At 55.9% G+C, this 41,744-nt stretch carries 38 protein-coding genes and 5 pseudogenes; 26 read left to right on the forward strand and 17 right to left on the reverse strand.

What is annotated here, in order from left to right:
* Window positions 1-294 precede the first annotated feature (294 nt).
* From ABJH13_RS08570 to ABJH13_RS08580, 3 genes are all read right to left on the reverse strand, one after another.
* Entirely contained in the window at window positions 295-420 is a 126-nt protein-coding gene (locus ABJH13_RS08570) for a hypothetical protein (RefSeq protein WP_348405845.1), read from the reverse strand.
* A gap of 190 nt (window positions 421-610) precedes the next feature.
* Window positions 611-781, reverse strand: coding sequence for a hypothetical protein (locus tag ABJH13_RS08575; RefSeq protein WP_348405808.1), 171 nt, complete (start codon window positions 779-781; stop codon window positions 611-613).
* 140 nt (window positions 782-921) lie between these two features.
* Window positions 922-2,199: a spondin domain-containing protein gene (locus ABJH13_RS08580; RefSeq protein ID WP_348405809.1), complete on the reverse strand. Its 1,278-nt coding sequence runs from the start codon at window positions 2,197-2,199 to the stop codon at window positions 922-924.
* A 601-nt stretch (window positions 2,200-2,800) separates the two neighbouring features.
* Between ABJH13_RS08580 and ABJH13_RS08585 the strand changes: the two genes are divergently transcribed.
* On the forward strand, window positions 2,801-3,895 hold the full coding sequence (locus ABJH13_RS08585) for a tRNA-dihydrouridine synthase (protein ID WP_348405810.1): 1,095 nt from the start codon (window positions 2,801-2,803) through the stop codon (window positions 3,893-3,895).
* Between the two features lie 184 nt (window positions 3,896-4,079).
* Here ABJH13_RS08585 and ABJH13_RS08590 read toward each other — a convergent pair.
* Window positions 4,080-5,072: pseudogene (locus ABJH13_RS08590) on the reverse strand (integrase core domain-containing protein); the annotation flags it as partial.
* A gap of 274 nt (window positions 5,073-5,346) precedes the next feature.
* On the opposite strand from ABJH13_RS08590, the gene ABJH13_RS08595 reads away from it, so the two are divergent.
* Entirely contained in the window at window positions 5,347-7,506 is a 2,160-nt protein-coding gene (locus ABJH13_RS08595) for a TonB-dependent receptor (protein ID WP_348405811.1), read from the forward strand.
* Window positions 7,507-7,648: 142 nt separating this feature from the next.
* Here the strand turns inward: ABJH13_RS08595 and ABJH13_RS08600 are convergent, their stop codons facing one another.
* Window positions 7,649-8,110, reverse strand: a complete 462-nt coding sequence (locus tag ABJH13_RS08600; protein ID WP_348405812.1) for an NUDIX domain-containing protein — start codon at window positions 8,108-8,110, stop codon at window positions 7,649-7,651.
* Between the two features lie 187 nt (window positions 8,111-8,297).
* Window positions 8,298-9,113 (reverse strand): Asd/ArgC dimerization domain-containing protein, encoded by an 816-nt coding sequence (locus tag ABJH13_RS08605; protein WP_348405813.1) that lies wholly within the window; start codon window positions 9,111-9,113, stop codon window positions 8,298-8,300.
* 188 nt (window positions 9,114-9,301) lie between these two features.
* Between ABJH13_RS08605 and ABJH13_RS08610 the strand changes: the two genes are divergently transcribed.
* The 9 genes from ABJH13_RS08610 to ABJH13_RS08650 are packed head-to-tail and all read left to right on the forward strand — an operon-like array spanning window position 9,302 to window position 18,455.
* On the forward strand, window positions 9,302-10,075 hold the full coding sequence (locus ABJH13_RS08610) for a hypothetical protein (protein WP_348405814.1): 774 nt from the start codon (window positions 9,302-9,304) through the stop codon (window positions 10,073-10,075).
* On the forward strand, window positions 10,072-11,559 hold the full coding sequence (locus ABJH13_RS08615; protein WP_348405815.1) for an ABC transporter substrate-binding protein: 1,488 nt from the start codon (window positions 10,072-10,074) through the stop codon (window positions 11,557-11,559). The genes ABJH13_RS08610 and ABJH13_RS08615 overlap by 4 nt, the downstream gene beginning before the upstream one ends.
* Window positions 11,559-12,485 (forward strand): ABC transporter permease, encoded by a 927-nt coding sequence (locus ABJH13_RS08620; RefSeq protein WP_348405816.1) that lies wholly within the window; start codon window positions 11,559-11,561, stop codon window positions 12,483-12,485. Before ABJH13_RS08615 ends, ABJH13_RS08620 begins: the two co-directional genes overlap by 1 nt.
* Window positions 12,482-13,327, forward strand: coding sequence for an ABC transporter permease (locus ABJH13_RS08625; RefSeq protein ID WP_348405817.1), 846 nt, complete (start codon window positions 12,482-12,484; stop codon window positions 13,325-13,327). Before ABJH13_RS08620 ends, ABJH13_RS08625 begins: the two co-directional genes overlap by 4 nt.
* The gene (locus ABJH13_RS08630; protein WP_348405818.1) at window positions 13,328-14,086 is read left to right on the forward strand and encodes an SDR family oxidoreductase; all 759 of its coding nucleotides are present in this window, start codon (window positions 13,328-13,330) and stop codon (window positions 14,084-14,086) included. It abuts the gene before it with no gap.
* Window positions 14,083-14,946: a polysaccharide deacetylase family protein gene (locus ABJH13_RS08635; RefSeq protein ID WP_348405819.1), complete on the forward strand. Its 864-nt coding sequence runs from the start codon at window positions 14,083-14,085 to the stop codon at window positions 14,944-14,946. Before ABJH13_RS08630 ends, ABJH13_RS08635 begins: the two co-directional genes overlap by 4 nt.
* Window positions 14,939-16,531 carry a gamma-glutamyltransferase gene (locus ABJH13_RS08640; protein WP_348405820.1) on the forward strand — a complete coding sequence of 531 codons (1,593 nt, stop codon included), beginning with the start codon at window positions 14,939-14,941 and terminating at the stop codon, window positions 16,529-16,531. The genes ABJH13_RS08635 and ABJH13_RS08640 overlap by 8 nt, the downstream gene beginning before the upstream one ends.
* Window positions 16,528-17,481: an ABC transporter ATP-binding protein gene (locus ABJH13_RS08645; protein ID WP_348405821.1), complete on the forward strand. Its 954-nt coding sequence runs from the start codon at window positions 16,528-16,530 to the stop codon at window positions 17,479-17,481. Before ABJH13_RS08640 ends, ABJH13_RS08645 begins: the two co-directional genes overlap by 4 nt.
* Window positions 17,478-18,455, forward strand: a complete 978-nt coding sequence (locus tag ABJH13_RS08650; protein WP_348405822.1) for an oligopeptide/dipeptide ABC transporter ATP-binding protein — start codon at window positions 17,478-17,480, stop codon at window positions 18,453-18,455. The genes ABJH13_RS08645 and ABJH13_RS08650 overlap by 4 nt, the downstream gene beginning before the upstream one ends.
* Before the next feature lie 63 nt (window positions 18,456-18,518).
* Here the strand turns inward: ABJH13_RS08650 and ABJH13_RS08655 are convergent, their stop codons facing one another.
* On the reverse strand, window positions 18,519-19,097 hold the full coding sequence (locus ABJH13_RS08655) for a CGNR zinc finger domain-containing protein (RefSeq protein WP_348405823.1): 579 nt from the start codon (window positions 19,095-19,097) through the stop codon (window positions 18,519-18,521).
* A gap of 112 nt (window positions 19,098-19,209) precedes the next feature.
* Here ABJH13_RS08655 and ABJH13_RS08660 point away from each other — a divergent pair, with 112 nt between their 5' ends.
* Window positions 19,210-20,142 carry an alpha/beta hydrolase gene (locus ABJH13_RS08660; RefSeq protein WP_348405824.1) on the forward strand — a complete coding sequence of 311 codons (933 nt, stop codon included), beginning with the start codon at window positions 19,210-19,212 and terminating at the stop codon, window positions 20,140-20,142.
* A gap of 77 nt (window positions 20,143-20,219) precedes the next feature.
* Here ABJH13_RS08660 and ABJH13_RS08665 read toward each other — a convergent pair whose 3' ends face one another.
* From ABJH13_RS08665 to ABJH13_RS08695, 7 genes are all read right to left on the reverse strand, one after another.
* Window positions 20,220-21,413, reverse strand: coding sequence for a cytochrome P450 (locus ABJH13_RS08665; protein ID WP_348405825.1), 1,194 nt, complete (start codon window positions 21,411-21,413; stop codon window positions 20,220-20,222).
* Between the two features lie 83 nt (window positions 21,414-21,496).
* Window positions 21,497-22,126, reverse strand: coding sequence for an MSMEG_1061 family FMN-dependent PPOX-type flavoprotein (locus ABJH13_RS08670; protein ID WP_348405826.1), 630 nt, complete (start codon window positions 22,124-22,126; stop codon window positions 21,497-21,499).
* 45 nt (window positions 22,127-22,171) lie between these two features.
* Window positions 22,172-23,125, reverse strand: a complete 954-nt coding sequence (locus tag ABJH13_RS08675; RefSeq protein ID WP_348405827.1) for a carbon-nitrogen hydrolase family protein — start codon at window positions 23,123-23,125, stop codon at window positions 22,172-22,174.
* Window positions 23,126-23,188: 63 nt separating this feature from the next.
* Complete coding sequence (locus ABJH13_RS08680; protein WP_348405828.1) at window positions 23,189-24,250, reverse strand: nitronate monooxygenase family protein; 1,062 nt, start codon at window positions 24,248-24,250, stop codon at window positions 23,189-23,191.
* Between the two features lie 10 nt (window positions 24,251-24,260).
* Window positions 24,261-24,953 carry a glutathione S-transferase N-terminal domain-containing protein gene (locus ABJH13_RS08685; RefSeq protein ID WP_348405829.1) on the reverse strand — a complete coding sequence of 231 codons (693 nt, stop codon included), beginning with the start codon at window positions 24,951-24,953 and terminating at the stop codon, window positions 24,261-24,263.
* Window positions 24,950-26,116: a CoA transferase gene (locus ABJH13_RS08690; RefSeq protein WP_348405830.1), complete on the reverse strand. Its 1,167-nt coding sequence runs from the start codon at window positions 26,114-26,116 to the stop codon at window positions 24,950-24,952. Before ABJH13_RS08690 ends, ABJH13_RS08685 begins: the two co-directional genes overlap by 4 nt.
* A gap of 95 nt (window positions 26,117-26,211) precedes the next feature.
* Window positions 26,212-27,147: an MBL fold metallo-hydrolase gene (locus tag ABJH13_RS08695; protein ID WP_348405831.1), complete on the reverse strand. Its 936-nt coding sequence runs from the start codon at window positions 27,145-27,147 to the stop codon at window positions 26,212-26,214.
* A 97-nt stretch (window positions 27,148-27,244) separates the two neighbouring features.
* On the opposite strand from ABJH13_RS08695, the gene ABJH13_RS08700 reads away from it, so the two are divergent.
* From ABJH13_RS08700 to ABJH13_RS08720, 5 genes are read left to right on the forward strand one after another with little or no spacing between them, the layout of a single operon-like run.
* On the forward strand, window positions 27,245-27,826 hold the full coding sequence (locus ABJH13_RS08700; protein WP_348405832.1) for a TetR family transcriptional regulator: 582 nt from the start codon (window positions 27,245-27,247) through the stop codon (window positions 27,824-27,826).
* Between the two features lie 21 nt (window positions 27,827-27,847).
* Entirely contained in the window at window positions 27,848-28,588 is a 741-nt protein-coding gene (locus ABJH13_RS08705) for an amino acid ABC transporter ATP-binding protein (RefSeq protein ID WP_348405833.1), read from the forward strand.
* A complete protein-coding gene (locus tag ABJH13_RS08710; RefSeq protein ID WP_348405834.1) occupies window positions 28,589-29,398 on the forward strand; it encodes an amino acid ABC transporter permease in 810 nt (269 codons plus the stop codon).
* A gap of 22 nt (window positions 29,399-29,420) precedes the next feature.
* On the forward strand, window positions 29,421-30,254 hold the full coding sequence (locus ABJH13_RS08715; RefSeq protein ID WP_348405835.1) for a transporter substrate-binding domain-containing protein: 834 nt from the start codon (window positions 29,421-29,423) through the stop codon (window positions 30,252-30,254).
* Between the two features lie 59 nt (window positions 30,255-30,313).
* Entirely contained in the window at window positions 30,314-31,180 is an 867-nt protein-coding gene (locus tag ABJH13_RS08720) for an amino acid ABC transporter permease (protein WP_348405836.1), read from the forward strand.
* 117 nt (window positions 31,181-31,297) lie between these two features.
* On the opposite strand, the gene ABJH13_RS08725 is transcribed toward ABJH13_RS08720, so the two are convergent.
* From ABJH13_RS08725 to ABJH13_RS08735, 3 genes are all read right to left on the reverse strand, one after another.
* A complete protein-coding gene (locus ABJH13_RS08725) occupies window positions 31,298-32,188 on the reverse strand; it encodes an NAD(P)-dependent oxidoreductase (protein ID WP_348405837.1) in 891 nt (296 codons plus the stop codon).
* Between the two features lie 20 nt (window positions 32,189-32,208).
* The gene (locus ABJH13_RS08730) at window positions 32,209-32,634 is read right to left on the reverse strand and encodes a heme-binding protein (RefSeq protein ID WP_348405838.1); all 426 of its coding nucleotides are present in this window, start codon (window positions 32,632-32,634) and stop codon (window positions 32,209-32,211) included.
* 205 nt (window positions 32,635-32,839) lie between these two features.
* Window positions 32,840-33,559 (reverse strand): FadR/GntR family transcriptional regulator, encoded by a 720-nt coding sequence (locus ABJH13_RS08735; RefSeq protein WP_348405839.1) that lies wholly within the window; start codon window positions 33,557-33,559, stop codon window positions 32,840-32,842.
* Window positions 33,560-33,735: 176 nt separating this feature from the next.
* Here ABJH13_RS08735 and ABJH13_RS08740 point away from each other — a divergent pair, with 176 nt between their 5' ends.
* From ABJH13_RS08740 to ABJH13_RS08780, 9 genes and pseudogenes are all read left to right on the forward strand, one after another.
* On the forward strand, window positions 33,736-34,755 hold the full coding sequence (locus ABJH13_RS08740) for a TRAP transporter substrate-binding protein (RefSeq protein ID WP_348405840.1): 1,020 nt from the start codon (window positions 33,736-33,738) through the stop codon (window positions 34,753-34,755).
* A gap of 55 nt (window positions 34,756-34,810) precedes the next feature.
* Entirely contained in the window at window positions 34,811-35,446 is a 636-nt protein-coding gene (locus ABJH13_RS08745; protein ID WP_348405841.1) for a TRAP transporter small permease, read from the forward strand.
* Window positions 35,447-36,787 carry a TRAP transporter large permease subunit gene (locus ABJH13_RS08750; RefSeq protein ID WP_348405842.1) on the forward strand — a complete coding sequence of 447 codons (1,341 nt, stop codon included), beginning with the start codon at window positions 35,447-35,449 and terminating at the stop codon, window positions 36,785-36,787.
* A gap of 81 nt (window positions 36,788-36,868) precedes the next feature.
* Window positions 36,869-37,387 carry a redoxin domain-containing protein gene (locus tag ABJH13_RS08755; protein ID WP_348405843.1) on the forward strand — a complete coding sequence of 173 codons (519 nt, stop codon included), beginning with the start codon at window positions 36,869-36,871 and terminating at the stop codon, window positions 37,385-37,387.
* A 217-nt stretch (window positions 37,388-37,604) separates the two neighbouring features.
* The gene (locus ABJH13_RS08760; protein ID WP_348405844.1) at window positions 37,605-40,463 is read left to right on the forward strand and encodes a nitrate- and nitrite sensing domain-containing protein; all 2,859 of its coding nucleotides are present in this window, start codon (window positions 37,605-37,607) and stop codon (window positions 40,461-40,463) included.
* Window positions 40,464-40,721: 258 nt separating this feature from the next.
* Window positions 40,722-40,826: pseudogene (locus ABJH13_RS08765) on the forward strand (transposase); the annotation flags it as partial.
* Window positions 40,827-40,843: 17 nt separating this feature from the next.
* Window positions 40,844-40,975, forward strand: a pseudogene (locus ABJH13_RS08770) (DDE-type integrase/transposase/recombinase); the annotation flags it as partial.
* Window positions 40,976-41,037: 62 nt separating this feature from the next.
* Window positions 41,038-41,154: pseudogene (locus tag ABJH13_RS08775) on the forward strand (IS6 family transposase); the annotation flags it as partial.
* Between the two features lie 61 nt (window positions 41,155-41,215).
* Window positions 41,216-41,744 (forward strand): annotated as a pseudogene (locus ABJH13_RS08780) (hypothetical protein); the annotation flags it as partial.

Genomic DNA, 41,744 nt, shown 5'->3' on the forward strand with positions numbered 1-41,744 from the left:
GGTATGTTCTTGATCACAAACAAAGGACGCCCGGGATGCTCTTCGCTGCTCGTACATTCGTAGATTTCCGGCCCGCACCGCCCAAAATGGCGTGGCGCACGTGCTGATCACGACATTCACGCCCTTTTATTTAGGACAAAACTGGCGCAGCTTACGCAAGTTTCAGCACACCGCGCGTCGAGTGAGGGCGTTTGGCGTTTCAAAAGGCCCGCCATTTGCTAATCTCCGCCCGCATTTTTGATGCCTGCCTCAAAGGTCTTCACATAGGGAAATTCTCTGCGGCTATTTATGGGGCTACCGGGGCTCAATCGTCCGATTGTCGCGCCATGCGCCTTTGCCGTCCATGCTGATTTTGATGTGCGCGCCGACCAGCACGTCGATCCAAGCGCCGGTGGTAAATTGGCGACATTGTTTACGCATGCTTGTGGTCTCAGCGCACAAGTGTTGCCGCGCGTCCCAAGCAACAGCTGCGAGGCGTCCTTTGTCCGGTAGTCGATTACAATGCGATCCGCCAAGAGGGGAGGATTACCGATGCAGCTCCATAACAGGCTGCTCAATTTTGGAATGCAGCTTGTCAACTTCGGCGGCGCTCACCTGATCGGGGGCCGTGTTAGGTAAGGGCCGTCGTTATGTCCTCAATAGCGGCGCGTTTCCTGATACCAACCTGATTGGAATAGATGCCGTACGTCTTGGATGGCTCAACCAACGCCAACTCAACACGGATCGCCTCAAGCGTAACCTTGGCTTTGAGCTCTGGCGAACGGTTCTTTCGGCTCTTCATTCTGAAACACTTCTTCGCTCATGCCATCCATCTTACCCCCCAACACAAATACCCAAGACAACCGTTATCATAGGCGTGCCAAACGGCGACCATCTTTGCCGATGACAGTGCCGCGTCAAGCGGCGCGGCACTGCACTTCGTTAAGCAAACAAAAATTGTTCGGCGCTTAGATCTGATACAAAGACATCGTTAAGCGTGACGCTGTCGCCATTTGAAAAGTCAAATGTCACTGTCCCATCTGAATCTTGGGCCGTGCCCAGCAGCCCTTCAAAACTGTCAACCCCTTCAACATCAAAGATGAACAAATCATCGGATGAGGCATTGAAGACTTGGTCTGCCCCGTCACCGGTGCTGAAGATGAACGTATCGGTCCCGCGCCCAAAATCGACCTGATCGTTTCCAGCGCCACCGGCCAGGACATCAGCCCCACGACCCCCTTCTAGAGTATCGTCGCCCGCATCCCCAAAGAGTACGTCATCGCCATGCCCCCCAACCAGCAGGTCATCGCCTTCGCCACCATGGAGGGTGTCAGCCCCGAGCGCACCGAACAATTGGTCGTTATCGTCGCCGCCGTCTAGCACGTCATTGCCATGGCCGCCGCGCAACCGATCATCGCCATCACCGCCGTAAAGCTCATCCCAGCCTGAGAGACCGTAAATTAGGTCCTGACCGTCTCCGCCGGTGAAAATGTTGTCCGCCTCACTTCCGACAAGACGGTCATTGCCGCTGGTGCCCTCTTCGCTCTCTACAATGTTGATGTGCACTGTCGCGATGTCGGCCCCCGGCGACGAAAAATCCGCCGCACCCGGATCGATGAATTGACCAAAGGCGTTGGTACCGCCCAAAATGATCTGGTCTCCATCCGGATTGCCTAGCGAGCCGTTAAACCCAGGGTGTTGGGTAACGACACCGTTTTCATCCACACCGGTGTTGGCCGCAGTTTGGTTGATGAAGGCCGCATCCAACTCGGTGTTGACCTCAGTACCTGCGTCATAGACGTCACCGCCGCCGAACGAGATAGTTTGCGCGCCAAGGAAGTTTCCATCAGCATCAAACAGTTGGATTGCGTCGTCGGTGCCTATAAACGCGTCATTGGACGGCAGCAACATGGCCGCGAGGCTCAAAAACCCGTTCGACGCGCCGTCAACGGTGACTTGCGCCGTGGTGCGTTCGCCAGCGACGATCGGCCCTGCCGCGCCCAAAATAACACCCCCGACGCCATCTGCGTCATCAGCGGTCAATTCCGCTCCGAGAGGGGAGAAATTACCGTCCTCAGCAGCGGCCTCAAGACCCGCAGAGGACGCCTCCCCCACATCAAACAAATCAAAGCTATTGTCGTGGAAGCCAAACCAAATCGGAGTAAGCGCCGTACCACCAGCGTTCGAGTCATTTGTTGCAACAAAGCGTAGAGTTTCCATTCGTTTTCCTTTTTCTTTTTGTTCTCACGCCGTCTTCTTCCGGCGCCGGTCGCTCAATGAAAGCGGCCGGATCAATCCCTAGTTGAAACTTTGAAATCTCCGTCATCACAAACATATTATAATGGTTAATTAATTGTAAACATTGACTTTTATAGAGTTTTGAGTGCGCTGTAACGCGCTGGTTTCATGGTGTTTTCAAGAAGTTCGGTGTATTGATCACGCCCTATAAACAATTTTGTGATCTGCGGTTTGATCCCCGGTATGTTGTTTCCAATCTAACGCAACAGGTGGGGTTGATGATGTGTTTGGCCGGTTCTGTCTGAGGCCACGCGCAAGCAAACCCAGCAAGCTAAGATCGCGCGAGAAGGTTCCAAAATTAAACTTGAACATCATGACTGCATCCGTGCTTCAGACAACATGATCGACGATGGAGAGCCATGTCATGCGAACGGCTGTTTTCTATGCAAGTGTGCCTCCTACTTGTTCTAAAGGGGTGGTTTGAAGGCAAATGCGACAGTCAAACCGTGAGAATTATGAAAAATATTGACTCTTTGGTAAAAAATAATTCTCATGACTGCCAACAAATCGAGGATGTGCTGCGATGAATAACCTTTCTACTAATTTTACAGGTCTGGCCTTCGTAAATCCGTTTGTGCTGGCTTCAGCGCCACCGACCGAAAGCAAACGAAAAATCCTGAAGGCCTTTGAAGCGGGCTGGGGCGGCGTGGTGACCAAAACAATTGGTTTGCACCCCGTTGAAAACGTCGCTGGGCCCAAAACGATCTACCAACGCACCAGCGAAATGAAACCATATGTATCACGGGTCAAGCGCGCTGACACTGTTTCTCATTCGTCTTGGAACTGGGAATTAATTTCAGATCAAGCACTTGATGTGTGGTTGCCGGACTTGGAAGAAATCAAAAAAACGTATCCTGACCGCATGCTCATCGCCTCGATCATGGCCGGCGCTGGTAGTGAAGAAGAAATGGACAATTGGCGCAAGCTTGCGACAGAATGCGTGAACGTCGGATGCGATGCGCTGGAACTAAACCTTTCGTGCCCCCACATGGACCGGAAGGACATGGGGGCCAATGTCGCGAATGACGAAGACATCATCACATCCATTCTAAAGGCTGTCACCGAAGTCGTCAGCGTCCCAATTTGGGTTAAACTCACGCCATCAACGTCAACGCTGGTTGATGCCGCCGCCGCCGCTTATGGTGCAGGAGCATCGGCGATTTCTTTGTGCAACACGTTCCCATCCTTGCCCTTGATGGATCCCGAAACACTGAAATTCGAGGTCGAAGTCGACGGCCTTGTGACCTCTGGCGGGCAAGGCGGGTTGGCCATTTTGCACCAAGCGTTGTTGCGTGTGTCGGATATTTCGCGCGCTTTTCCAGATAACTCTATTTCTGGCATTGGCGGGATTAAAGGTTTCAACGAAGCATTTAATTTCATCATTCACGGGGCTGGGAATTTGCAAATCTGCACTGCTGCGATGGAAGAAAAAGGCAGCGGTGGCGTCGGCATCAAGCTTATCCAAGAGTTAAAGGATGATCTCAGTGATTATTTGCAACGCAAAGGATTTTCATCAATCGAAGAGTTCCGCGGCATGGCGCGTGAACGGATTGTAAGCCATTCACAGATCCGTAGGAAAAGTGATGACTATAATGGCGGCTACGAAAAATCTGCGTAGATTGCGCAAACAAGATAAGCCTTTGCATCACAATTAACATACGCTTTGGTATGGCCATTGTGATGAAAAGGCTGAATGACCGGCGCCGTTTCTAGCCTCAAAATTTTCCCCGAACCCTATCCAAAATGGAGCGTGGGAGACACTAATTCTGCCTACCGAGTGTCGCTCATTCATACCGAGAGGGCGCTTGTGTGGGCGTTTGATTTCTCAGCGATGATTGAGATCGGACGTAGTCGTATCGCCAGAGCGCTAATTTTCGATGTGTGTCATCCAAGGTATCGAAGATCTCGTCATTTAGCAGCTCGTCTCGCAGGCTGCCGTTGAATGACACTATGAAGCCGTTCTGTTGCGGCTCTCCTGGATCAATTTATTGCCATTCAACGTGGTTCTCCTGCGCCCATTTCAGGATTGCACGGCTCGTGAACTCAGTGCCATTGTCACTGACAGCGCTGGCAGGCTCACCGTAAGCCCGCACAGGCGCATCCAATTCACGGGCGACACGAGCATCGGAGATGCTGGTGCCAGCCATAGGGCGCAGGTTTTCGCGGCAGCGATCGTCATCCACGGCAAGGATGCGGAACTTGCGAGAGACGCCAAACGTATCGGACAGAAAGTCGAGCGACCAGCGTTCTACTGGCTTCTGCGTTCCAACACCGCGCCAATCCGTCGATAACCAAACCGGCGACGCTTGTGCGCGACAGCTTTCATCTCGGCACGGATATCTGGATTGTCTCCCTCTCGTGCATTTTTAATGCACTGCCGAGCAGTGGGCGGGCGATCACGCCTGAAAGTTTAGGTATCAACACCAACAAGGCGGCGGACCCTTCGTTGCGAGATGTCATGATCACGCATCGCACGAAGCGCTGCCTCTCGTTGTTCGCTCTCAGCAGATCCTTCAGAACAACGTTGTCCAACATCGTATCCGCCAGCAAACGCTTTAGCTTCGCGTTCTCATCGGTGACGGCACGCAGCTTAGCCGCGCCAGACACCTCTATGCCACCATACCGTGATTTAAACGTACAGAATGCCCCCTGACTGAAGCTATGCGTGCTGCCCACATCAGCAGTCGCCATCCCGGCGTCCTGCTCCTTGAGCATCCTCCCTCTCGGGACCATGCTACGCACAACCCTGACGCGCAATGAACAATCTGGGCTTCGCTAAATCGGCTCTTTCGCATTCCTTTGCACCTTCAAAAGCCTGAGCAAACTCTATAATAAAACGAAGGACGTTTCGGAGGGGTAGGCCACTTTACCTAACCGTCTCAACTAACGCGCTTCTTGCCATACACCTATAACAAGAAAGTCCACCGAATTTTGTGCGCAAATGGCTATAAATTCACAACAGGGTCGCAATGTGCGCCGCTTCACGTTGACGTCATTAACCTTTCGTGAAAAACAGCATGGAAATTAGCGAGCGCCCCGCCAGCAGATAACATTCTACGGGAGCTGGCTATGAAATTTTCACATCTGCGGGGCACGCTGTTAAGCGGCGTTTCCATTATTGCTGCAACTGCGGCATTGGCACAAGATGCTGACACCACGGACTTTTTCGACCTTGGTAGCATCGATCTCTATGGGGATCGCACCGGCAATACACTTGAGCAAACGGCTTCAAGTGTGGCTGTCATCACCGCTGAAGAACTGGACAGCCCCACGATCCAAACCGTCGAGGACGTCTTTCGCCGTATCGCCAACGTGCAGGCGGGCGCCGGTACAGAAAGCGGGTTCATCATTCGGGGGATCAGTTCCGAAGGGCTCACACCGGGCGGCAACAGCGCGCCTTTGGCCTCGATCTATATTGACGGGGTTCAACAAACAGTCGAGGCCGCACGGCGCGGGTTCAGCGGGGTGTTTGATGTCGAACAGGTCGAGGTCTATCGCGGCCCGCAATCGACCCTTGGCGGACGCAACGCACTTGCCGGTGCAATCTATTTGCGCACGAAAGACCCAGAATTCGCAGAATCCGGCGCGCTGCAGCTCACGTTTGGCGAAGATAACCGCCGGCAGGTGGGGCTGGCATACGGCAACGCCATCAATGACAGCTTTGCTTACCGCCTCAGCGGGGAATTTTCCACCAAGGACAGCGACCTCAACTTTCCGACCTACCAAGCATTTGGCGGCCTGTCCGACTTGGCGACAGACGAATTCTACAACTTGCGTGGAAAATTGCTCTGGCAACCTGCCGACAATGCCCAAACCCGCGCGGTACTAAGCTATTCGCATAGCTTTGAATCACCAACCACAAATAACATTGCTGGGCCAGGCTCGGATCTGGCTGTTAGCTTTGATGACAACCGTGGCGATATTCGGCAAGGGAATAACATTGCCTTTCAGGACGTGCGAGAAACACGGGTCAACAATGCTGGGCTTGAAATTACGCATGACTATTCTGATGCACTGCGGCTGACGGCGTTGACCTCCCTGTCAGACTCGATCACTGATCGGAAGTCGATCAACGCAGAAGATGCAGGGCAAACGTTCACGATTGTTGGCGAATTTGATCAACAGATCTTTTCGCAGGAGGTCAGACTAAACTACGATAGCGGCCCTGTGCGATGGGTCGCTGGCGCATATGCCGCCCACGAAGATAACTCGGGTGAGTTCGACGGTACACTAGATGCCAATCCGCTCATTGCCACCCCCCTCGATGTGGATACAACGAATAGAACAGAAACCAACAATATTGCGTTGTTCGGTGAGGTGACTTACGAATTTACCCCCGGTGCCCGCATTGTTGCAGGGGCACGGCTCGACTATATTGGTCAAGATATCAATGCCACTTTGCTGTCGTCTACCGCTGGGTTCCCAGTGCAGGCGTTTACATCTTTAGATACCACGACCAGTGATATCAAGTTTCTGCCAAAACTCGGCTTCGAATACGACATCAACGCCGACCAAAGCATCGCCGTGGTATATCAAAAAGGCTTTCGGCCAGGTGGCGGGGGCATTCAGCCCGTCGGAGCAGCGTTCGGGGGAACTATATCGACATACGAGTTTGATTCTGAAGAAACAGACAACTTAGAGCTGTCCTATCGCGGAAGTTTTATCGAAGGTCGTCTGAACGTTGCAGGCAATCTGTTTTATACGGACTATCAAAACCAGCAGGTCGAAGTGGAGGCTGTCACCAACAACGCATTTTCTAACATCATCGTGAATGCCGGGGACTCCGAAGCCTACGGCGCAGAGTTCGATGTCGACTATCAGATGTCTGAGACGTTGAATCTCTTTGGTTCGGTTGGTTTGCTCCGTACCCAATTCAAGGACTTCACGTTCAGTGGTCAAGATCTTTCGGGTCAAGAGTTCCGCAATGCGCCCACCAAGACGATCTCTGTTGGGGCGCGTTGGGGGCGTTCGACGGGCTGGTTTGCCAATGGCGTGGCCAGCTATGTTGGGTCCCAAAAATCCGGGAGCGTGAACGGCGCGGCAGTAGATCTGGGGGGATACACGACCGTCGATGCATCCACCGGCTACGCCTGGGACAGCAGCCGCCTGACGTTTTACGCCAACAACCTCTTGGACAAGCGGTATTTCACTGCACTCAACAATACCAATAGCATTGCAACCCTTGGTGACCGCCGCGAGATCGGCGTCCGGTTCGACAAGGTGTTCTAGAAAGTCTCGCGATCTGCGGGGGGGCTGGTCATGTCGAAATTGCACGACCTATGGTGCAAACGACCGTCTGTGCTCCCCGCACTGTCGCCGAGGCGCCTTTATTGAGACAATAGGACAGGCTAAGGCGGTCAATCCGCCTGCCTTAACCATTCATCGCAATTTTCAGATGCGGGTTTGGTTTTCTATCAACGAATTCAGCCTTCACAGCAGCCAGCGCTTTTTGCTGACCGGGAAAGCTGAGCATGGCGCTTGCCGTCTCAAAGCTGACCCATTCATAAGCGTCATGTTCGTCGTTCAGGACGACGGTGCTATCTGCCGGAACCCTACTGACAAACACAGGCACCAACGTGATGCAGTCTTTGGCCACCTCATAGAATTGCTCAACAATGTCGGCAGACCAAATTTCCGTTAACACGATACCTGTCTCTTCGTGAACCTCGCGGATCGCGGTTTGCCATGCTTTCTCACCTGCCTCGATGCCGCCCGCAACTTGACACCAAAGGCCCGGCAAAGACCCGGTGCGGCGCAGAAGAAGCACCTTGGTCTCTGCACCATCAGGTTTGAGCAAGAAAATCGAAACGCTGTAACTTTTGACAAAGAGCATAGGTGTTTTTGACCATCCGTTTTAGGGGCGCCCACGCAAGTGGTCCGACTGACCTGAATTTGTCAATCCTACTCCTGCGACCCACAATTTACCCCGCCGCGTCAGACGCCCGCGCTGCCAAGGCGAATGATCCGTCTCAAACAGGTTACACGTCACCACCAACATACGGCGCTATGGTCTGTTGAATTTATCCGTATTGGTGCAGCGCCCATTGCATCACCCCGGTTGTGGCCATTTCGAGGTTGTCCCCTTTTATCACGATCAACACGCCATGCGCGCCATCCCGCACGTTCGTCACTGTCGCGACGGGTGCGTCGGGGGAAAAACGATCGCGGTGTGTTGGGACACCCGTAAGGGTTAGGTCAGGCGACGCGCTCAACGTGGTCATGACGGTCTGCGCATCGGCGGCATGTTTCAACCCCACCGACAAAGTGATCGTGTGCCCGCGCCAGACGGGGACGCGGGTGGCAAAGGCATCGACTTGAAACGCGCCATTGAAAATCGCCCCTAATTCCTGAGACAAGGCGGTCGCTTCACCATCCAAATGACCCACAACTTGATCATGGATCACATGGGCCGGCATGCCTGGCAGGTCGGTGCCGCTAATGGCTTGCAATGTGGTGATGGTGGTGCCGGCCACGCCGTGCGCCGCGTCTAGAACGCTCAGAACTTGGGCGCACATGGCTGTTGTGCAGTTCGGCGTCGCAAGGAGCGGCGACTGTGGCGCGGCGGGTGTCCCACATGGTAAAACCATCGGCGCTTTTAGGCGCGCATATTCGCAATGCGTGATAACCCGCGTGCCACGCGCGAGGTGCTGTGCCTCTATGTCTTCGGCACCTTGATCCGGCAGAAAAGAAAGCAAAACCGGCGCAAGAGCGGGGGCGTCTGGCGCCAAAAGAGGGACCTCTGCGAGCCTCTTTGCAACGTCTGGGGATACGTTCCACTGGCGAGAGCCACTTATTTGGGCAGTTCCTTGGGCGGCGCATTGATCATGAAGGCTCATGATTTCCACCCGTGGGTCAGCAACAAGACGTGCCAAAAGATGCTGCCCTAACAGTGAGTTAGCGCCTGAAATGGAGACCGATTTTAGTGTCATATCATTCTAACTTTCGTGGTTTCTCAGAAATTTAATTCTTGGCAAGGTCAATATACTACTTTTAATATGTCAACAGGCATGAATTGGAATGTTTAATGTATGACCCGACATCACCGCTCCTGCGGGCCCCCGCGCTTCCCGATGGCCCGCCCGCGCCCGACGCCAAGGCCCGCTTTGCCGAGGACCGCCTGCTGGACGCAGTGATCTGGTGCGAAATCTTGCCCGGTGAGACCGTGACCGAGGCGGATGTAATGGAGAGATTTGGCCTGACTCGTGCCGCCGCGCGCGCAGGGCTGACGCGCCTGGGGTATGATGGCTGGGCGATGCCGCAACCGCGCACGGGGTGGTTGGTGCTACCGGTGACCGGGGCGCTGGTTGGGCAAGTGCTCGACGCACGGCGCATCGCCGAAGGTGCCCTGAGCGACGTCAAGATGACGGAAGACGCCCGCGCCGAACTGATCCAGATTGCATCTGTGTTGCAGGCCTTGCACAGCCGCCCCGAACCCGGCGCGATGGTGTCTGTTCAACAATATTTGGACCGCATTGATGGGCTGTTGCTGGGCGGGCTCAACCCGTTCACGGCGCGCCATCTGCGCAAACTGTGGCACCATTCGACGCGCATCCTGCGGTTTCTAGCGGGCACGGGGCAAAACACAGCGTTCCGACGCGCTGATGCGTCGGGCCTGATTGACGCAGTGCTGGCAGAAAACGGCCGCGCCATCGTCGATGCCCGCATGGCGCTGATTGACGCGCAAGAGGCGTTCTGCCTGCGCCAACTTCTTAACAACGACGCACCACTGACCCCCGGCAGCGGGTTGGTTGCGCGCCCAAAACCGACAACGACTGCCACCAACAGGAGAGAAAAATGAAACACACAATGAGAGCCCTTATGGCCGGCGTCGCGTTGACGGTTCTGGCCGCACCCGCCTTCGCACGCGACATTACGGTTGATCTGGCAGGCGAGCCATCGTCGCTAGACCCGCAACGCCAGTGGAACCCAGACAGCTATTACGTCTACCGCAACATTTTCGACAATCTGGTCACCCGTGACAACGCAGGGCAGATCACACCCCAGATCGCGACATCCTGGGAACAGACGTCTGACACAGAACTCCAACTGACGATCCGCGAGGGCGTGACGTTCCATGATGGCACCCCATTAAAACCGTCCGATGTTGTGTATTCCGTCAAACGGATCACCAACCCTGACTTTGGCTCGCCGCAATTGGGGCAGTTCAACCAGATCGTCGACGCAACCGCAGAGGGCAACACAGTTACCCTGACCACCGATGGTCCCTACCCCGCGCTTCTGGCGCAGCTTGTGAAACTATCGATTGTGCCCGAACATGTGGTCGAAGCAGTTGGTGCAGATGCGTTTAACACAGCCCCTGTTGGCTCTGGCCCCTACAGTTTTGCCGAATGGAACCGTGGCGTTTCGGTAACCCTGACCCGCAATGACGCCTATTGGGGCACCGCAGGCCCTTTTGATAACGCCATTTTCCGGGCCGTCCCCGATGCAGCGACACGCGTGGCCGATTTGCAGGCGGGCACGGCCGATCTGGTGGTCAGCATTGATGCAGACGCTGGCGCCCAACTGGCCGGAAACCCGGACGTCAAGGTTTTGTCTGCCCTGACCGAACGCGTGGGTTACATGGGTCTGAACCTCGACAAACCACCATTCGACACGCTTCAGATGCGCAAAGCGGCGTCCCTGGCCATTGACCGTCTAGGTATCACCGAGGGGCTGTTGCAAGCGGGCGAGGTCCCTTCTGCGCAAATGGCGACACCGGCGCATTTCGGCTATAACCCTGATCTGTCACTGTTCGACTATGACCCGGAAGCCGCCCAAAAGATCACGGCCGCGAACCCCGATATCGCCGCGACACCCGCCACATTGGCCACGGCCCCCGTGTTTGACCAACGGATCGTCCAAGCGGTTCAGCAGATGCTGAATGATGCAGGTTTCAATATCTCGATCTCTATGACCGATATGCCGACCTACCTGAATATTGTGCGGTCAGATCCTGCGGAAAACTCCGAGCTTAGCTTTGGGCGGTGGTCTTGTGCGTGTCAGGATGTCGACGGGATCGGCTACCCGACGCTGCATTCCGACAGCGCATGGTCGCGGGTGAACCTGCCGGAACTTGACGTGCTGCTGGAAAAAGCGCGCGTGTCGTTGGACCCTGCCGTGCGGCAAGGCGCCTATAACGAGGTCTCGCAGATCGTACGCGACAACTACTACCTGCTGCCGCTGTATCAAGCCGCCGTGCTCTATGGTGCCACCGCTGATCTAGAGTTCGCACCCACCGCAAACGAAAGCATGTTCCTCAACCGTATGAGCATCTCTGAATAATGCTACGTTTTCTCCTGCATCGCGGTGGTCAGGCAGTGATTGCAGCCTTTGGTGTGGTGACGCTGGTGTTCTTTATCCAGCGTCTCACCGGGGATGCGACCGCATTGTTGTTGCCCGAAACCGCGACACAGGCAGACATCGAGGCCATGCGCGTGACGCTTGGCCTCGACCGCGCCCTTTGGGTGCAATTTCTAGATTTTCTGGGCGATATGACCCGCTTTGATCTGGGGCGTAGCTTTGTCCAAAACGCACCGGCGTGGGACATTATCGCGTCGCGTATTCCGCAAACCCTGCAACTGGCCGCCGGTGCCTTGGCTGTCGCGTTGCTGATTGGGCTGCCGCTGGGTCTTCTCATGGCGCTTACGCGGGGGCGGGCGGTGTCGCGCTGGATCATGGGGTTGGTGCTGGCGTGTCAGTCGATGCCCACATTTTGGTCAGGCATTATGATGATCATGGTGTTTGGCGTTTGGCTACGGTGGCTGCCGTCATCGGGCACGGGTACGCTGGCGCATCTGGTGATGCCGTCGGTGGCGCTCGGTTTGTTGTCGCTGGCGACCTACGCACGTATTGCGCGTTCTGCGGTGGTGGACGAGCTGTCTAAAGACTACGTGCGTTCGGCCCGTGCGCGCGGCGTTGGCACGGGCCGCTTGGTATCGCATCACCTGACGCGCAATTCGCTAATCCCGATCATCACGATCACCGCGCTCGAGATCTCGCAGCTGCTCGCAGGTGCCGTGATCGTAGAGACCGTTTTTGCATGGCCCGGCCTTGGCTTACTGACCGTTCAAAGCATCGCGGCGCGTGATTTCGTCATCGTGCAGGCGGTGGTGCTGCTGGGTGCATTCGTGACCATCGCCGCGAACCTGCTTGCCGATATTTTGTATTCCATCATCGACCCGCGCGTGCGGTTGGCAGGCAAACCATGACCGCCCTGCCCGCCCACAGACCCCGGATGCGCGATGTCATCGCGTGGTGGCCCGCCGCATTGCTGGGCGTTCTGGTGATCGCTGCCATTTTTGCCCCGTGGATCGCCCCGCTGGACCCAGACCGCCAGAACCTGCTGGCCCGCCTCAAAGCGCCCGGTTTCGAGGCGCGCGGCGCGGTCTATTGGCTTGGCTCTGACGAGTTGGGCCGCGATATCCTAAGCCGGGTGATCTATGGCGCGCGGGTGTCGATCTCGGTCGCTGTTTTGTCGGTGCTTTTATCGGGGGTGGTCGGCGTGACCCTTGGCATGGCCGCGGGCTATCTGCGCGGCTGGCCCGAAACGATCCTGATGCGACTGGTGGATATCTTTCTGTCGATCCCGGCGATTTTGCTGGCGATCATCACGGTCGCGGTGCTGGGGCCGGGGTTTATCAACGTGATCCTCGTGCTCGCTCTGACGCGCTGGCCGCGTTATGCGCGGGTGGCCTACGGGCAAACGCTGGCCCTTGCGGATCGCCCGTTTGTGACCTTGGCGCGGGCGATGGGCGCGTCACCTGCGCGCGTTCTGGCCGTGCACATATTGCCCAATATTATCGGCACCGTTTTGGTGGTCGCCACGCTGGAATTTGGCCTGATGATCCTCTTTGAGGCGGGTCTGTCGTTTCTGGGGCTGGGTGTACAGCCGCCCACGGCAAGCTGGGGGTCGATGCTTTCGACCGGGCGCAATTACGTCGGCTCTGCGTGGTGGATCGCGACCTTTCCCGGTGTTGCGTTGTTTATGCTGGTGCTCAGCGCGAACCTCATCGGGGACAAACTGGGCGATCGAATTGGAAAAGGACGGTAAATGGACTTTGGTACGGAATTTCATGGCAAGCGCGTGGTTGTCACGGGGGCCGCTGGCATCTTTGGCAGGGCCTTGGCGCAAACGTTTCGCGATGCGGGCGCTGAGGTCTGCACCACAGATCACACCACCGATGCGTTGACGGGTTTTGCCATCGCGGCGGATCTGACGCGCGACGACGGCCTGCAACATCTGCTTGATACGGTGGCAGATCAATGGGGCGCGCCGGACGTCGTCGTCAACAACGCGGCCATCTATCCGTCGTCGTTTTTGTTGGATATGCAAGTCGCCGATTGGGACCGCATCATGGACATCAACCTGCGCGCGCCCTTCGTGTTGATGCGCGGCTTTGCACAGCAGATGATTGCCGCCAAACATGGTGGTTCGTTTATCAACATCTCGTCGGGGGCTGCGCGCAAAATGCGGCGCACGGCGGTGACCTATTGCATGTCCAAAACCGCGCTGGACCGTATGACCAAGGGCTTTGCGCTGGAACTGGCCGAATATGGCATCCGCGTGAACTGCCTTGAGCCCGGTTTTGCTGCGGGATCTGCCGTCTCGACCCTAAGCCGCGAACATATCGACCGGGTGATGGCGGCCATCCCACTCAATAGTGAAACCAAATCAGAAGACGTCGGGCAGGCCGCGCTGTTTCTCGCATCATCCGCTGCCAAGAACATCACCGGCACCTCATTGGCCGTAGATGGTGGCAATTCGGCCGGTACCATGGACGTCTACCAAGACAAAAAGAGCGCCCTGTGAATTGGTCTCCCCTCCCCTATGCGTGGCCTGATGGCTATAGATCAGCGGCCTGTTTCAGCGTCGATGTGGACGCAACAGCGCCGTGGCTTTGGCAACACCGCGATGGGCTGCCCAACACGCTCGCTGCCGCCGAACACCGTAGCTATGGCATGCGCCGTGGCCTTGCGCGGATGGTCGACATGTTGGACAGGGTTGGCATCAAGGGTTCGTTTTTTGTGCCGGGTATAGTGGCGCGTGACAATCCCGACCTGTTGCCCGGCCTGATCGCGCGCGGCCACGAAATCGCCCTGCATGGGTTTTTGCATGAACTAGCCGGTGACATTACAGATGCGCAATTCTCTGATGCGTTGGGGGCGTCCATTGATGTGTTCGTGGCGCAAACGGGACAAAAACCCGCTGGGTTTCGGTCGCCGGCGTGGGAAATGACGCCGCATATGCTGGCAGACCTCAGACGAAACGGGCTGTGGGACAGCTCGTTGATGGGCGAAGACGTGCCCTACCAGATCGAGGGCGTGACCGAAGTGCCCGTGCGATGGGACAACGACGATGCGATCTTTTTCAAATTCCTAGGCGCCGGCGACAAAAGCCCGCGACCCGACCGCGAGGTGGGCCAGCAATGGGCGGATGACGCCGCAGCACAGATGGGCCACGGCGGGTTGTTTATGTTGACGGTGCATGACTGGATTTCGGGGCGTGCGTCGCGCGTCGATATGTTGGAACGTCTGTTTCAACCGCTTGTTGACACGCCGCATGTTTGGGTGGCCACCTGCGGGCAAATCGCGGCACATCACCAGCAAATGGGCGGGGGGCTTTGCGTCGCTTTGGACACCGCCCACACCAAGGAGAACACCCATGGATGACCGCAGCACACTGGCGCCCTCTACCGCGCCGCGGCCCGCCAGCCAGACATGGGCCATCACAAAACCGCAGGTCGAAAGTGCCACAGGCCTTGTTGCCGCACAACACCCCGAAGCCGCACAGGTTGGCGCGGATATCCTAAGTGCGGGCGGCAATGCAATGGACGCGGCTGTTGCGACCGCCATCGCGTTGTCGGTGGTTGAACCGTGGTTGTCTGGTTTGGGGGGCGGTGGGTTTTTGCTGCACGCAACCCCTGACGGCACGGTCGATACCTTGGATTTCAACCTGCGCGCAGCTGCTGCGGCTGACCCGGCAGATTATCCCCTGTCAGGGGGCGCTGGCGGGGATTGGTTCAACTGGCCGTCCGTCGAAGGCGACAAAAACCTAATCGGCGCCGGGTCGATCTGCGTGCCGGGTGCGGTGGCGGGTATGGCCGCAGCTCTTGCGCGGTACGGCAGCATGGCATGGGGTGATGTGGTGGCCCCCGCGATTGCCTTGGCCGAAAGGGGGATGCGCGTTGACTGGTTCGCGCGGTTGGCCTTTGCGATTGATACACCCGGTTTGTCGGGCAATGACGCCGCCGCGGCGTTGTTTCTGGCCCCCTCGGCGCGGGTGCCAGACCCCACCGACCCAACCGCACATTTACTGCCCATGCCAGCCAAAGCGGACATGTTGCGCAGGCTCGCCACAGCGGGCGCGCAGGACTTCTATCAAGGCGACATCGCGCAGCGCCTTGTGGCTGATCTGAACGCCGCAGGGTCCAAAATAACCGCCGATGATCTGGCCGGATATACCCCCGTGTGGGGCAAACCCGCACAGGCGCAATATGGGGGCCGGACTGTTTGCACCATGGGCGGTTTGTCGGGTGGTCCAAGCCTGCTGACCACGTTGTCGACGCTTGCGGCAACGGACATGACGGCACAGACCGACGCAGGGTTTTCGGCGGCCCACGCCAATGCCATTCGCGGTGCATATGAGGCGCGCCTCAAAACGATGGGCCACGCGGCAGGGGCGCAAGATTGCACCAGCCATATTTCGGTCGTTGATGGCACCGGCGCGATGGTGTCGCTGACCAATACGTTGCTGTCGCGGTTTGGTTCTAAGGTTGTTGCGCCATCGCTGGGGCTGCTGATGAACAATGGGATGATGTGGTTTGACCCCCGTCCGGGGAACCCCAATTCGATTGCGGGGGGGGCTGTTCCGCTGGCCAATATGTCGCCGGTGATCACCCTGCGCGATGGCACACCCGATATTGCCATTGGGGCCGCAGGTGGGCGGCAGATATTTCCCGCGATTGTGCAGATTTTGTCGCGGCTGATTGATCTGAATGAGACCCCCGAGACAGCCCTGCATGCCCCGCGCATTGACGCCAGCGCTCCAACCATTCTTGTCAACCGGGCCGCCGCCGTCGATACGGCCTCGGCCATCGCGGCCGATCATCCGGTGCAGATCACCGAAGACAGCCTTTATCCGGTGCAATTTGCCATCCCCACGATGGTTCAGGCCGGGCGCGGCGGCGGGCCCAATATAGGTGCGGTACATCCCAACACCCCTTGGACGGCAGTTCGCGCCGCGACCCCCACATGAGCCTGCTGTCGATCAAAGATCTCGCGATTTCCGCGGGCCCGCTGTCGCTGGTGGATGGCGTCACACTGGATGTGGCGCCGGGTGAGATTGTCGCGTTGGTCGGGGAAAGCGGGTCGGGGAAATCGCTGACTGCACTGTCTGTGATGGGTCTGTTGGGCGAGGGTCTGGCACGTGAAAGCGGCACTATTGAGTTTGACGGCACCGATCTGACCAGCCTTGCCGAGCACCAACTGCGCGCGCTGCGCGGTGGCAAACTGGCGATGATCTTTCAAGAACCCGTGTCCTCGTTGAACCCGTTGGTCCCTGTCGGCGCGCAGGTCGCCGAGAGCCTGATCGTGCATGGCAAAGCCTCTGCCAAAGACGCGATGGTGCAAGCCATCGAAATGCTGCGCCGTGTCGGCATCCCAGAGCCAGAGCGCCGCGCGACGCAATTGCCGACAGAGTTATCAGGCGGCATGTGCCAGCGCATCATGATTGCCGCAGCGCTGATTTCCCGACCCCGGTTGTTGATCGCGGATGAACCGACGACAGCGTTGGACGTGACCATTCAGGCGCAAATTTTGGAACTGATGCAAGAGCTAGCAGCCGATGCCCAGACGGCGATTTTGTTGATCACCCACGATATGGGCGTTGTCGCGGAATTGGCAGATCGGGTCTGTGTGATGTATGGTGGGCGGGTCGTCGAACAAGGCGCCGTGCATGGGATTTTCAAGGCACCGCGCCACCCCTATACACGGATGTTGCTGCGCACGATCCCGCGCTTGGACACCCCTCCCAAGGGCGAACTTTTCACCATCAAGGGCAATGTTCCCAGCCCTCTCGACTGGCCCCAAGGTTGCCGGTTTCGCACCCGGTGCGACAGCGCCAGTGCCGCCTGTGCCGCGCAGCCTGCATTGATCGGCGCAGACCACCGGGTGGCGTGTTTTCATGCTGAAGGAGATGTCGCATGACATTGCTGGATGTGCAGGACCTCAAGGTTCATTTCCCGGTCCGATCAGGCAGGTTCGGCGGGACAAAAGCCGTGGTAAAAGCCGTTGATGGCGTGTCCTTCAGTGTCGCCGCAAACGAGACACTCGCGGTTGTGGGCGAAAGCGGCTGCGGCAAATCCACCACCGGCAATGCGGTCTTGGGGCTGGCACCGGTGACAGAGGGGCGCGTGCTGTTTGACGGCAAAGATCTTGCGCTGTTGCACCCAACTGAACGGCGGCAGGTCTGGCGCGATATGCAGGTGGTGTTCCAAGACCCGGTTTCGGCCCTGAACCCGCGGCGAACGATTGCGCAGGCCATCGCGGAACCGTTGGTTATTCATGACCTTCCCAAAGGCCAAATTTCGGCGCGGGTGGACGAATTAATGGCGCTTGTTGGCCTGAACGCGGATCAACGCGACCGCAGGCCGGGCGCCCTATCGGGGGGGCAGCGGCAGCGCGTGGTGATCGCGCGGGCCTTGGCCCTGAACCCCAAGCTGGTGATCTGCGATGAACCCGTATCGGCGCTGGATGTGTCTATCCAAAGCCAAATCCTGAACCTGTTGATGCGGCTGCAACGGGAACTGGGCCTCAGCTATCTGTTCATCGCCCATGACCTGAGCGTTGTTCGCCACATCGCCGACCGCATTGCCGTCATGTATCTGGGGATCATCATCGAAGAAGGGCCCACAGCAGATGTTTTTGCCAACCCGCTGCATCCCTACACGCAGGCCTTGTTGTCGGCGATCCCCCTGCCCGACCCCGCGTTGCGCGGCACACGGCAACGCACGATCCTGAAAGGTGAATTGCCCAGCCCGCTGGATCCGCCAAAAGGATGCCCCTTTGTGACCCGATGCCCTTTGGCCGAAACGCGGTGCACGCAATCGCGCCCAAACATCACCCAACACACGCCGACGCACAGCTTGCGGTGCTTTGTGAAGGAAAAGACAGCTCCCTAGATTTGTGCGACGGCAAAGGCGTATCCGGCCGTTGCCAACCCACGCCCGACCTAGGCGCGTGTTTCAAGACGGGGCGAGCGCCGTTTTGCGAAACTTTGCGGCCTTCGTTCGGTTGCCGCAGGTTTCCATGCTGCACCATTTCCGGCGGCCGCTTTTTGACGTGTCTTTGAAAACCAACACACATTTTTCGTCAGCGCAGGCCTTGATGCGGTCTGGGTCGGTGGCCGCCAGCAGCGTGGCTGCGCGGCTGGCCAAAAACGACATCGTGGCGGCAGGCGTCAGTTCCGTTTGAGGTTCTGTGACATGAAAGGTCGTCCCATCGTATGCCAGATGGGTTTGTGCCACGTGGCGTTGCAAATGGCCATTGATCTCGGCCAACGCGCGGGCCTCAGGCGCACTGTCTTCGATCACGGCGCGCAGCACGTCTCGAAGCGCATCCCGCAGGGTGTGTAACTGCAGAACGTCACTGTCTTGCCACGCCTCAATCGACGTTTTTATCCCGGCGTCTTTGAACCAATTTGCCAGTTGAGCACGGGTTTCGATCAAATCAACGGTTTGGGTTCCGACAACAATACGTGTGTTGACGAAATCAAGCGCGGGGTCGTTCGCGACGAATTGAAAGGGGAAAACCTGTGGTGTCATAAAACCGGTATACAGCCCCTTGACCGGTTATTCAAGTTGCGATACGGGTAACCTGTAAATTGTATAATACAGGTTACTACAATTCGGATTTCCGTCCCAAAGGAGCATGAAAATGCGTAACTACTTTTCAGGTGCATTGGTCGCCCTCATCGCAACCAGCGGCGCAGGCGTTAGCGAAACGACCTACGGATATGAGACCGTCGATGGTCACGAGATTTTCTTTCGCGAAGCAGGGGACCCCACGAAACCATCGCTGGTTTTGCTGCACGGTTTCCCAAGCTCGTCGCACCAATATCGCAATTTGATCGCCGAGCTGAGCGATGATTATCACCTGATTGCGCCAGATTACCCCGGTTTTGGCGCCAGTGATTTCCCGTCTGCGCAGGACTATAAATACTCCTTCGACGCCTTTGCCGACACGATTGATGGGTTTCTAGAACAACGCGGAATCGAGCAATATTCCCTGTTCATCCAAGACTACGGCGCCCCTGTCGGGATGCGCATCGCAACCGAACACCCCGAAAGAGTACAAGCGCTGATCGTTCAGAACGGGAACGTCTATGAAGAAGGTCTGAACCCGGAAACATGGGGCCCAATCATGGCGCTTTGGGAAGGTGGGCGGAACGCCGAAATCGAAACGCAGATTGCCGCGCAGGTGTTCAGCCTCGAAGGGCTAAAGTGGCAATACACCCACGGAACGCGCAACCCCGGTGCTATTTTGCCGGACAACTGGCTGCTGGATCACGAACTGATCAACCGCGACGGGCAGCACGACATCCAGCTGGGTCTGTTTTATGATTACCGCAACAATGTTGCGAAATATCCAGAATGGCAGGCCTATCTGAAAGAACATCAGCCGCCAGCGCTTGTTGTTTGGTCAAAAAATGATGCGTTTTTCCCGGTGCCCGGCGCCGAGGGGTTTAAACGTGACCTCGACGATGTGGACTACAATATCCTTGATACAGGGCACTTTGCTCTCGAAGAAGATGGGGCGTTGATCGCAGGGAAAATCCGCACATTTTTGAGCGCACGCGGGATCGAATAATCAAACATGTCATGGGCGCGCGACCATGCGCCCATGACATCTACCGGGTTTTCTATACCCTTGAAATATATATATTGTTAGGCATCTAGCACCACCTCAAGTTCAGCAACGGACGTGAACATCGGCGAATGGTTAAACGCCGCTTTGGACAGTTTTAGGTTGGGGTGCCTGCGGACAAGAAGTGCGATGACCTCTTCGATTTCCATGGTCACGGCAAAGCGACCCACGCAAGAAAAGATACCCCCTCCGAAGTTCAAATGTGGCGGTTCATCCGTGCGATCAATGTCAAACTGGCTTGGGTCGGAATAATGGCGCGCATCCCAATGCGCGGCACCGATATTGGCAAAAACCGGCGTGCCTTTGGGCAGCATCGTATCTTCGAGCACCATGTCTTCCATCACTTCGCGCGACGTCGAAATCGAACGTGGATGAAACCGCATCACCTCTCTTATGGCTGCGGGTATCAGGCTGGGGTCCGCATTCAGACGCGCCCAAACCTCGGGGCGGGACGCCAGCTCGATCAACGCGATGGCGATCTGGTGCGACGAATTATCGGTGTTCGCCTCGGCCAGCTTGACGACCCAATTGCGCAAATCAGCCTCGCTCAACTGCCCGGCATCCGTCGCGCGGATGAGGTCAGACAAAAGATCATCGCTCATGTTGGCGCGGCGCTGGCGAATGCGTTCATCTACGAAATCCAGCAAGCCTTCAAAGCCCGCAACAATATCGGCTGTGTGGTCGGGGTTGCGCGTATGGACCTGCTGCACCGTGTGCGAGGTTTTCGCCACATACCCCGCGTCTTCAAACGGCGCACCGGTCCAATAACAATAGACCGCCGATGGGATGGGGTCGCAAAGTTGCGTAATTAGATCGACCGGCGACTGGGTTGGGATGGCATCGATGACCCGCGTGATCACGTGCCGGATGTCCGTGCGAAACCGTTCGGATGCGTCGGGGCCCATCAGTTTGGTGACAGGTACGCGCAGGTCGCGGCGGCGTTGCCCACGGTTGTGGCACGAAATAGAGTTCCGTTTGTAGTCAAGCGCGCGCCCTTCTGGCAGGCCAAGCACATCCATCAACTTTGGGTGCCCGGTGCCAAGGCGCCGGTCCACAATGGCCTTTCGGCACAGGTCATAATCAAGGATCTCAACGCCGCGATCTGAACGCGCTATTTTCCAGCGGCGCGCGCTCTCTGCCAACGTCTCAAATGGGTGCGATTGATATTGGGGATCGTCGAAATCCATCTCGGGCAGCTCATCGATGTGTCGCATTGAGGGTTCTCATTCTATCTGGGGGACTGGGTTATATATGAAGACACGCACGGGGGGCTGAATGTGCGCGGCGCGAAGGGATATTACGATACAGTCGCTTTCTCATCGATGATCAAACGTCGATCTAGTTCATCAATGTCCATATCCAGTGCGGCATGTAGTTTGAGCGCCTCGCCATATGTTGCAAGACCGTCTGTTGCTTCTGCTTTCTCCGGCGACCATAGCTTGGATCTCAGAGCGGCCTTGCCACAATGGAAAAACGCCTCTTCGACCTTAACGACAATCGCGAATTCAGGAACACGGCCGTTTATCGCCATCTGTTGGCGCAATTCAGCGTCGCGGACGACGCAGGCAGAACCACTGACGCGCACGACTTCGTTGCGGTTTGGCACCAAAAACACAAGGCCAATGCGCCCGGTGTCGATGATGTTGCGAAAGCTGTCGAACCGGTTGTTTCCGGGCCGGTCAGGGATCGCGAGAGTTTGGGGGTCGATGACTTTGACGAACCCCGCAGGGTCGCCCTTGGGAGAGGTATCGACTTTGCCATTCTGCCCAACCGTCGACATCACAATAAACGGTGACCGTTCAATCCACGTGCGGCAAAGGTCATCGATAAACGTGATGATCTTGCCGGTTTGCGCCTCATATTGATCAGGTAATATTGCGCGAACGTCTTCTTCTGACGTCACGACATCACTGGGTTTGTACGACATATTGATATCCTCTGGCATCACATCTGTTTCATATGTAGTCGCGTTTTAGTCTGTTTTCAGGGGCGCGTGGTTGGGGCCCCGTATCGAAAGATCCAACACGTCGGGCCGCGCATAATGCCCGCTGGGGTCGCGCAACTGGCGGGCCATCACAACGGACTTTGTATCAATATCGGCGGTGATAATCCCTTCCTCACCGACCAGGGGGCCCGCCACAACCGACCCGTCAGGGGCGACGATCTGAGACCCGCCGTTTTGCCAGACATCTTTGACCGCCAGCAGTGCTTTGCCCACGGGAAACACGTCTGCGTCCAGATGCGCCATGTCTTGTGCACCCAGCATACCGCAAGCGGCAACCGACCACGATTTGCCCTCCATTGCGACAAACCGTGTGATCTCGTTGACTTGGGTGTCACTGCCGGGCCACACGCCGACGTGGATAAATTCGTCTTGTTGGTGCAGCGCCGCGCGGGCCAGCGGAAGCCAGTTTTCCCAGCAATTCAAAGACCCTATCTTGCCGACCTTCGTGGGGTGCGTCCGCAAGCCCAACCCATCGCCATCGGCCCACACCAACCGTTCGCGCCACGTTGGTTTAAGCTTGCGGTGGCGTCCGATCAGGGTGCCCTGCGCGTCAATCGTGATGATCGTGGCATAGACGGACCCGCCTTCGCGTTCTGCCACGCCGCCGATAATCATAACCCCATGACGTTTCGCAAAGGCTTTGATCTCGGCGATCAAGGCCCCGTCCATGGTGACGGCCTGATCCCAATACCGCGCATAAACGGGCTCTTGCGCTTCGGTGGTGTCCACCGCGACCCATTCAGGATATCCCGGTATCAGAGTTTCCCCCCACGTCAGCACCTCGGCCCCATCGCGTACGGCATCCAACCCCATGGCTTTCAGTTTGTCCCAGGTCCCCCATGCGTCAAGAAACACCGGTGCAACCTGCAACACGGCTAATTTTAGGGTGCCCGCAGAAAAAGGCGATGAACGGTCTGTCACAGGCATGGTCCTTCACAATCGATAGCACAGCGGTTGGGTGCTGCGTTTATAGGGTTGGGTATCTCAATATTTGGTGTCTTCAACCCCAACGGGGTCAAATGCCTGCGCAAGATCCAACACAATATCGCGCGCCGGTTTTGTGGTTCCTGTTTTCCAGTTTTGGCCTGCCCACATCGCGGCGAAATCATCGGCGCCCGCCGTCGCCCCCCGCAGAGGCCCCAGCGCAGAGGCAGCATAAGGAAATGCCTGCACATTCGGGTTCATCGGGCCAAGGTCACGCACCAACCGGGTCACAAACGCGCGCGCAGGCCGACCGGTGAAGACATTGGTAATCTGGGTGTCGCGCGGTTCGGCCCCGTCAAGTATACGACGATAAAGCGGGGTTATTGTGGCTTCCGGTGACTTTAGAAACCGGGTGCCGATTTGCACCCCCGACGCACCAGCCGCCAGTGCTGCGCGGATACCAGCCTGATCCGCGATACCACCCGCCGCGATTACAGGGGTGGTCAGCGCCCCAGCGATACGCGCAACAAGGTCTATTGTATTCAACGGGTTTTGGGCATCTGTGGGTAAAAACACCCCTTGATGACCCCCGGCTTCTTTGCCCTGTGCAATTACCGCGTCGCATCCGTTTTGCGCTAGAAGTTCGGCCTCTTTTAGGGTCGTTGCCGTTGCGATAATTTTTGCACCTGTTGCGCGGATACGGTCGATATATACCGCATCCGGAAGCCCAAAGTGAAAGCTAACAACCGCCGGTTTGACGTCACACACAACGTCAACCATATCTGCATCGAAGGGGCGCAGGTGCGCGTTTTTAGGATAATCCGCTGGCAGTGACAGGTCTGCGTAATACCCGCGCAATTCGTGCAGCCATCGTGCGTCGCGCGTGGGGTCACGCGCAGGGACGGTGTGGCAAAAGAAGTTGAGGTTCAAAGGTCCGGCCGTCGCCTTTTGAAACCGCAGCGCAGATCGGCGCGCGTCTTGTGCGGTCAGCGCCGCACAAGGGATCGACCCAACCGCCCCTGCCCGCGCCACGGCAATGCCCAGGCTCTCGTCTTGGGCGCCAGCCATCGGCGACTGGATGAGCGGGAATTGCGCGCCAAGGTCTTGAAAGAATGGGTGCATCTGTATTGACCTAGGGTTTCAGGACGTCCGCGCCTTGGTTAAACAAGGGGGTGTTGCTGGCCGTCGTTACATGGCCGGAAAACTGGCGATCTTTGAACAGGTTGATCGCGCTGACCACCGCGGGCCGGGTTTTTATCATACCCCGCCAACGTTGAACATTTGGAAACTGAGACAGATCAATGTCGAGCTTTTTTGAGATGAATGCCCAAGGAAACGCCATCATATCTGCGATGGAATAGTCACCCAAAATATAGTCTCGCCCAGCGAGACGCGTGTTCAAAACCGCAAGGTTTCGTTGGGTTTCATTTTGGTAGCGGGCCAAGGCATAAGGATGATCACCCGCTGCGTAATTTATAAAATGGCTCAGTTGGCCTGCCATCGGCCCTTGATTGCCCGCCTGCCAAAACAACCATTCATAAAGAGACGTGCGCCCCTGCGGATCAACCGGCGCAAAGCGTTCAAATTTATCTGCAAGATAGAGCAAAATCGCGCCGCTTTCGAACACGCTTGTCGGGCCCACTGTGCCCTCGTGATCCACGATCGCGGGGATCTTCCCATTGGGGTTGATCGCAAGAAATTGCGGTCTCAGTTGGTCGCCGTTTGGCAGGTCAAGCAGGTGCGTTTTAAAAGGCACATCCAGCTCAAACAGCATGATCGCGACCTTCCAGCCATTGGGCGTGGGCGAGAAATAGAAATCGATCATCGGCTGTCTGATCCGGGGGTGGCCGCGATGCCAAAATCCGCCAAGACCTCATCTGTGTGCTCACCCAATGCGGGCGCAGGGCGGCGGATCGACGCGGGTGTTTTCGAAAACTGCGACGGATGCCGCGCCTGCCGCAATAAACCGGCAATCGGGTGCAATGTCTCGACAACAACGCCGTTGGCCACCACTTGCGGATGTTGGCGCATCTGCGTGCGTGATAAAACCGGGGCGTTTGGCACGTTTTCGGCGTCTAGTAGCTTGATCAGATCGGCGGCGGCAAAATCTTTGACCGCGTCCTGAATGGCGGCAAGGCGCGCGTCGCGGTTGACCTCACGCAGTTCGGGCGTGGCAAAGCGCGGGTCTTCCAATAAATCGGGCCGTTGCACAGCGCGGGTGAACCCCTGCCATTGTTTGTCCTGCATCACCGCGACGCTGACAAAGCCGTCTTTGACCTCGTAGATCAGATCAATGTAGGACTGCGCCTCTTCGCGTTCCATCTCGGCCCCGACAAACGTATGACCGTTCATGTCGGAGCTCCACAAAAACGCGATGATCACATCCAACATCGAAATCTGAATATGTTGGCCTTGGCCTGTCCGTTCGCGCGCAAAAAGCGCGGCGGTGATCGCTTGGCTGGTTTGGATGCCTGTTAGCTTGTCGGGCAAGATGGTGCGCACAAGGCGCGGGCGGTCTTCGTCTGACCCCGCCTGCACGGATGTCAGCGCAGAAATTGCTTGGATCAAGGGGTCGTAGACCGGGTTTTGGGCAAGGGGGCCGGTGTGGCCAAACCCCGCAATAGACACATAAATAAGGGTGGGGTTCAGTGCGGACAGCGCCTCGTATCCCAGCCCCAAACGTTCTGCGACACCGGGCCTGAAATTTTGTATAAACACGTCAGATTGCGCGGCCATGGTCTGAACGGCCTGCAACCCGTCGGCGGTTTTCAGGTCAAGCGCAACGGACCTTTTGTTGCGGTTATTATTGAGGAATGACGCAGACATCCCCGCGCGCCGTGTCGCCACGTGGCGCGAAAAATCACCGCCCCTTGGGTCTTCGATTTTGATAATGTCCGCCCCCTGGTCCCCAAGCGTCATCGTGGCAAGCGGGCCAGAAATGACGGTCGTTAGGTCGATGACGCGAACGCCGTGTAGCGGACCATTCATGTGTTTCTCCGACGTGGATTGTGGGTGCGATGATATGGGTACAGGTACGGCAAAGGCCACCGCGAGCACAAGAAAATTACCCGCGGTGGTTCGTGTTAGGTCTTGGGGAACAAGAACAAGTTTTGGATGTCGACCAACCCGGCCGCAAGATAGGAAGGATAGCGGTCCAGGATCGCGATTTTTAGTTCGTCACCGGTTGTGGCGGTCGCATAGGCCGCTTGGGTGTGATCGAGATAAATCAATGCATCATCAATCGCTTGGCGTGACCCTGCGGTTGGGCCGTGGCCCGGCAGGACCAGGTCAAAAGACGTGTCTTTTTGCATCTCGACGAGACCCTTTTTCCAGCCATCGAAATTGCCGTGGCCACAAAACAGATGGCAATTGTTGTACAGCATGTCCTGGGCGATCAACACTTTTTGATCCGGCAGGTAGATTGTCATCATGTTGTCAGATTCAGCATCCGTTACGTGGCGGAATTCAAACGTGACACCATCGATCACCTCGATTGCACCGTGTTCGATCACGTGGGTTGGCACAACCTTGGTTGGGGGCACATGCTTGCCCAGAGACTCGATGCTGATCTCGATGAAAAACTCGCCCAGTTGGTCAATTTCAGCTTGGGTTTCCACAAACGAATGGATCGGGACATCGCGGAATTGGTAGGCGCCAAACCAGTGATCGGGGTGCAGGTGCGAAATAATCATACGGTCCACAGGCTTGCCTGTTTTCTCGGCGTAATCGCGAATTTCTTGCCCGTAGATCACCGAACGTTGTCCATCAACAAACACCAAACGCTCTGGCGTTTCAATAACATGGGTGGTTACGCACCCTGTCAGGTCTGGGCTTTGATAGCTGTGGATTTTCACATCGCCAAAATCGGCGACCGTCACAACACCATGCTCGAGCGGCGTTGTTCCCTGCCCCAGTGGGCCACCGCCCAGAACATTCGCGCTCACAATGCTGGGAGCGGCCAAAGTTGCGGCTGCGCTGCCAACCAGAAGGGACCGGCGGTTCATCAGAAAGTTCGACATCATATCATCCTATCAAGTACTAGATAGGCACTTAACTAGAACCTTGCGTTGGCCCTGTCAATGATCTATCTATCACTTGATAGAGAATGAGGGCGTGATGCTAAAAACCGAACCAACTGGGAAAGCCCTGGATATTTTGCATGCCGCCCGCATGTTGATGATGGACCGCGGCTTTAACGGATTTAGCTTTCGGGATGTGGCGGCTGAGGTGGGTATAAAAAGTGCAAGCATCCACTATCATTATGCCACCAAGGCTGATCTGGCCGAAGCAACGGCGCGGGCGTATCGGTCTGCGTTCAAAGACGTGGTCGCACAAATCGACGCGGCATCGGCGCCGGATGTGTTGCGTGCCTACGGGGGCGTGTTTGTCACGACCCTATCTGAACAGGGGCGTTTGTGCCTTGGCGGGGTGTTGGCCGCCGATGTGATGTCTTTGCCAGAACAGGTGCGCGCAGAAGTCACGCTGTTTTTTGAGGAACAACACCAATGGGTTGAACACGTTGTGCGCAACGGGCAATCAAACGGCGAGCTGCGCTGGGACCTAGATGCTGAAATTTATGCCAAAATGTTCGTTTCCAGCCTCGAGGGTGCCATGATGGTGTCGCGCGGCCTACAACAACCCCACACCCTCGAAGCGACGCTAGACATGATGGTCCAACTCGCCCAAGCTGCAAATTGATATTGGATGGGTGCTTTTGCTATGCGTGAACAGATGATTTCGGTCTCTGGTGTAGATAAATTCTATGGGGGCTTTCAGGCGCTTTCTCATGTGACGCTGGGTGTCAAACGCGGGGAACGCGTTGTGATCTGCGGCCCGTCGGGCTCTGGAAAATCAACGTTGATCCGGTGTTTCAATGGGCTGGAATTCCATGATGCGGGCTCTGTTGTCATTGACGGAATCGCCGTTGAGCAAGACAGCAAAAGCCTGCACCAGCTGCGGCAACAGGTCGGCATGGTCTTTCAGCAGTTCAATCTGTTTCCCCACTTGACGATCCTCGAAAACCTGACAATCGGCCCCATGAAGGTCCAGAAAATCGGCAAAAAAGAGGCCGAAGCACGCGCCCGCACCTATCTGGAACGTGTCCGCATCCCCGAACAGGCGGGCAAATACCCCGCGCAATTGTCCGGCGGGCAACAACAACGCGCCGCGATTGCACGATCATTGTGCATGGAGACCCAAATAATCCTGTTTGACGAACCAACCTCCGCCTTGGATCCTGAAATGATCCATGAGGTTCTGGACGTGATTGTTGAACTGGCTGATACTGGCATTACGATGGTCTGTGTGACCCATGAAATGGGCTTTGCCCGCAAGGTCGCCGATACGATGGTATTTATGGAAGACGGTAAAATCCTAGAAATCGCCCCCCCAGAAAAGTTCTTTACCGACCCCGATAGCGACCGCTGCAAAGCGTTTTTAAGCCAAATTCTGGAACACTAGATGCCTCGCAGAACGCCACGCACCATTAACGCGGTTTTGAATACAACCCCGGTCGCTATCACACTATATCTGATCGTCCTGGCGGGCTTGTTCTGGCTTGCATATTCTGGCGCGCAGGCGATGGGGTATAACTGGCAATGGTACCGCATGCCTGTGTATTTCTACACACTAACAGACGATGGGTTCCAATGGGGCGAGATCATGGTTGGGTTGGTCAAAACCATCCAATTGTCGTTTACCGCCTTTGTTTCTGCCACTTTATTGGGGCTGATCTTGGCGCTTTTGCGGCTGTCGGGGTTGGTTATCGGCAGCGCTGTCGCCGTTGTGATGCTCGAATTTGTGCGAAACATGCCCATACTCGTGCTGCTTTATCTGTTTTACTACGTCCTTGGGCCGGTTTTCAATCTTGACCGGTATACCGCCAGCGTCATGTGCCTGAGCGTGTTCCACGCGGCGTTGATTTCCGAGATCATACGCGCGGGCATCAAATCCGTGGCGCCGGGCCAGTGGGAAGGCGCGACATCCATCGGGATGACCAAATTGCAGGCCTACCGCTATATTATTTTGCCACAATCGGTGAAATTCATGTTGCCGCCAATGACGGGCGAAATGGTCCACTTGATCAAAAGCTCCGCCATCGTCAGCGTGATTGCGGTCGTAGAGTTGACCACCATTGGCCGCAACCTAATTTCAGACACTTACATGAGCTTTGAGATTTGGTTTACAATCGCGGCCGTCTATTTGGTTTTGACCCTGATATTGTCATTCGGCGTGTCCCACATTGAAAAGAAATACGCAGTTCACACTTAGCAAACCTCCGAGGAGATCATTCATGAAATTTACAAGGCGTATGGCAGGGCTCGCCCTCGCGACAGCAGCGTCCGTGGCACTTGCACTTCCTGCATCTGCACAAAACACCAACCAGAGCTTGGCGGCAGGTTCCGTCATTGAGACCATCAAACAAGACGGTGTTCTGCGCATTGGCCTGTCCATTTTCCGCCCTTGGTCGATGCGCGACCTTGACGGTGATCTGGTTGGCTTCGAATTGGACGTGGGCCGTGAGTTGGCCAAAGACATGGGCGTTGAGGTGGAATTCATACCAACGGCATGGGACGGTATTATCCCGGCGCTTATTTCGGGTAAGTTTGACGTCATTATTTCTGGTATGACGATCACCCCCCAACGCAACCTGACAGTCGCATTTTCAGAGCCTTACGCCTATTCTGGCCTGACCATTCTGGCCAATAACGCGCTTACCGCAGGGTTTACATTAGAAGACTACAACAGCCCCGATGTTACATTTTCGGCCCGTCGCGGTGCGACACCAGCGACCGTTATCAGCGAAATGTTCCCCGAGGCAAAACTGTTGCTGTTTGATGAAGACGGCGCCGCCGACCAAGAGGTTTTGAACGGCAATGCTCATGCGACAATGGGCGCAGAACCCTCCCCGTCTGAATACGCGCGCAATTACCCCGACACGGTAAACGTGCCGTTCAATCAGGCGTTTCAGGCCGCAGGCGAAGGGTTTGCATTTCGCAAAGGCGACCCAGACGCAGAGAATTTCTTTAACAACTGGATCGGCATCAAAACCCGCACGGGTTGGCTCAAAGAACGCCACGACTATTGGTTCCGCGGCGATGACTGGAAAGCAAACGTCGCCGAATAATCTACTTAAACAAGGCGGGCTGCATCCGGCCCGCCTTTCTCTTGCTTTGGACACCACGCATGCTCAAGTTCCTCAAACGCCTGCACTGGATGGACTACGCCATCTTGCTTGTTGTCATCGCAGCCACGACGTTTATCGCCGCACGCATGGGAACCGCGCTGAACTATGACTGGCGCTGGGAAAAAATCCCAAATTACCTGTTTCGCTATAAAGAAAGCGAAGATCGCTGGGTCTCCAACCTGTTGATCCAAGGGCTTTACACGACGTTGCGCATTGCCATTTACTCTAGCATTCTTGCGCTGATCCTTGGGCTGATGCTGGGTATCGCGCGCTGTTCAAACAACCTGACCGTCCGCCTTTTGGCACGCACCTACCTTGAATTCCTGCGCAATGTGCCGCCGGTCGTTATTATCTTTATCTTCTTCTTTTTCCTGTCCGAACAACTGATCGCGGCGCTGAACCTTGACAGTTGGGCCCGTGGCATCGCGCGCAGCGACAACAACGCCATCTGGACGTTCCTGTTTGGCGACATGCGCCGCTTTCCCGCGCTTATCTCCGGTGTGGTTGTTCTTGCACTGTTCGAGAGCGCCTTTGTCGGTGAGATCGTCCGGTCGGGCATACAATCGGTGGATGTCGGCCAACGCGAGGCGGCGCGCTCTATCGGGATGACCCAGTTTCAAGAACTGCGGTTTATCGTGCTGCCACAGGCGTTGCGCAAGGTGGTGCCGCCTATGGCCAACCAATTCATCACCTTGATCAAGGACAGCTCTCTGGTCTCGCTGATCTCGGTGCCTGACCTGACGTTCAAAACAATCGAACTTGTCGCATCAACCCGCCTGATATTCGAAGGGTGGCTGACGGCTGCGGCGTTCTATTTTGTAATCTGTTTTGGGTTATCAATGTTGTTTCGGCGCTTGGAGAAGTAAGCGCGCACCTACGGTTGGCAAACCTCGATGGGGCGAAACCCGCCGCCCCATCGATATGCCCCATCACCGTCTGCGCGAAAGATGCGGCATGATAGACCCCCTAAAAGGGGACGTGTATTATTGCGGTTTCGTGTTTTGCAATTTCACAAAGTAGTCGAATATTTCGGGCACGTTGCCATCGCCCATGCCATCGGCCAATGCCGCCTTGAGATTGGCAGATGTGCCTTCCGCAATCTCGGCGCGCGTGCCCATATCTTCGACCATCTGCACAAAATAACCGATGTCTTTGCTTGCGTTGGCAATCGAAAACCCAAGGTCACTTACGCCGTCTACTGCGTATTTTCTGCAAAACTGCATGAAGGGCGAATTGGACGGACCCGCTGACATGATGTCAAAAAGCTGCTGGCCTTCGATGCCTGCACGTTTTGCCACAGCAAAGGCTTGGCTCATGGTGCAAACGGTTGTCATGCCCATGAAATTGTTGATCAGTTTGGTCACGTGACCCGACCCAAGCGCGCCCAGATAAAAGACGTTCTCGCCCTGAACATCCAAAACCGGCTTGACCTTTTCATAGGTGTCTTTGTCACCAGCGGCCATGATATTCAGCAAACCGTCCTTGGCGTGCGCAGGGGTCCGGCCCAATGGCGCATCAATCATGCCGGCACCTTTTGCCGCCAGATCAGCCCCGATTTTCTGCGTTGATGCAGGGATAGACGTGCCATAGTCGATGACAACGTTGCCCGCGGATATACCGGCCAAAATACCGTCGTCGCCATAAATCAGGCTTTCGACCACGTCAGACGTCGTAACACAAAGCATGATAATATCGCTGGCTTCGGCCAGTTCTTTGGGTGTTTTGACTTCGGTAGCTCCGCGCGCCACTGCGGCGCCAACGGCTGCCTTGTTGCGGCCCATGACGTTCAACGCATAGCCGTTTTGTTGTAGGCATTCCGCCATGTTGCCGCCCATAAGGCCCAAGCCGATAAAGCCGATGACTGGTTTTTCCATATGTCTCTCCTTGCGAGTTTTTATGATTTTACGTTTGAAAAGGCGCGCGCGCCCGCCTCTGCGACCTCAAGATCCTGAGCCGGAGACCCAGAGCTGACGCCTATTGCCCCGACGACCTCATCGCCAGACAGCACAGGAAGCCCGCCCGCGACCACCACCATGCGGCCAACCAACGTGGAAGACAGCCCATATGCAGGGTTGCCCGGCTGGCTTACCTCGCCCAAAACATGGGTGCCCTTTTTGACACCGGCGGCGGCAAAGCCTTTGTCGATCGCAAGATTGATGCTGGTGATTTTTCCGCCGTTCATTCTTTCGAAGGCGATCAGATTGCCGCTTTCGTCGGTCACAGCGATGCACATTGGCACGCCGATCTCTTCGGCTTTGATCCGCGCAGCGGCGATAATCGCATATGCGTCGTCGATATCCAGGCGTTGAACTGTCAGCATGTTAATTTCCAAGTTTTTAGGGGTTTAGAGCACATAAGCGGCCCTTGATTTTCACGGCACCCGGTCAAATTCGGTGCGCCGCCGCGCGCGATTGGCTATGCGTACATAGCGCCGCTCTCGATTATGTTTGGCGGTTTGAGACGTGCGGCCGGGCAAGCACATCTGCACAACACGCGCATGGGCAGGGGGTGTTCGTCAGGACAGATCAAAGGATGCCAGCCCCTGAGTTTACCTGCAAGCCGCGCCGCAAATGGCTGCGCATCTCTTCGCCCGCCGCCGTTGCGTCACCGTCTTTGATAGCCGCCGCAATGGCCCAATGTTCGGCCCGCAGGCTGTTTTGGTAGGCCGGTAGTTCTTTAGGGTCCATCTGATGCATCGCATTGGCGGGGATGATATAGGGCCCGAGGAACCTCAAGAAATCGACCATATACGAATTTTGCGTGGCATTCGCGATGGCCAGATGAAACGCGAAATCTTCGGTCTGGCCCAATGCGCCCGACAAATGCGCGGCGTGTTGTCTGTTTAATGCGGCTTCCATGCTTTGAATATCCGGGTCGGTGCGCCGTGCTGCGGCCAATTCGGCATTGGTGACCTCCATGCACATGCGCAATTCCATCGCCTGCACCATGTGGTCCTTTTCGCTGAGGTCCTTGCTGCACAGACGAAAGGGTTGCTGACTGATGTCCTCGCACACAAAGACCCCGCGCCCCTGATGCGCCTTCACCAGCCCATCGACGCGCAACGACGAAATCGCCTCGCGTATAACGGTGCGGCTAACGCCAAACTGCTCAACCAACGCGCTTTCGGTCGGAAGCTGCTCGCCCAGGGCAAGCTCACCTTTTTGGATACGTTCGCGCAGTTGATCAGCGACGCGCTCGCTAAGCTTTGGGCGCATCCCCAAGGCGAGACCTTCTGGCTTTTGCATAATCTCGGTTCTCCCGCATTCTCTCAGCCCACCACACGAAGCTACACAATTTCGACAAACGCCATAAATCTCAAACTTGCCGCTTGCGTCTTATCAACTCATAATTCATCATACAACATATGATGCCGGGAGGAAATTTAAAATCCGCATCATGACGCAATTTTTGGGAGGACCACATGACACTGAATAAAAAGATAGTTGCGCCTTTGATGGCCGCCGTACTTGGCGCCACAGCCGCGCAAGCTGCAGACTATGACCTGACCATTCAAACGCACTTCAGCGCAGAATCGCTCAAGGGTAAAAACGTCCAGAGCCTGGTCGACGACATCGAACGTATGTCCGGCGGGCGTGTTGACATCGAAATGTTTTACTCGGCATCGCTGGTCAAAGCGACAGAGACATTTGATGCTGCGGTCAACGGCATTCTGGACGGCGACATGACGGGCGCTGCCTACCAAACGGGCAAGGATCCGGCGTTCCAATTCGTTGGCGACATCCTTGGTGGTTATGACACCCCATGGGAAATGTACTCGTGGTTCTATTATGGTGGCGGTCTTGAAGCGGCACAGCCATTGTATAACCAACACGGCATGCACGTCGTAGGGTGGTGGATTTCGGGCCAAGAATCCTTGTCGTCAACAAGCCCGCTGACAAGCGTCGCGGACTTTAAAGATTGGAAATTCCGCTCCCCTCCCGGCATCCAAACCGAGATCTTTGCAGACTTGGGCGCCAGCCCGATCGTCATGGACTTTGGCGAGGTTTTCACCGCGCTAGAGACCAAAATCATCGATGGTGCTGACGCGTCGAACATCGCGACCAACAGCGAAATCGGCCTTTATGACATCGCCAAGCACGCGACATACCCTGGGTTCCACTCGATGCCTGCGGACCACCTGGCGATCAACAAAGACGTCTGGGACAGACTGCCTGACGACATCCAAGCGATCATCGAAGTTGCCATGGAGAAAATGGCATTCCGTGAAACACTCAGCCACTCGGTTGAAATGGGCACCGCGGCACAAGCGGCTGTTGAAAACGGCGTGACGCTTTATGATTGGAACGCAGAGCAACGCGAAGCCTTCCGCACATTCTCACGCGCTAAGTGGGAAGAATGGGGCGAGAAAACGCCACAAGCGGGCGCCTTGGTTGAAAGCCACATTGCGTTCATGAAGCAAATCGGCCTGATCACCGAATAATGGAAATCGGAGCGGCAGTCTCTGTCGCTCCGGCTTACACCAGAAAGCCAGTTCCATGCCTACACTTGATTTATCCGGCTACATTTGGGTGGCATCCTTAGGCGTCGCCACGCTGTTATGGATGGTGCTGATTGCGCCAAAGCTTGTGCCCATGTTGTCCCGTGGGCTTCATGGTGCAGGAAGCCCACCCCTCACGATCATCGACCACATCACCTTGCGGATTGCATCATTGCTGATGTTCTTCGTTGCGATCATCATGGGCATCATGCTGTTTGAGGTCATCATGCGGTATGTCTTTGCCCGCCCAACCATCTGGGTCGAAGAACTATCGCGGTGGCTTGGTGGCGTGATCTTTCTGGTTGCGGGCTTATACGCCATGCAACAACGCACCCATATTCGCGTCACCATCGTCTATGATGTGGTCAGCCGCAAAACACAGCGCATTATGGAAGTCATGGGGACCGCCTGCGTGTGCATCTTTTGCTGGGCCGTAACATGGGGCTATTGGGGCAACGCGATGCGTAAGTTCAGCACATGGGAGCTTTACGGCTCTGCGTGGAACCCCCCGATCCCCGCCATTATGAAACCCCTGATCTGCGTGGTCTGCGCATGGATGAGCATTCAAGCCATCAATAACTTGATCGTGGATTGGCGCAGAAAATCGACCCTCGGTCTGGCGGAGGATCTCTAAATGGGTATCGCAGAACTCTCACTCCTGCTCGTTTTGGGCATCATCGTTTTGTTGGCCATTGGGGTTCCACTTGGCTTTGCGTCAGGCTTCCTTGGGGTGCTTGTCGCCTACTGGAAACTCGGCGACCGCGGGTTTTATATTCTCGGGCAACGGATGTACGACCTGACGATTGAACACGCGCTACTGGCGGTGCCGCTGTTTATTTTCATGGCCATGCTACTGGAACGAAGTAACATAGCCAAAGATATGTACGACTCCATGAGCGTCTGGATGTCACGCACCCGTGGCGGCATTGCGATCGTCACATCAGTGATGGCCATGATCATGGCGGCAATGTCGGGCATCATCGGCGGCGAAATCGTCCTGCTGGGCCTTGTAGCGCTGCCACAGATGTTGCGCCTGAACTATGACAAACACCTTGCCTGCGGAACGATTTGTGCCGCCGGGTCTTTGGGCACCATGATCCCGCCCTCGATTGTCCTGATCATCTACGGTGTGGTCACGGAAACGTCGATCCATGCGCTGTTCAAGGCCGCGCTTATTCCTGGGTTGCTGTTGGGGTTCAGCTATATCGTCTACATCGCGATCCGTGCACGACTGCGCCCCCAAGACGCCCCACTGCCCGAGCTCGACTACGAGGTGACCTTGCGCGACAAGATCATCGCTCTCAAAGGGCTGCTGCCGCCAATGATACTTGTCGGCGCGATCCTTGGGTCGATCTACGGTGGGATCACAGGCATCACCGAAGCCGCCGCAATCGGGTGCATCGGGACGCTGATCCTGATCACATTGCGCGGCGAAATGTCCTGGTCTTTGTTCATCGAAGCCTTGCAACGCACCATGCGGTCCACAGGGACCATCATGTGGGTGACCTTTGGCGCCACAGCCCTTGCCGGTGCGTATTCTCTGGCCGGTGGTCCGACGTTCATCGCCGGTCTGATCCTTGGTCTCGATGTGCCACCGATGGGCGTGATCTTTGTCATGATGCTGATCTTCCTGTTCTTGGGCGCATTGCTGGATTGGATCGGGATCGTCTTGTTGGTCATGCCCGTGTTCTTGCCAATCGTGATGGGCATGGACCCGACTGACATCGGCCTGCTGGGCACCTTGTCACCGGCGCATGTTTCGGTCTGGTTTGGGATCTTGTTCTGCATCAACATGCAGGTCAGCTTCCTCAGCCCGCCGTTCGGACCCGCCGCGTTCTATCTGAAATCGGTGGCGCCTCCGGGCATTTCCTTGGCCGATATCTTCAAGGGCTTCTTGCCATTCATCGGCATCCAGCTCCTCGTGCTCGCAGTTATGATGGCATTCCCCGAGATCACCACCTTGCTGCTGCATTAAAGTTACCTCCCTTGGCGAGGGCCGGGTTCGCTTGGCCCTCGTCAAAAATCTCCTTTAACTCAACCTACGAAAGGCTCACTCATGATCAACGCAAAACCAGAGGCCGGCGGCCTCCTCCCACAAATGTCCTTCGACAAACTCGGCGGTGGCACTATCTCCGTTGGCGGCGCAAAAGAGCGTCACACGCTTTTCATCGTTTATCGCGGCAAACACTGCGGCCGGTGCAAAAAGTACCTGAACGGTCTGGAAACCCGCGTGGCGGATTGGGAAGCAGCCGGCTTTGACGTCGCTGTTGTTTCGGCGGATCCCGAAAGCAAAGCCCAACAAGACGTTGCCGAGTTCGGTTGGAACTTCGACATCGGCTATGGCCTGACCGAAGACCAGATGGAAAAATTGGGCGTCTATATCTCCGACCCGCTTTCCCCCGATGAAACAGACCGCCGGTTCGCCGAACCTGCCGTGTTCTGCGTACGCCCAGACGGTGTGAACCAGGTTGTGTGCCTGTCAAACGGCCCGGCTGCACGCCCTGATCTGGACGAATTGTTGGACGGAATGAAGTTCAACATTGAACACAAGCGCCCTGCCAGAGGCACAGTCTAAGACCAAACCCGAAGGTCATGGTGCTTCGTATTCCATGGCCTTCGCCCCTTGCTGCACATGAACGCTGCTTTGAACCGCAGCCTTACCGCAACAAGGGGCGCACTTGCCTATTGTGGCAGTAAGACGGCATTAACCAATCCTCGCCGTTTAAATTTCCATCTACATTTAATTAACCCTTGTGCCGCATAGAGCTATTAGCAGCTACAAGGATATAATTATGAAACTACGTCAACAAATCCTGGCCATCGTGGCGATACCCCTCGTCGGATTAGCCTCAGTTTCAACTATTGGCGTAGTCAACTCTATGGCCGAACTAAGTGCAACGGATCACGTTGAGGCCTCGCTGGACTATGCCGATGTGATCAGTGCACTAATACACGAACTTCAGGCAGAACGCGGGTATTCCGCAGGTTTCGTTGGTTCCGACGGGCAAAATTTCAAAGATGTGCTGCCAGAGCAGCGTGCAAAAGTTGACCATATCCTCGAAGAATTTGAGGCTGTCCACAAAGTCATCGAAGAAGATTACCCTGATTTGGCAGCCAAGATTGACAAAACTCTCGAAGCATTACCGGCTTTACGCGCCTCCGTCTCTGCCCGGGATGTGGCCGTGCCTGATTTGGCCGCCACCTATACGAAAATGATCAAAAGTGCCCTTCATCTCAATGACGTTACTTTTGCAGAGATTCATCTCGGCAGTATCGCCCTTGCGGGCGCTAGCTACGTTGCGTTGAGCGAAGGCAAGGAAAGCGCAGGCGTCGAACGCGCAATGGGCGCAGTTGGTTTCGGCGGCGGTGAATTCAGCATGGTGGGCTTGCGGCGATTGGTTGCAGCCGGGGCACAACAAACCTTCGCATTGGCACAAACCACTCTCTATGCACAAGAAGCCATACCTGGTCTCGATCTCACTCAATTTGAAGAAATTCAAGCTCTCGAAGAACTTCGACAAATCGCCCTTGACTCTATGGCAACTGGTGACCTGCAAGGTGTCACCGGACAAGATTGGTTTGCAACGTCAACTGCCTGGATCGAAAAGCTTAGAGAGGTCGAACTCTCTCTTCTCGAAGGGATCCACAGGCTCAATGGCCTAGAACATCAAACTGCCATTTCCCATCTGCTCGCGTTTTCAATAACCGCAGTCATATCGCTGTTAATAAGTGTAGCAACCGCTTTTTTCGTCACCGGACGCTTCACCAAACAGGTCGGCAGTTTGAACGAAGCGATGAATAGCATCGCACACAAAGACTTTGATATCCAAATAACAACTAAGACATTGAAATCTGAAGTCGGTACTCTGTCGCAAGCCCTCGATACAATGCGAGGCGACCTTCAAGCCGCCGACGCCCAACTTGTAGAAGCGTTTACCAAGAGCTTTGCCTTTGACGATAGTAACTCCGCCATGATGGTTATTGACCCAGATATGGTCGTGACCGCAAACAACAAAGCGGCAAAGGAACTGTTCGGTCAATACAGCAAAATACTCTCCGAAACATGGCCGAACTTTGACGCAGACAACTTGGTCGGAAACCCGATAGATCAGCTCCACAAAAGCCCGGATCATCAACGCGCTATTTTGGCAGATCCTACGCAATTGCCATGGCAGATCGACATCTCGGTTGGCGATCTCAAGCTGGAGTTGAACGCAACTTACGTTCAAGCAGAAGACGGTTCCTATGCGGGGAACATCCTTCAATGGCGCGATGTGACGCAAGAGCGCATGCATGCAGGCGTCATTATGGCGATCGACCGTGAACAGTGCGTGGTTGAATACACATTGGATGGCGACATCATAAAAGCAAATGATCGCTTCCAAACATCGCTTCAGTTGGACGGCGTGGCTTTGGAGGGACGTGCCCACGCAGAGCTTCTGGCACCCGATGAACCCACTCGCTCGGAGCAACAGGCAATCTGGACCAACCTCAAAAACGGGGACGTGCAGTATGCGAAATTGCAATTTTCGACCAAAGATGGCGATATCGTGTGGCTCAGAGGCAACCTAACACCGATCGTCGACGGAAGTGGCAAGCCGTTTAAAATCGTCCTTATAGCGGCGGACGTGACATCAGCTGAGAACGAGCAGCAAAGAATAGAACACGAACGTGTAAAAGATGAGGCCGCACGCGAGACTGTTGTGCGCGAGTTGGCATCAAGCCTAAATAGGATGTCCGAGGGTGATCTAACGTGCCAGATTTCCGTTACATTCGACGATGAATATGAACGCCTGCGCGTAGATTTCAATGAAGCAGTTGAACGTTTATCTGGATTGATCCAAAGCGTTGATCAAACCGTAACTGGCGTGTCCGAAAATGCCACTGAAGTGAGCTCGGCAGCGACCCAGTTGGCCAGCCGCACTGAGGGTCAAGCCGCGACATTGGAAGAAACTGCTGCAGCGCTTGAGCAACTGACAGCTACTGTTAAATCCAGTGCAGAAAGTGCGAAAGAGGCCGATGCAGCTGTTGTCGCCGCGCGCACGAGTGCCGAAGCCGGCGGCGAAACAGTCCGCGAGGTGGTCAAAGCTATGAGTGAGATCGCTAACTCGTCCGCGGAAGTCGCAAAGATCATGAATGTCATCGAAGAAATTTCGTTCCAGACCAATCTCCTCGCGTTGAATGCCGGTGTGGAAGCCGCACGTGCAGGAGAGGCAGGACGGGGCTTTTCAGTTGTCGCATCTGAAGTGCGAGCGCTAGCCCAAAGAGCTTCGGATTCGGCAAGAGATATTTCTACTCTAACGACTTCTAGTGATGCGCATGTTGCAGCAGGTGTAGAACTGGTCAAGAAAGCCGGGGATGCGTTAGAAGCTATAATGACTCGCGTATCATCTACTGGTGATCTTGTTGGAACCATCACAAACGCAACCCGCGAACAAGCGACTGCACTTCACGAGATCAACACCGCTGTGGTATCTCTGGATCAAACGACCCAACACAATGCTGCAATGGTCGAAGAAACCACAGCTGTAAGCACGTCACTGAGCACGGACGCCCAGCATCTCCAAAAGATGGTTTCTGCATTTAAGACACACGACGGGAACTCTCATGGAATAGGAACAGAAATCTATCAAAGTACTGCTTCTGGTTGAAGAACATACCGAAATTAGTATTGCCAAGTTCTCGTTGAAGTAACGACAGTATGGCATTAGCTATGCGCGAGGGCTAAGTTTATCGCCTCGCCCTCGCTTTGGTTGACCTCATACCCAATGACCTGCGCCCCTAAAGCCCCTCCAAGTTTGTGTAGAGTCCGCCCAACAAAAGGACGGGCGGATGACAGCACGTTTCACGGACGAACAGATCACGCACTGCCCGGCAGGCGATTGCGTAGCAATCTGCTGAGAGGGTCAATGATCAAGGAACAGGAAGCTGGCGAGAAGACTGCTGACGTATGTCGTCGGCACGGGATCAGCTCGGCGACGTTCTACAAATACAAATCGAAGTATGGCGGGATACGCTGCACGGCAGGGTTAGGCGCGTGATCGGCTGGGCTGTAAGCAATCGAATGAAACGCGATTTAGCAATCCGGGCGTTGAATATGGCCATCGCGTTCCGACAACCGCCCAAGGACTGCATCCATCATACCGATCGTGGGTCGCAATACGGTGTTGTCACATTAACTTCCCGGTGGTTGTTCGCGCCTCAGTTTGCCCGTAGCTGATGGCGATGCAGACACTGACCATCAGCCACAAACGCCACCGGTTTCCGCCCGATATCATCACTCACTCAGTTTGGCTCTATTCCCGTTTCAATCTAAGCTTCCGCGAGGTTGAAGAGATGCTGGACCTGTCGCGGTTTGATACCGCTCTTTTGATAGCATTTACTGCACCAAAGGAGATTTACTATGGGACTGAAACGGACGGACGAATTCCGCCAGGATGCGGTGCGGATCGCGCTAACCAGTGGGCTTAGGCGCAAGCAGGTGGCTGATGGTCCTTTGCCTGGCAGGGTATTGCGCAGCAATGTCCCGAGAAGGTGGGTGTCGGGATGTCGACGCTGAACAAATGGATCACTGCGCATCGAGATACGGATGTGGTGTCGAAAGAGGGTTTAGACCTGGCCAAAGAGAATGATCGGCTTCGGCGCGAGAACCGTCTTCTCAAGGAGGAGAGGGAGATCTTTAAAAAGGCCACTTGTCAGCCGTCAGGGTATTGCGCAGTAATGTCCCGAGAGGCCAGTTCTTCGCGGGCCTAAAGCAATGAGATTTAGGTTTATCCACTGCCCGGCAGTCGAAACGCAGTTTCGAGGAGAGGGGAAGAACACCGGGCCAGCTTTCCAGCCAACTGGCTGTGTGATGTTGTCGGTGTCAGCACACGTGGCTTGGGGGCATTCCGCAGTCGCCCTGCCAGCCGCAGACAGCGATCTGATCTGGT

The sequence above is a fragment of the Roseobacter sp. genome (genome assembly GCF_039970775.1).
In the GTDB taxonomy this organism is placed as follows: Bacteria; Pseudomonadota; Alphaproteobacteria; order Rhodobacterales; family Rhodobacteraceae; genus Roseobacter.

What these genes read in the sequence shown, in the direction of transcription:
- ABJH13_RS08570 (WP_348405845.1), bottom strand. Translation starts at nt 420, where the DNA reads ATGCGTAAACAATGTCGCCAATTTACCACCGGCGCTTGGATCGACGTG.
- ABJH13_RS08575 (WP_348405808.1), bottom strand. Translation starts at nt 781, where the DNA reads ATGAAGAGCCGAAAGAACCGTTCGCCAGAGCTCAAAGCCAAGGTTACG.
- ABJH13_RS08580 (WP_348405809.1), bottom strand. Translation starts at nt 2,199, where the DNA reads ATGGAAACTCTACGCTTTGTTGCAACAAATGACTCGAACGCTGGTGGT.
- ABJH13_RS08585 (WP_348405810.1), top strand. Translation starts at nt 2,801, where the DNA reads ATGAATAACCTTTCTACTAATTTTACAGGTCTGGCCTTCGTAAATCCG.
- ABJH13_RS08595 (WP_348405811.1), top strand. Translation starts at nt 5,347, where the DNA reads ATGAAATTTTCACATCTGCGGGGCACGCTGTTAAGCGGCGTTTCCATT.
- ABJH13_RS08600 (WP_348405812.1), bottom strand. Translation starts at nt 8,110, where the DNA reads ATGCTCTTTGTCAAAAGTTACAGCGTTTCGATTTTCTTGCTCAAACCT.
- ABJH13_RS08605 (WP_348405813.1), bottom strand. Translation starts at nt 9,113, where the DNA reads ATGAGCCTTCATGATCAATGCGCCGCCCAAGGAACTGCCCAAATAAGT.
- ABJH13_RS08610 (WP_348405814.1), top strand. Translation starts at nt 9,302, where the DNA reads ATGTATGACCCGACATCACCGCTCCTGCGGGCCCCCGCGCTTCCCGAT.
- ABJH13_RS08615 (WP_348405815.1), top strand. Translation starts at nt 10,072, where the DNA reads ATGAAACACACAATGAGAGCCCTTATGGCCGGCGTCGCGTTGACGGTT.
- ABJH13_RS08620 (WP_348405816.1), top strand. Translation starts at nt 11,559, where the DNA reads ATGCTACGTTTTCTCCTGCATCGCGGTGGTCAGGCAGTGATTGCAGCC.
- ABJH13_RS08625 (WP_348405817.1), top strand. Translation starts at nt 12,482, where the DNA reads ATGACCGCCCTGCCCGCCCACAGACCCCGGATGCGCGATGTCATCGCG.
- ABJH13_RS08630 (WP_348405818.1), top strand. Translation starts at nt 13,328, where the DNA reads ATGGACTTTGGTACGGAATTTCATGGCAAGCGCGTGGTTGTCACGGGG.
- ABJH13_RS08640 (WP_348405820.1), top strand. Translation starts at nt 14,939, where the DNA reads ATGGATGACCGCAGCACACTGGCGCCCTCTACCGCGCCGCGGCCCGCC.
- ABJH13_RS08645 (WP_348405821.1), top strand. Translation starts at nt 16,528, where the DNA reads ATGAGCCTGCTGTCGATCAAAGATCTCGCGATTTCCGCGGGCCCGCTG.
- ABJH13_RS08650 (WP_348405822.1), top strand. Translation starts at nt 17,478, where the DNA reads ATGACATTGCTGGATGTGCAGGACCTCAAGGTTCATTTCCCGGTCCGA.
- ABJH13_RS08655 (WP_348405823.1), bottom strand. Translation starts at nt 19,097, where the DNA reads ATGACACCACAGGTTTTCCCCTTTCAATTCGTCGCGAACGACCCCGCG.
- ABJH13_RS08660 (WP_348405824.1), top strand. Translation starts at nt 19,210, where the DNA reads ATGCGTAACTACTTTTCAGGTGCATTGGTCGCCCTCATCGCAACCAGC.
- ABJH13_RS08665 (WP_348405825.1), bottom strand. Translation starts at nt 21,413, where the DNA reads ATGCGACACATCGATGAGCTGCCCGAGATGGATTTCGACGATCCCCAA.
- ABJH13_RS08670 (WP_348405826.1), bottom strand. Translation starts at nt 22,126, where the DNA reads ATGTCGTACAAACCCAGTGATGTCGTGACGTCAGAAGAAGACGTTCGC.
- ABJH13_RS08680 (WP_348405828.1), bottom strand. Translation starts at nt 24,250, where the DNA reads ATGCACCCATTCTTTCAAGACCTTGGCGCGCAATTCCCGCTCATCCAG.
- ABJH13_RS08685 (WP_348405829.1), bottom strand. Translation starts at nt 24,953, where the DNA reads ATGATCGATTTCTATTTCTCGCCCACGCCCAATGGCTGGAAGGTCGCG.
- ABJH13_RS08690 (WP_348405830.1), bottom strand. Translation starts at nt 26,116, where the DNA reads ATGAATGGTCCGCTACACGGCGTTCGCGTCATCGACCTAACGACCGTC.
- ABJH13_RS08695 (WP_348405831.1), bottom strand. Translation starts at nt 27,147, where the DNA reads ATGTCGAACTTTCTGATGAACCGCCGGTCCCTTCTGGTTGGCAGCGCA.
- ABJH13_RS08700 (WP_348405832.1), top strand. Translation starts at nt 27,245, where the DNA reads ATGCTAAAAACCGAACCAACTGGGAAAGCCCTGGATATTTTGCATGCC.
- ABJH13_RS08705 (WP_348405833.1), top strand. Translation starts at nt 27,848, where the DNA reads ATGCGTGAACAGATGATTTCGGTCTCTGGTGTAGATAAATTCTATGGG.
- ABJH13_RS08710 (WP_348405834.1), top strand. Translation starts at nt 28,589, where the DNA reads ATGCCTCGCAGAACGCCACGCACCATTAACGCGGTTTTGAATACAACC.
- ABJH13_RS08715 (WP_348405835.1), top strand. Translation starts at nt 29,421, where the DNA reads ATGAAATTTACAAGGCGTATGGCAGGGCTCGCCCTCGCGACAGCAGCG.
- ABJH13_RS08720 (WP_348405836.1), top strand. Translation starts at nt 30,314, where the DNA reads ATGCTCAAGTTCCTCAAACGCCTGCACTGGATGGACTACGCCATCTTG.
- ABJH13_RS08725 (WP_348405837.1), bottom strand. Translation starts at nt 32,188, where the DNA reads ATGGAAAAACCAGTCATCGGCTTTATCGGCTTGGGCCTTATGGGCGGC.
- ABJH13_RS08730 (WP_348405838.1), bottom strand. Translation starts at nt 32,634, where the DNA reads ATGCTGACAGTTCAACGCCTGGATATCGACGACGCATATGCGATTATC.
- ABJH13_RS08735 (WP_348405839.1), bottom strand. Translation starts at nt 33,559, where the DNA reads ATGCAAAAGCCAGAAGGTCTCGCCTTGGGGATGCGCCCAAAGCTTAGC.
- ABJH13_RS08740 (WP_348405840.1), top strand. Translation starts at nt 33,736, where the DNA reads ATGACACTGAATAAAAAGATAGTTGCGCCTTTGATGGCCGCCGTACTT.
- ABJH13_RS08745 (WP_348405841.1), top strand. Translation starts at nt 34,811, where the DNA reads ATGCCTACACTTGATTTATCCGGCTACATTTGGGTGGCATCCTTAGGC.
- ABJH13_RS08750 (WP_348405842.1), top strand. Translation starts at nt 35,447, where the DNA reads ATGGGTATCGCAGAACTCTCACTCCTGCTCGTTTTGGGCATCATCGTT.
- ABJH13_RS08755 (WP_348405843.1), top strand. Translation starts at nt 36,869, where the DNA reads ATGATCAACGCAAAACCAGAGGCCGGCGGCCTCCTCCCACAAATGTCC.
- ABJH13_RS08760 (WP_348405844.1), top strand. Translation starts at nt 37,605, where the DNA reads ATGAAACTACGTCAACAAATCCTGGCCATCGTGGCGATACCCCTCGTC.